Origin of the sequence: Pseudomonas abyssi (assembly GCF_003444685.1) — a bacterium.
Classification (GTDB): Bacteria; Pseudomonadota; Gammaproteobacteria; order Pseudomonadales; family Pseudomonadaceae; genus Halopseudomonas; species Halopseudomonas abyssi.
Window position 1 is genome coordinate 367,371 of sequence record NZ_LMAZ01000002.1, and the last position, 56,826, is coordinate 424,196.

At 61.0% G+C, this 56,826-nt stretch carries 52 protein-coding genes, 4 tRNA genes, 1 other RNA gene and 2 pseudogenes (1 of these 59 cut by a window edge); 19 read left to right on the plus strand and 40 right to left on the minus strand.

The features are described 5' to 3' along the window. Positions 1-174: 174 nt before the first annotated feature. From ASB58_RS09875 to ASB58_RS09885, 3 genes are all read right to left on the minus strand, one after another. Positions 175-486: a BolA family protein gene (locus ASB58_RS09875; protein ID WP_118130353.1), complete on the minus strand. Its 312-nt coding sequence runs from the start codon at positions 484-486 to the stop codon at positions 175-177. A 40-nt stretch (positions 487-526) separates the two neighbouring features. Further along, positions 527-1,507 carry a DMT family transporter gene (locus ASB58_RS09880; protein ID WP_096004220.1) on the minus strand — a complete coding sequence of 327 codons (981 nt, stop codon included), beginning with the start codon at positions 1,505-1,507 and terminating at the stop codon, positions 527-529. A 91-nt stretch (positions 1,508-1,598) separates the two neighbouring features. Further along, entirely contained in the window at positions 1,599-2,543 is a 945-nt protein-coding gene (locus ASB58_RS09885; protein ID WP_118130355.1) for an HPP family protein, read from the minus strand. A 122-nt stretch (positions 2,544-2,665) separates the two neighbouring features. On the opposite strand from ASB58_RS09885, the gene ASB58_RS09890 reads away from it, so the two are divergent. The 3 genes from ASB58_RS09890 (at position 2,666) to ASB58_RS09900 (ending at position 8,261) form a co-directional block, all read left to right on the plus strand. Then, positions 2,666-2,995: a 4a-hydroxytetrahydrobiopterin dehydratase gene (locus tag ASB58_RS09890; protein ID WP_118130357.1), complete on the plus strand. Its 330-nt coding sequence runs from the start codon at positions 2,666-2,668 to the stop codon at positions 2,993-2,995. A 440-nt stretch (positions 2,996-3,435) separates the two neighbouring features. Beyond that, entirely contained in the window at positions 3,436-5,442 is a 2,007-nt protein-coding gene (mnmC, locus tag ASB58_RS09895; RefSeq protein WP_268877911.1) for a bifunctional tRNA (5-methylaminomethyl-2-thiouridine)(34)-methyltransferase MnmC2/FAD-dependent 5-carboxymethylaminomethyl-2-thiouridine(34) oxidoreductase MnmC1, read from the plus strand. 83 nt (positions 5,443-5,525) lie between these two features. After that, positions 5,526-8,261 (plus strand): hybrid sensor histidine kinase/response regulator family protein, encoded by a 2,736-nt coding sequence (locus ASB58_RS09900; RefSeq protein WP_118130361.1) that lies wholly within the window; start codon positions 5,526-5,528, stop codon positions 8,259-8,261. Here the strand turns inward: ASB58_RS09900 and ASB58_RS09905 are convergent. Next, positions 8,242-8,997, minus strand: coding sequence for a sulfite exporter TauE/SafE family protein (locus ASB58_RS09905; protein WP_118130363.1), 756 nt, complete (start codon positions 8,995-8,997; stop codon positions 8,242-8,244). The two genes, ASB58_RS09900 and ASB58_RS09905, sit on opposite strands and share 20 nt — an antisense overlap. Positions 8,998-9,068: 71 nt before the next feature. Here ASB58_RS09905 and ASB58_RS09910 point away from each other — a divergent pair, with 71 nt between their 5' ends. From ASB58_RS09910 to ASB58_RS09920, 3 genes are all read left to right on the plus strand, one after another. Next, positions 9,069-9,308, plus strand: coding sequence for a YheU family protein (locus ASB58_RS09910; RefSeq protein WP_118130365.1), 240 nt, complete (start codon positions 9,069-9,071; stop codon positions 9,306-9,308). Positions 9,309-9,409: 101 nt separating this feature from the next. Further along, positions 9,410-9,703, plus strand: coding sequence for a hypothetical protein (locus ASB58_RS09915; protein WP_083726628.1), 294 nt, complete (start codon positions 9,410-9,412; stop codon positions 9,701-9,703). An 87-nt stretch (positions 9,704-9,790) separates the two neighbouring features. Continuing rightward, positions 9,791-10,654 carry a pirin family protein gene (locus ASB58_RS09920; protein ID WP_118130367.1) on the plus strand — a complete coding sequence of 288 codons (864 nt, stop codon included), beginning with the start codon at positions 9,791-9,793 and terminating at the stop codon, positions 10,652-10,654. 9 nt (positions 10,655-10,663) lie between these two features. On the opposite strand, the gene recR is transcribed toward ASB58_RS09920, so the two are convergent. From recR to dnaX, 3 genes are read right to left on the minus strand one after another with little or no spacing between them, the layout of a single operon-like run. After that, the gene (recR, locus tag ASB58_RS09925; RefSeq protein ID WP_096004228.1) at positions 10,664-11,263 is read right to left on the minus strand and encodes a recombination mediator RecR; all 600 of its coding nucleotides are present in this window, start codon (positions 11,261-11,263) and stop codon (positions 10,664-10,666) included. Between the two features lie 3 nt (positions 11,264-11,266). Then, positions 11,267-11,593: a YbaB/EbfC family nucleoid-associated protein gene (locus tag ASB58_RS09930; protein WP_083726622.1), complete on the minus strand. Its 327-nt coding sequence runs from the start codon at positions 11,591-11,593 to the stop codon at positions 11,267-11,269. 17 nt (positions 11,594-11,610) lie between these two features. After that, positions 11,611-13,623, minus strand: a complete 2,013-nt coding sequence (dnaX, locus tag ASB58_RS09935; protein WP_118130369.1) for a DNA polymerase III subunit gamma/tau — start codon at positions 13,621-13,623, stop codon at positions 11,611-11,613. A 207-nt stretch (positions 13,624-13,830) separates the two neighbouring features. Between dnaX and ASB58_RS20545 the strand changes: the two are divergent. Both ASB58_RS20545 and ASB58_RS20550 read left to right on the plus strand, forming a co-directional pair. Then, positions 13,831-14,628 (plus strand): annotated as a pseudogene (locus ASB58_RS20545) (MCP four helix bundle domain-containing protein); the annotation flags it as partial. Positions 14,629-14,772: 144 nt separating this feature from the next. Continuing rightward, positions 14,773-15,486 carry a methyl-accepting chemotaxis protein gene (locus tag ASB58_RS20550; protein ID WP_425221990.1) on the plus strand — a complete coding sequence of 238 codons (714 nt, stop codon included), beginning with the start codon at positions 14,773-14,775 and terminating at the stop codon, positions 15,484-15,486. 208 nt (positions 15,487-15,694) lie between these two features. Here ASB58_RS20550 and ffs read toward each other — a convergent pair. The 5 genes and pseudogenes from ffs to ASB58_RS09960 all read right to left on the minus strand — a co-directional run bounded on the left by ffs (position 15,695) and on the right by ASB58_RS09960 (position 19,383). Next, an RNA gene (gene ffs / locus ASB58_RS09945) (signal recognition particle sRNA small type) lies at positions 15,695-15,791 on the minus strand. 81 nt (positions 15,792-15,872) lie between these two features. Next, positions 15,873-16,661: a methyl-accepting chemotaxis protein gene (locus ASB58_RS20555; protein ID WP_456239131.1), complete on the minus strand. Its 789-nt coding sequence runs from the start codon at positions 16,659-16,661 to the stop codon at positions 15,873-15,875. 69 nt (positions 16,662-16,730) lie between these two features. Then, positions 16,731-17,501, minus strand: a pseudogene (locus tag ASB58_RS20560) (HAMP domain-containing protein); the annotation flags it as partial. 302 nt (positions 17,502-17,803) lie between these two features. Further along, complete coding sequence (locus ASB58_RS09955) at positions 17,804-18,724, minus strand: AEC family transporter (RefSeq protein WP_096004232.1); 921 nt, start codon at positions 18,722-18,724, stop codon at positions 17,804-17,806. An 8-nt stretch (positions 18,725-18,732) separates the two neighbouring features. Beyond that, positions 18,733-19,383, minus strand: coding sequence for a thiopurine S-methyltransferase (locus ASB58_RS09960; protein WP_118130376.1), 651 nt, complete (start codon positions 19,381-19,383; stop codon positions 18,733-18,735). A gap of 108 nt (positions 19,384-19,491) precedes the next feature. Here ASB58_RS09960 and ASB58_RS09965 point away from each other — a divergent pair, with 108 nt between their 5' ends. The 4 genes from ASB58_RS09965 to ASB58_RS09980 all read left to right on the plus strand — a co-directional run bounded on the left by ASB58_RS09965 (position 19,492) and on the right by ASB58_RS09980 (position 25,024). Beyond that, entirely contained in the window at positions 19,492-21,234 is a 1,743-nt protein-coding gene (locus ASB58_RS09965; protein WP_096004234.1) for a potassium/proton antiporter, read from the plus strand. A gap of 99 nt (positions 21,235-21,333) precedes the next feature. Continuing rightward, positions 21,334-23,706, plus strand: a complete 2,373-nt coding sequence (locus tag ASB58_RS09970; protein WP_118130378.1) for a heavy metal translocating P-type ATPase — start codon at positions 21,334-21,336, stop codon at positions 23,704-23,706. A gap of 8 nt (positions 23,707-23,714) precedes the next feature. Further along, on the plus strand, positions 23,715-24,107 hold the full coding sequence (gene cueR / locus ASB58_RS09975) for a Cu(I)-responsive transcriptional regulator (RefSeq protein ID WP_118130380.1): 393 nt from the start codon (positions 23,715-23,717) through the stop codon (positions 24,105-24,107). A gap of 8 nt (positions 24,108-24,115) precedes the next feature. Continuing rightward, positions 24,116-25,024 (plus strand): LysR family transcriptional regulator, encoded by a 909-nt coding sequence (locus tag ASB58_RS09980; protein WP_118130382.1) that lies wholly within the window; start codon positions 24,116-24,118, stop codon positions 25,022-25,024. Here ASB58_RS09980 and flgL read toward each other — a convergent pair. The 13 genes from flgL to ASB58_RS10045 all read right to left on the minus strand — a co-directional run bounded on the left by flgL (position 25,011) and on the right by ASB58_RS10045 (position 37,932). Then, positions 25,011-26,270: a flagellar hook-associated protein FlgL gene (flgL, locus tag ASB58_RS09985; protein ID WP_118130384.1), complete on the minus strand. Its 1,260-nt coding sequence runs from the start codon at positions 26,268-26,270 to the stop codon at positions 25,011-25,013. The genes ASB58_RS09980 and flgL overlap by 14 nt on opposite strands. Positions 26,271-26,283: 13 nt before the next feature. Further along, a complete protein-coding gene (flgK, locus tag ASB58_RS09990; protein WP_118130386.1) occupies positions 26,284-28,257 on the minus strand; it encodes a flagellar hook-associated protein FlgK in 1,974 nt (657 codons plus the stop codon). Between the two features lie 2 nt (positions 28,258-28,259). Further along, positions 28,260-29,324 carry a flagellar assembly peptidoglycan hydrolase FlgJ gene (flgJ, locus tag ASB58_RS09995; protein WP_118130388.1) on the minus strand — a complete coding sequence of 355 codons (1,065 nt, stop codon included), beginning with the start codon at positions 29,322-29,324 and terminating at the stop codon, positions 28,260-28,262. 14 nt (positions 29,325-29,338) lie between these two features. Next, on the minus strand, positions 29,339-30,439 hold the full coding sequence (locus tag ASB58_RS10000; RefSeq protein WP_096004241.1) for a flagellar basal body P-ring protein FlgI: 1,101 nt from the start codon (positions 30,437-30,439) through the stop codon (positions 29,339-29,341). Positions 30,440-30,452: 13 nt separating this feature from the next. Next, a complete protein-coding gene (flgH, locus tag ASB58_RS10005; RefSeq protein WP_118130390.1) occupies positions 30,453-31,130 on the minus strand; it encodes a flagellar basal body L-ring protein FlgH in 678 nt (225 codons plus the stop codon). A 15-nt stretch (positions 31,131-31,145) separates the two neighbouring features. Next, positions 31,146-31,931 (minus strand): flagellar basal-body rod protein FlgG, encoded by a 786-nt coding sequence (gene flgG / locus ASB58_RS10010; RefSeq protein ID WP_083726595.1) that lies wholly within the window; start codon positions 31,929-31,931, stop codon positions 31,146-31,148. A gap of 42 nt (positions 31,932-31,973) precedes the next feature. Then, complete coding sequence (flgF, locus tag ASB58_RS10015) at positions 31,974-32,711, minus strand: flagellar basal-body rod protein FlgF (protein WP_083726593.1); 738 nt, start codon at positions 32,709-32,711, stop codon at positions 31,974-31,976. Between the two features lie 195 nt (positions 32,712-32,906). After that, positions 32,907-34,304, minus strand: coding sequence for a flagellar hook protein FlgE (locus tag ASB58_RS10020; protein WP_096004243.1), 1,398 nt, complete (start codon positions 34,302-34,304; stop codon positions 32,907-32,909). Positions 34,305-34,341: 37 nt separating this feature from the next. Further along, positions 34,342-35,022, minus strand: coding sequence for a flagellar hook assembly protein FlgD (gene flgD / locus ASB58_RS10025; protein WP_096004244.1), 681 nt, complete (start codon positions 35,020-35,022; stop codon positions 34,342-34,344). 17 nt (positions 35,023-35,039) lie between these two features. Continuing rightward, positions 35,040-35,480 carry a flagellar basal body rod protein FlgC gene (flgC, locus tag ASB58_RS10030; RefSeq protein ID WP_118130392.1) on the minus strand — a complete coding sequence of 147 codons (441 nt, stop codon included), beginning with the start codon at positions 35,478-35,480 and terminating at the stop codon, positions 35,040-35,042. Positions 35,481-35,482: 2 nt separating this feature from the next. Beyond that, positions 35,483-35,890, minus strand: coding sequence for a flagellar basal body rod protein FlgB (gene flgB / locus ASB58_RS10035; RefSeq protein ID WP_083726585.1), 408 nt, complete (start codon positions 35,888-35,890; stop codon positions 35,483-35,485). A 233-nt stretch (positions 35,891-36,123) separates the two neighbouring features. Then, on the minus strand, positions 36,124-36,951 hold the full coding sequence (locus ASB58_RS10040) for a CheR family methyltransferase (protein ID WP_096004246.1): 828 nt from the start codon (positions 36,949-36,951) through the stop codon (positions 36,124-36,126). Between the two features lie 33 nt (positions 36,952-36,984). Further along, the gene (locus ASB58_RS10045; protein ID WP_096004331.1) at positions 36,985-37,932 is read right to left on the minus strand and encodes a chemotaxis protein CheV; all 948 of its coding nucleotides are present in this window, start codon (positions 37,930-37,932) and stop codon (positions 36,985-36,987) included. 108 nt (positions 37,933-38,040) lie between these two features. Between ASB58_RS10045 and flgA the strand changes: the two genes are divergently transcribed. The 4 genes from flgA (at position 38,041) to ASB58_RS10065 (ending at position 40,563) form a co-directional block, all read left to right on the plus strand. Continuing rightward, entirely contained in the window at positions 38,041-38,751 is a 711-nt protein-coding gene (gene flgA, locus ASB58_RS10050) for a flagellar basal body P-ring formation chaperone FlgA (RefSeq protein ID WP_096004247.1), read from the plus strand. A gap of 130 nt (positions 38,752-38,881) precedes the next feature. Continuing rightward, complete coding sequence (gene flgM / locus ASB58_RS10055) at positions 38,882-39,208, plus strand: flagellar biosynthesis anti-sigma factor FlgM (protein ID WP_118130394.1); 327 nt, start codon at positions 38,882-38,884, stop codon at positions 39,206-39,208. Positions 39,209-39,286: 78 nt separating this feature from the next. Continuing rightward, positions 39,287-39,745 (plus strand): flagellar protein FlgN, encoded by a 459-nt coding sequence (locus ASB58_RS10060; protein WP_096004249.1) that lies wholly within the window; start codon positions 39,287-39,289, stop codon positions 39,743-39,745. Between the two features lie 68 nt (positions 39,746-39,813). Next, positions 39,814-40,563 carry a flagellar brake protein gene (locus ASB58_RS10065; RefSeq protein ID WP_118130396.1) on the plus strand — a complete coding sequence of 250 codons (750 nt, stop codon included), beginning with the start codon at positions 39,814-39,816 and terminating at the stop codon, positions 40,561-40,563. 43 nt (positions 40,564-40,606) lie between these two features. On the opposite strand, the gene ASB58_RS10070 is transcribed toward ASB58_RS10065, so the two are convergent. Beyond that, positions 40,607-41,926: an MFS transporter gene (locus ASB58_RS10070; protein ID WP_118130398.1), complete on the minus strand. Its 1,320-nt coding sequence runs from the start codon at positions 41,924-41,926 to the stop codon at positions 40,607-40,609. 291 nt (positions 41,927-42,217) lie between these two features. Here ASB58_RS10070 and ASB58_RS10075 point away from each other — a divergent pair, with 291 nt between their 5' ends. Together ASB58_RS10075 and ASB58_RS10080 are read left to right on the plus strand one after the other, a co-directional pair. Then, complete coding sequence (locus ASB58_RS10075; RefSeq protein ID WP_118130400.1) at positions 42,218-42,607, plus strand: antitoxin Xre-like helix-turn-helix domain-containing protein; 390 nt, start codon at positions 42,218-42,220, stop codon at positions 42,605-42,607. Then, a complete protein-coding gene (locus tag ASB58_RS10080; protein ID WP_118130402.1) occupies positions 42,601-43,287 on the plus strand; it encodes an RES family NAD+ phosphorylase in 687 nt (228 codons plus the stop codon). Before ASB58_RS10075 ends, ASB58_RS10080 begins: the two co-directional genes overlap by 7 nt. 88 nt (positions 43,288-43,375) lie before the next feature. Here ASB58_RS10080 and ASB58_RS10085 read toward each other — a convergent pair. After that, positions 43,376-43,452 (minus strand) — tRNA-Arg (locus tag ASB58_RS10085). A 312-nt stretch (positions 43,453-43,764) separates the two neighbouring features. Between ASB58_RS10085 and ASB58_RS10090 the strand changes: the two genes are divergently transcribed. After that, positions 43,765-44,088, plus strand: coding sequence for an Arc family DNA-binding protein (locus tag ASB58_RS10090; protein ID WP_096004254.1), 324 nt, complete (start codon positions 43,765-43,767; stop codon positions 44,086-44,088). A gap of 101 nt (positions 44,089-44,189) precedes the next feature. Here ASB58_RS10090 and ASB58_RS10095 read toward each other — a convergent pair whose 3' ends face one another. The 13 genes from ASB58_RS10095 to ASB58_RS10155 form a co-directional block, all read right to left on the minus strand. Beyond that, positions 44,190-45,326 carry a sodium ion-translocating decarboxylase subunit beta gene (locus ASB58_RS10095; protein ID WP_118130404.1) on the minus strand — a complete coding sequence of 379 codons (1,137 nt, stop codon included), beginning with the start codon at positions 45,324-45,326 and terminating at the stop codon, positions 44,190-44,192. Between the two features lie 11 nt (positions 45,327-45,337). After that, on the minus strand, positions 45,338-47,113 hold the full coding sequence (gene oadA / locus ASB58_RS10100) for a sodium-extruding oxaloacetate decarboxylase subunit alpha (protein WP_118130406.1): 1,776 nt from the start codon (positions 47,111-47,113) through the stop codon (positions 45,338-45,340). 50 nt (positions 47,114-47,163) lie between these two features. After that, positions 47,164-47,421 carry an OadG family protein gene (locus tag ASB58_RS10105; protein WP_118130408.1) on the minus strand — a complete coding sequence of 86 codons (258 nt, stop codon included), beginning with the start codon at positions 47,419-47,421 and terminating at the stop codon, positions 47,164-47,166. A 185-nt stretch (positions 47,422-47,606) separates the two neighbouring features. Beyond that, the gene (gene mgtE / locus ASB58_RS10110; RefSeq protein WP_096004257.1) at positions 47,607-49,046 is read right to left on the minus strand and encodes a magnesium transporter; all 1,440 of its coding nucleotides are present in this window, start codon (positions 49,044-49,046) and stop codon (positions 47,607-47,609) included. A 166-nt stretch (positions 49,047-49,212) separates the two neighbouring features. After that, positions 49,213-49,289 (minus strand) — tRNA-Arg (locus tag ASB58_RS10115). A gap of 97 nt (positions 49,290-49,386) precedes the next feature. Further along, positions 49,387-49,463, minus strand: a tRNA-Arg gene (locus tag ASB58_RS10120). A 96-nt stretch (positions 49,464-49,559) separates the two neighbouring features. After that, positions 49,560-49,650, minus strand: a tRNA-Ser gene (locus ASB58_RS10125). A 59-nt stretch (positions 49,651-49,709) separates the two neighbouring features. Further along, positions 49,710-49,895, minus strand: coding sequence for a carbon storage regulator CsrA (gene csrA / locus ASB58_RS10130; RefSeq protein WP_083724804.1), 186 nt, complete (start codon positions 49,893-49,895; stop codon positions 49,710-49,712). Between the two features lie 154 nt (positions 49,896-50,049). Further along, a complete protein-coding gene (locus ASB58_RS10135) occupies positions 50,050-51,285 on the minus strand; it encodes an aspartate kinase (protein ID WP_118130411.1) in 1,236 nt (411 codons plus the stop codon). A 71-nt stretch (positions 51,286-51,356) separates the two neighbouring features. Then, entirely contained in the window at positions 51,357-53,978 is a 2,622-nt protein-coding gene (gene alaS / locus ASB58_RS10140; protein ID WP_118130414.1) for an alanine--tRNA ligase, read from the minus strand. A gap of 551 nt (positions 53,979-54,529) precedes the next feature. Beyond that, the gene (astA, locus tag ASB58_RS10145) at positions 54,530-55,540 is read right to left on the minus strand and encodes an arginine N-succinyltransferase (protein WP_118130416.1); all 1,011 of its coding nucleotides are present in this window, start codon (positions 55,538-55,540) and stop codon (positions 54,530-54,532) included. A 1-nt stretch (position 55,541) separates the two neighbouring features. After that, entirely contained in the window at positions 55,542-56,561 is a 1,020-nt protein-coding gene (locus tag ASB58_RS10150; RefSeq protein WP_118130419.1) for an arginine N-succinyltransferase, read from the minus strand. Positions 56,562-56,579: 18 nt separating this feature from the next. After that, positions 56,580-56,826, minus strand: the 3' portion of a protein-coding gene (locus ASB58_RS10155; RefSeq protein WP_118130421.1) for an aspartate aminotransferase family protein. It continues 1,010 nt past the right edge of the window; the window shows 247 of its 1,257 coding nt (coding positions 1,011-1,257); the start codon falls outside the window, past its right edge — the gene reads right to left on this strand; the stop codon is at positions 56,580-56,582.

A 56,826-nucleotide genomic window follows, 5' to 3' on the forward strand; every position in this document is an offset into this window, starting at 1 on the left:
GGGACTGGATTCCGTGCACGCTTGACCATCGCTGATCATTCCCACGCTCCGCGTCCTGCTGAGGGGTGACGCCAGTAGCACCTTAGCTCGCCGTAAAGGCGAAAAGCTGACCTGATAAAAACAGGCTGCTAAAAGCCATTTACTGCCAGCCGCACCAAACCACCGGAGCGTCAATCAACCGTGCTTGCCGCCACCCAGACAATTGGGCGAGTCCGGCGCCTGCTGACGTTGCTGCCATTCTTCTGCCGTGTAGGTATGCAGAGCCAGGGCGTGAATGCGCTGCATCAGCTCACCGAGGGCGCGGTAGACCGCCTGGTGCCGTTTTACGGCGTTCAGCCCGGCAAAGTCCTCGCTGACGATCACCGCCTTGAAGTGCGATTCCGAACCCGGCGGCACACTGTGCATGTAGCTTTCGTTGGTCAGCTCAAGATGACTGGGCTGCAGCGCCTGCAGCGCCTGGTGCAGGGCTTCCTGGGTGGTGGACATGGCTGTCTCCTGTGGCGGTTTCACGGCCCGCTAGTCTAACTCAGGAACCCGCCGGTGGTGGCGTCACGCTCAGGCGCCGCAGGCGACGTTGGCGCAAATTCTGAATCAGGCTGGGCGCCAGTGCGATCAGCGCCGAGCCCAACACCACCAGCAACGCGCCGACATAGGCCAGGTTATTGAGCACTTCCGGCTCGATCAGCCCCGGCCAGAGCATCGCTCCGAGCGCGACCATAGAAAAGGTAAACAACGGCGTGGTCGTCACCGTCGCACTGACCCGCGAGGCCTCCCAATGCGCCAGCGCCTCGGCAAAGGCGCCGTAGGCCACCAGGGTATTCAGGCAACAGCCCACCAGCAACCAGGCCTGCAGACTGCTCAAGGACAACACCTGCGCTGGACTCGCCAACGGCCAGATCAGCAGCGCACAGGACAGGTAGATCACCATCATCACGGTGACCGACGACCAGACCGTCAGCAGCTGTTTCTGTGCCAGTCCGTAAAGCGCCCAGCTGAACGCCGAGGCCAGCGCAATCAGAATACCCAGTGTGTAGCTGCTCATCTGTGACAGCAGCTCAGCCAGACGCTGATTGAAGAACAGCACAAAACCCGGCAGCAACACCAGCAGGCCCAGCACCTGTCCCAAACCAAAGCGCTCGCGAAATACCAGCATGCTGCCCAGCATCAACATCACTGGCGCGGTCTGGATGATCAGTTGCATGGTGCCTGCGGACAGCCGGTTCAGCGCCATCAGGTACAGCACGTAGTTGAAGGCCAACCCCAGAATGGCAACCACCAGCAACCCGCGATTACGCCCGGACAGGGCCATGATCGAGGGCAGGCGTCGCTTGGCGGCCAGCCAGCAGAACAGGACCAGTCCGGCACTGAGCAAGCGGTACCAGGTCACGGTGTAAGGATCCATGACCTGCAGCACCTGCTTGAGCATGATCGGCAGTACGCCCCACAACAGGGTGGTGGTCAGCGCCAACAGAAAACCATAAAGCCAGCGCCCGGAAGACACGTGCATGGAGATAACTCGAGGAAGGGGGAAGAAGACACCATTGTAGAAAGGCGCAGCAGTTGCCGACAGAGACAGTTTGCTCCGGCAACTGTACCGGTCAGCCGGTCTCTTCCTCACCGGTGACCCTATGCCAGAGCCGCCGTTGCTCATCGGGTTCGACCCGGTAGCGCGCCCAGCGCACAAACTCGCTGACCCGGCAGATACCGTTGCCACCCTCACCGGCGCCCTTAACGATACGATAACGCACCCGCCCCGCTCGGCCGGGCCGATTGACCACCTGCTGTACTTCGCGCACGGACCAGTTACTTCCGGGAAGCCCGTTGCTGTAGTAGGCACCGGCGACCAGGTCTGCGGCAGCCACGCCCTTGCTCTGGGCGTTGTTGTTGGCCAGTTCGACCAACCGCAGCAGATCATCAAACTCGATATCCATGTAGGCGTTCATCTGCTTGAGCGCATGTTCAAAGTCTTCAGGAGCGATGCCCGGCGCGCGTGAGACCTGGTGACGAACCAGCGGCAGAGGATAGCGCCGCCCCTCAAACAGGGCATTGAAGGCCACGGCGAACAGCACGATCACCAGCACATCGAGCAAGATCGGATACACCACGAAGGCAAAGCCGGCCTCGGTGATCTGCGGCCCACCCAGCACGACAATCATCGCTGTGGCGCTGCCCGGCGGGTGCAGGCAGCGGGCATACATCATGACGACGACGCTGCCGCCCACCGCCAGCGCGGCCAGCCAGAAGCCGGGCGGCAGCCACTGCACGCAGGCCACGCCAAAGGCCGCAGACAGGACATGCCCGCCAATCACCGACCAGGGCTGCGACAACGTGCCGTGCGGCATGGCAAACACCAGCACCGCGCTGGCGCCCATGGAGCCGGTGACCCAGAGCGCGGCCTCGGCCATGACCAGATGCGTGACCCCGTACAGCAGAATCAACGCGAGCGTCGTCCCGAGCGCAGACACCAGCTTTTCCCGGTGACTGGTGCTGTCCGGCCGCCAGCCTAGAAAGCGCAGCCCTCTGCGCAACCACCGCACCCGCATCACCCGCACGCCCTCTCCCTATCACTGTCAGCGGCCATGATACCCGAGACAGCCCCCAGTAACCTGTCATTCAGAACCCTGACTGCTATGCTGGCAGCTCATTTGCCAAAAGGAGAGCCACTATGACCGACCTCGCAGACCGTACACTGGTCCAGGGCCAGCCAGTACTCAACGAGGCAGAGATCCACCGACAGCTGGCCGCCCTGCCCGACTGGTCGCTGGTCACCCAGGCTGAGGTGCCCCGCATCAAGCGGGCCTACAGCTTCCCTGACTTTGCCAAGGCCCTGACCTTCGTCAACCAGGTTGGCGCACTGGCCGAGCAGCAAAATCATCATCCGGCCCTGCTGCTGGAGTGGGGCAAGGTCACCGTCAGCTGGTGGAGCCACGATGCCGGTGGCGTCCATCTGAACGACCTGATCATGGCAGCAAGGACCGAGCGCCTGTACCAGTAACCAACACCGGTCCTCGTTCGGCTCTTGAGAAGCGCCGATCTTGATTCCGCGTGCCGGCATGCAGCTCACTGTGTCGCGCTGCACGCTCGGGCCCTCGCAGAGGGCGCGTGGAATTGATCCGCGCCTCTCTTGTAGCCAATTTATCTAACACCGTCACATACCTGACATCGACGGCTCACCACGCCGTGCTATAAATAACACTGGGTGGAGGCCACAACCTCCCCCTTGGTGCCAACTCCAACCAGGAGCACGCACATCAAGGCGCCCACAAGGCGCCCGCCCAATAAAAACAAGAAGGCGTATGCCATGAAACCGTTTTATAAGGCCAAGTGGTCCACCGTGGCCCTGGTCGTGCTTGCAACCTGGTTGCTGCTGATTTTGCCCAATCTGAGCTGATGCCCGGATACAATGGCGCCCACGCCCAGCAGCCCGGAGCCATTGTGAGCCACACCCCTGTCGAATCTGCCGACCTGACCTGGATGGATGGCGACCAGCCGTTCTCCACCCGTTTTGCCGATGTCTACTTCTCGCGCGAAAGCGGTCTGGACGAAACCCGCCATGTGTTTCTGCGGCACAATCAATTGGCCGATCGCTGGGCCGCGCTCGACGCGGGTGCGCACTTTTGCATTGCTGAAACCGGCTTTGGCACCGGTCTCAACTTTCTGGCCGCCTGGCAACTCTGGGATACCTGCGCGCCTCAAGACGCCTGCCTGCACTTTGTCAGCACAGAAAAATACCCGCTCAGCCCGACAGACATGCAGCGTGCGCTGGCTATCTGGCCAGAGCTGGCCGCCTACGCCAGCGAACTGCTTGAGCAGTATCGCGACCTGACCGCCGGTTGGCAGCACTTTTCTCTGGCACACGGACGCGTCACCCTGACCCTGCTGATCGGCGACCTGTTTGACACGCTGCCGCAACTGGACGCCGGCGTTGACGCCTGGTTTCTCGATGGCTTTGCCCCCGCCCGCAACCCCGACATGTGGCAGCCCGCGCTCTACCAGCGCATGGCCGCGTTATCGCGCCCGGGAGCGACCGTCGCCACCTTCACCAGCGTAGGCGACGTGCGTCGAGGCCTGCAGACAGCCGGTTTTACCATGCGCAAGGTCAAAGGTTTTGGGCGCAAGCGGGAAATGCTCTGCGGCCAGCTGGAACAGACGCCGGAGGCAGGCTGGCAGGCGCCCTGGTTTGCACGCCCCGGCGGGACCAGCGAGCGCCAGGCGGTGGTCATCGGCGGCGGACTGGCTGGCGCCTGCAGCGCCCATGCGCTGGCACGACGCGGCTGGCAGGTAACGCTGCTGGAGCGCGAAGCAGACGTCGCCCAAGGCGCCTCGGGGAATCCGCAGGGCATTCTGTACTGCAAGCTGTCCCCGCATCATCCGCCGCTGTCGCGCTTTATTCAGAGCAGCTATCAGTACAGCTTGCGCCTGCTGACACGAACGCTGCCGCAAAACCAGGACACCTGGCAGCAATGTGGCGTACTCCAGCTCGGCGGCGACGAGCGCGAACAAAAACGCCAGCAGGGGCTGGCCAGCCAGGGCTATCCAGCGAGTTTTCTGCACGCCATGACGGCCGAGCAGGCCAGCGCACTGGCTGGTGTGCCCATTGAACAACCCGGGCTGTTCTTTCCTGGCGGCGGCTGGGTCAGCCCTCCGCGCCTGTGTGAGGCGCTGCTGCAGCATCCATTGATCAGTGTGCACCCCTATCGCCATGCGATTGAATTGCAGCACTGCGCAACGCACTGGCAGATCCTGGATGCACAGGGCAGTGTGCTGGCCGAGGCACCTCGGGTCATTCTCTGCTGCGCCCATGACACCGCCGCGTTTGAGCAAACGGCGCACCTGCCGCTCAAGGCCATTCGCGGCCAGCTCACCCATTTGCCGACCAATACGCAAAGCGCAGAGCTGCGGACCGTGCTGTGCGCCGACGGCTATATTTCCCCCAGCCGCCAGGGCAGTCATCACCTTGGCGCAAGCTTTCGCTTTGACCGGCTGGACCTGCAGCCCAGCGAGGAGGAGAACGCGCATAACCTGCATCTGCTGCAGGCCCTGTCGCCGGCGCTGCATCAGTCGCTGCAGCACACCACGCCCAGTGGCGCCCGGGTTGGCCTGCGCTGTACCGCGCCCGACTATCTGCCGCTGATTGGCCCGGTGGTTGATGCCAACGCCTTCACCGAGCGCTATGCCGCGCTTGGCAACGATGCCAGTCTGCGACCAGACAGCCCTGCACCCTGGCACCAGGGCCTCTACGTCAATGTTGCGCATGGCTCACGCGGCCTGATAAGCGGCCCGCTGAGCGGGGAACTGCTGGCGGCGTGGATGAATAACGAGCCGCTGCCTTTGCCGCGTGAGCTGGCAGAAGCAGTGCATCCCTCACGGTTTCTGCTGCGCCAGCTGATACGCCGCAACGCCACCGACCGTCCGAAACGCCAGCGCCGGGCTGCTGACTGAACCGGCCATGTGCTAGCATCAGGGACAGCACTGCCGCAAAGCAAAAAGCACAATAGAGCGGCTGCCGTACGGATACCACATTCATGCGTCAATGCTGTCTACTCCTGCTGCTCTGGGCATTATCCGGCAGCCTCATCGCAGCGCCGCCCCAGCCGACCGCCATGCAGGCATTGGCGCCGCTCGAGATTACCCGGGACAGCCCACGCATCAACCTCACCAGCCATCTACTGCTGCTGGAAGACCCCGCAGGCAACCTGACAGCCGACCGATTGCTACAAGGCCAGCAGCATCTGCCCTGGCGCCAGGTGCACACTCGTTTTGTCAACGAAGGCAAAAACCATTCGGTATGGTGGCTGCAGTTTGCCCTGCAAAACACCGGTAATGTGCCGGTACAAGGCGTTCTGCAAGTGGATTACGCCCTGCTTGATCAGTTGCACCTGTACCAGCAAACCCCGGACGGTACCCTGCGGGAGCAGACCGGAGGCGACTACCAGCCGTTCGACGAACGTCCGGTAGGCGTCAGCAAGCACTGGTTTGCCCTGGAGCTGACGCCCGGTGTCCATCGTTTCATGTTGCGCGTCGACAGCAGCAGTACCGTTTTCATACCGCTGCACTACGCCAGCTGGCCGGCCAGCAGCGCGCAGCTGGAAACCAGCATGCTGTTGCACGGCCTGTTCTATGGCGTACTGCTGGGGCTGCTGGCCTACAACCTGTTTCTGCTCAGCTCCCTGCGCGAGAAAACCTATTTCTGGTACCTGCTGTACCTGCTGAACATGGTGTTGTTCATGGCGGCCTTCGATGGCCTGGCCTGGAAGTGGATCAATGCCAGCGTGTCCGTGCAAACGCTGACTATTTACACCCTGATGTTTCTGCACTGTGCGGTGTCTACCCAGTTCAGCCGCTACTTCCTGCATACCCGCGAGCAGTTCCCGCAACTGGACCTGCTGCTTCGCAGCAAGATCCTGCTGGTGCTGCTGGCCATGATCAGCCTGCCGCTGATCAGCGTTGACCTGTACAACAACATGGCCAGCCTGACGGTACTGATCAGCTCCATCGTGCTGTTATTCAGCGGGTTGTATGTCTGGCGCCGAGGCTTTCGCTACGGCTCCTACTACACCCTGGCCTGGAGCCTGCTGCTGATCTCCCTGGTGCTGTCAACAGCCGGCTCACTGGGTTACGAGCTGCCAGGCATTCCGTACGGTTCGCATTGGGTCAAGATTGGCACTTGCGCCGAAATGATCCTGCTGTCTCTGGGTCTGGCTGACCGCATCAATGCGCTGAAAGAGGCGCGCTTTCACGCCGATGAGTCAGCGCGTCAGGCGCGCCTCGAAACCCGGGCCCAAGGGCGCTTTCTGGCCCGCATGAGCCATGAGATTCGCACCCCGATGAACGGTGTGCTGGGCATGCTGCAACTGCTCGGTGATACCCGCTTGGACAATCGTCAGCGCTTTTATCTGGATACCATCAGCAAGTCAGGCCAGACCCTGCTGACCGTCATCAACGACATTCTCGACTTTGCTCGCCTTGAATCAGGCAAGGTGGAGCTGGAACAGCTCCCCTTCGACCCGGAAGAGCTCGCCTCCGATGTGACCGGACTGTTCACCGCCCAAGCGTTGGAGAAACGCCTGGCACTGTACTGCAGTGTGGCCCCTCACCTGCCCCGCCAGTTGCAGGGTGACCCAACGCGCCTGAAGCAGATCCTGATGAATCTGCTGAGCAACGCCTTCAAGTTTACCGAGCAAGGTCACGTCAGCCTGCACCTGGACGGCCGCCCTGCCGGTGGCGAGCGTGATCTCTGGCTGCTGGAATGCACCATACGCGACACCGGTATCGGTATTGCGGAGCAGGCCCAGAGTCAACTGTTCAACTCCTTTACCCAGGCCGACAGCAGCACTACACGGCGTTACGGTGGTACCGGCCTGGGCCTGGCAATCAGCCAGGAACTGGTGCGCCTGATGCAAGGCGACATCACCTTGCAGAGCACCCAGGACGAAGGCACCAGCATCCGGGTGCAGGTGCCGCTGAGAGCAACCGAACTCCAGGCGCCCCGCCCTGACACGCCACCGGTTGCCGCGCTGATTGCGCGTCAGAGCGATGCGCAGCTGAGCTATCGCCTGCAGCTTGAGCGCGTTGGCTATCGGGTCATCTGCCAACCGGACGGCGCAGCCAGTGACTGCGAATTGATGATGATCGACTGCCAGGGTATTGCTGTTGATCAGCTGCAACCCCTGATAACCGACGGGCAGACGCCGATTTTGCTGCTACGCGCAGCAGACGACCACCGCCCCCTGTTACCCGGCAAAGGCGTGCTGCTGGAGCAGACAACGCCGCTGCTGCCCGCTCAACTCCGTGAGCTGTTGCGCCAACTGCTTGCCCCCCAGCCCGCCAGCGACGAGCCGCCGAGTAGCAGCGGCCAGCCACCGGTTGTCAGAGGCCATCTACTGGTTGCCGAAGACAACCCGGTGAATCAGCTGGTCGTGCGCAGCCTGCTGGAAAAGGCGGGTTACAGCGTAGAAATTGCCGAGAACGGCGCAGAGGCCGTGCAACGCTACCGCGATGCCCCGGCCAGCTACAGCCTGATTCTGATGGACTGTGAGATGCCGGTTCTCGACGGGTTTGAGGCCACCAGACGCATTCGCGCGCATGAGCAGCGCGAGCACCTGGCGCGCATTCCTGTTGTTGCGCTCACAGCCCATGTTCTCGACAGCCACCGGTTGGAAGGCATGACCGCCGGCATGGATGACTACCTGGCCAAACCCGTCGAGAACGAACAGTTGTTTGCCTGCCTGCGCCGCCTGATCAAGCCAGCAGCCCTATGACCCCCTCCACCAGCAACTTACCACCGGTCAGTAGCAGAAACACATAGCACAGCTGATAGATGAGCTTCTCGTTGCTGCGCTGCAGCAACCAGTAGCCACAGCGCACACCGATCGGCGCCAAGGGCATCAACACCAGCGAGGTCAGCAGGTTTTCACTGGAGAACTGCCCGAGGTAGAGATAGGCCGGCACCTTTACCCAGTTCACCAACGTGAAGAATACCGCCAGGGTGCCCATCAGCAGGGTTTTTTCCAGCCGTTGGGGCAGCATGTACACATTGATCGGCGGGCCGCCCGCGTGAATGCCAAAGCTGGTAAAACCAGATAGCATGCCCCAAAAGCGCCCGCGCCAGGCATTCGCCGGCCGCGCTTGCTGCTGATCGCGGCGCCACCAGGCATTGATCACAAAGCTGACCGCAATCACCCCGATCAACAGCCGGATGTGCTGCTCATTCATCAAGCGAAAGGTCAGCGCGCCGATCAGCACACCGACTATCGCCGCTGGCAGAATGATGCGCAGGTTGGTGCGGTCCCAGCGACCACGGAAAGTGCGCAAGGCGACCAGGTCCATCAGGCAAAGAATCGGCAACAGGATCGCAGCGGCCTGCTGCGGCGCCACCACCAATGCCATCAGCGGCACCGAGACAATGGCGATGTTGCCGCCAAACCCGCCCTTGGCGATGCCGTACAGCAACACGGCAGGAATGGCACAGAGATAGAAAAACGGGTCGGTAATCATGGCACAACGATAGGCTGACAAAGGCGCCAAGTGTACCATTGACGCCCCGACGTCAGCTGAGAATCAGACGTATGTTGATCCCCTACCAGATGCTTGAACCCGCCACCCTCGACGCCCTGCTCGAGGACTTTGTAACCCGCGACGGCACCGACAACGGCTTTGACGACAGCCTTGAGCGCCGGGTTGCCCAGGTACGCCGCATGCTGGAAAAAGGCGAGGTACTGATCGTATTTCACCCGGACACCGGAGACGTCAGCCTGGCGCACCGCCACAGCATTCCCGCCGACATGCTGCGCGATGCGCAGCTGTGACATATCAGCGCAGAAGCCACCCCTCGATACCGCCAGTGCTTGGAGGCTGACGCCGCAGCGGCTAACATAAGTCTCTTTCCGTGCGGTCGAGTGAGGTAATAATGAAAACGTTTGCAACCTGGGCCCTGGGTGGCCTGCTTGGCCTGAGCAGCATCTCGGCACTGGCCTGTACCCCAGAGGAAGCCATCGCCAAGGGCGAGCACCTTGCTCAGTTGATCTATGACCGAACCAAGGACCAGCCCGGCAAGGCCGAAGAACTGAACGCCCGCCTCAAGGCGCTGCAAGAGCAAGACCCGGCCAACGGCCGTTACGACTCCTGCCAGGGCTATCAGCGCATCATCGACGAGCTGAACGCTGAAGACGCCGCCGCAAAAGCCGCGCAAGAAAATCAATAAATTCGATACGAATAACGCATATTTTGCGTTATTCAATCAAATTATCTGCTTATAGAATGGCGCATAACCTGATTGAGGAGATGCGCCATGACCACCTATCGTACCCTGCTGGATAGCCGTGTCGGCCAACCCGCCGCCGACGGTGACGGTGTGCGCCTGACCCGCGTATTCGGCGGCCCAGACGCCCGCCAGCTTGACCCCTTTCTGATGCTTGATGAGTTTGGCTCCGACGAGGCAGCCGACTACATTGGTGGCTTTCCGTCGCACCCGCACCGTGGCTTTGAGACAGTGACCTACATGCTGGAAGGTCGCATGCTGCACGAAGACCACCTGGGCAACCGTGGCCTGCTCGGCCCCGGCGGCGTGCAATGGATGACCGCCGGACGCGGGATCATCCACTCGGAAATGCCCCAGCAGGACCACGGCACCATGCGTGGTTTCCAGCTCTGGCTGAATCTGCCTGCCGCCGAAAAAATGCAGCCGGCCCACTACCAGGATCTGCCACCCGAGGCGATGCCCACGCGCTCCCTGCCAGGTGGCGGCCAGCTCAAACTGATCGCCGGTAGCCTGGTGCTGGAGGAGCAGACTGTACAAGGCCCCATTCACGGCGGCAGCACCCAGCCGCTGTATGTCGACCTGCACCTGGGCGCAGATGAGCAGGTACAACTGCCCACGCCCGCCGGCCATACCGCCCTGTTGTATGTGTACGAAGGGGCGGTCGCTATCGACGCAGAGGAAAGCTCAGCCACGCTAACGCGCGGCCAGCTTGGTCTGTTAAGCGATGGCGTGGGGGTAAGCCTGACAGCCCAGGCCGCTGGTACCCGGCTACTGTTGATGGCGGCCCGGCCGATCGGCGAGCCCGTTGTCCAATACGGTCCGTTCGTCATGAATACCGAAGCGGAGATAAGACAGGCCGTGCGCGACTACCAGTTAGGTCAGCTCACCGACTGACCGCGCACCTCAGAGAATCTGGGTACGGCCCGCCAGCGCGTGGGCCAGGGTGCCGCCGTCGATGTATTCCAGCTCGCCGCCCAGCGGCACGCCATGCGCAATGCGAGATACCTTGATACCACGGGGGCGCAGCAAGCCGGCAATGTAATGCGCGGTTGCCTCGCCCTCTACGGTCGGATTGGTCGCCAGAATGACTTCGGTCACGGCTCGCCCCTCCAGACAGTCGAGCAGTGCCGGTACGCCGATCTCTTCTGGGCCCATGCCATCCAGCGGAGACAGGTGCCCCTTGAGCACAAAATAGCGGCCGTGATAGCCGCCAGCCTGCTCTACCGCCCAGACATCAGCGGGGCTCTGCAGCACACAGAGCAGGCTGTCGTCGCGACGCGGATCACTGCACAGCGAACAGATCTCGGTCTCGCTCAGGGTGCGGCAACGTTTGCAATAGCCCACCCCGTCAATGGCAGCCTGCAGCGCCTGCGCCAGATGGGCTGCTGCCGGACGATCACGCTCCAGCAGGTGCAACGCCATGCGCTGCGCCGTCTTGGGACCAACCCCAGGCAGGCCGCGAAGGGCGTCGACCATCTGCCGGATAAGCGGACTGAAGGCCATGGATCAGAACGGCATCTTGAAGCCGTCGGGGAGATTCATGCCCCCGGTGAAGCCGGCCATCTTTTCCTGATTGGTCTGCTCCAGCTTGCGCACCGCATCGTTGATGGCGGCGGCGATCAGATCCTCGAGCACTTCTTTATCTTCCTGCATCAGGCTGTCATCGATGCTGACACGGCGCACATCGTGACGGCCGGTCATCAGCACGGACACCAGACCAGCGCCAGACTGACCGGTGATTTCCATGTTGGCCAGTTCTTCCTGCATCTTGGCCATCTTTTCCTGCATTTGCTGGGCCTGCTTCATCAGGCCTGCCATGCCACCTTTCATCATGACGCTATCCTCGTAGTTCAGTTGACGGGGGCATCCAATGGACGGATGCTTCCTTCACAAATATGGGCGGCGAAGTCACTTTGCAAGCGTTGCACCAGGGGATCGGCGACGATACTTTGCTCGGCAGCGCGCTGCCGGGCCGCCTTGCGTCTGGCCGCAGCCACAGCAGGCGTTTCCTGAGTAGGCGCTGCCACCTCGACCAGCAGTTGCACCGGTTGCTCCTGCACAGTGCCAATGGCCTGCTCCAGCCGCTTGCGATGATTCTCGTTGTACAGGGCACTGTGCCCCGGGTCCAGATGCAGGGTCCAGGTCCCCTGCTCGCAGGCCACCAGCTGACAGTGCGCCGCGATGCTTTGGGTCAGACCGGTCAGCCCCAGGCGTTCGAACAGCGCCAGCCATTCGGCCGCTAGGCCACTGGCCGGTGGCAAGTCACTGATGGCGTCTTGTGCTTCCTCGGCAGCGGCCTGCTCTTCGGCATCCGGTAGCTGCCAGTCGTCGATATATTGGGCGACGTCCAGTTCATCTTCATCGCGCTCACCCATCCCGCTGTCATCCGGCGGCGGGCCATCCATCCAGTCGGCGGGCGGCTCATCCTGCGGCGGCTTGATCGGCGTGGTCGAGCTGATCGGGTGGCTGACCGGATCGGGCTTCGCCTGCGCCGCTTCCGGCTCAGGCTCAGGCTCAGGTACGACGGACTTAGCTGCTTCGGGTTCGGGCTCAGGCGCTGCTCCTGACGGCTCGACCGCAGGTGCAGGTGCAGGTGCAGGTGCAGGTGCAGGTGCAGGTGCAGCAGTATGAGACTCGACAGCTGCAGCAGGCGCAACAACGGGCGCTGCGGCTGCCGGGGTCGTCTCGGGTTCAGTCTTGGCCGGACTGGACCCCGTCGACTTTTCCGGCGCGTCGCCGGGCGGCACCACCTGCCCCGCTGGCCGAACATCAGCCAATGTGCCAGGCCGGAAGGCCAGCATCCGCAGCAACGCCATTTCCAGGCCGCCACGTGGCTCTGGGGCCAGCGGCAAATCACGGCGCCCGTGCAAGGCCAGTTGATAGAACAGCTGCACGTCCTCGGCACTGACCTGCCCGGCCAACGCCAGCACACGCTGCTGATCACCCAGACTGTTATCGGTTGCCTCAGGTACCACCTGGGCCATCGCCACGCGCTGCAACGTCGAAATCAGCTCGGCCAGCACCCCGGAAAAGTCCGCGCCCTGCTCTGCCAGCTCGGCTACTGCCGCCATCAGGGCTCGCGCGTCACCAGCGATCAGCGCTTCCAGCACAGAAAACACCTGGCCGTGGTCGATGGTGCCGAGCATGTTGCGTACTTCGGCCACCTGCAACTGGCCGTTGCCAAAGGCAATAGCCTGGTCGGTCAGGCTCAGGGCATCGCGCATCGAGCCATCGGCAGCACGCCCCAAAAGCCACAGCGACTCCTGATCAAAACCGATCTGCTCATCGGTCAGAACATGCTGCAGGTGCTCAACCACCTTTTCCGGCGGCATATTCTTCAGGGAAAACTGCAGGCAACGCGAAAGAATGGTGACCGGCAATTTCTGCGGATCGGTCGTAGCCAGCAAAAACTTGACGTGCTCCGGCGGCTCTTCAAGGGTTTTCAGCAGCGCGTTGAAACTGTGGCTGGAGAGCATGTGCACTTCGTCGATCAGGTAGACCTTGAAGCGCCCACGGGTCGGCGCGTACTGCACGTTCTCCAGCAGCTCGCGGGTGTCTTCAACCTTGGTGCGACTGGCCGCGTCGACCTCGATCAGGTCAACGAAGCGACCCTGGTCAATTTCCAGACAGGATGAGCAGGTGCCACAGGGCTCGGAGCTGATCCCGGTCTCACAGTTCAGGCATTTGGCCAGAATCCGCGCGATGGTGGTCTTGCCCACACCGCGGGTGCCGGTGAACAGATAGGCGTGGTGCAGGCGGTTGTTGTCCAGCGCATTGATCAGCGCCTGCAGCACATGGGTCTGTCCGACCATTTCACGGAACAGGCGCGGACGCCATTTGCGGGCAAGTACCTGATAACTCATTGGCTGTGTTCGGTTCCGTCTGCGGTGGGTCGAATGCAAGCGGGTAATGTACCCAAGCAAGGGCTACAATGCGAGTGAAAGACGCCATTTCTCGCCCCTGCAAGCGACAGCTGGCGACAGTCCGCGGGACTGGGGCGAAGGCATGCCCGCTAAACCTGTTCGCCGTTGCGAGACAGTTTCCAGCATGCCAGAGGACGTACCAGCACGATGCCAGCCCTAACAAACCTCACGATCAAACTACGGCTTACCCTCCTGACCGCATCAGCTCTGCTACTGCTGATCATCCTGAGCATCATCTCGGTCAGTGCGATCAATCAGGCCGCACAATCACTGGATACGGTCTACCATGACCGCCTCATCCCGACCGGCCAGCTCGGACGCATCCAGCAGGAATTACAGAATGTCCGAGCCGAACTGCTGTTATCGTTTCAGCACGACCCCAACCAGCCGATGAGCAACAGCCACGACCACCCGGTCAATCGACACCTCGAGGAAGTCAACGGCTCACTCAAGCGTATCGACAGCGACTGGAAAGCGTACCTGGCGACGTACCTGACCCCGGAAGAAAAGCAACTTGCGGGCCAGGCCAGCCAGCAGTTGAGCACGCTGCTGAATCAGGGCGTCAACCCGACACTAACCGCTCTGCAGCGCCAGGATTACGCCAACGCAAACCGCGCCTTGCTGACATCGCTCCAGCCTGCAGCCAGCGCGCTGGACGGAACGCTGGAGCGCATGCTCGCCCTTCAAGTCACTATTGCCGAGCAGGAGTATCAAAAGGCGGAGCAGAGCTACTCCCGGACCCTGATGATCAACATCGCAACCACGCTGGTGGCACTGGCGGTATTGACGCTGCTCTCATGGAGCATCATTCACGGCATCAGCGCGGCCGTTACGAGGCTGGAGCAAGCCAGCACACGTCTGGCCGAAGGTGATCTGACCGCTCGCACGGGTGACCAGAGCAACGATGAGCTGGGCCGCATCAGCCAGGCATTCGACCGCATGGCCGGGCGTTTTCAGCAAACCATCAATCAGGTCGCAGGCTCCAGCAACCAACTCGCGGCGGCGGCCGAGGAAACGTCGGCCATCAGCGTGCAGACAGGCGACGGCGTGCGTCAGCAGCAGCACGAAGTGGAACAGGTGGCGACCGCCATGCACGAAATGACCACCACAGTGCAGGACGTTGCCCGCAACGCCGCCGACGCCGCCGAGTCGTCGCGCCAGGCAGACCAGGAAGCACAGCAGGGCCGGCTGCTAGCCACCCGTACCATCGACGCGATCCAGTCCCTGGCCGAGGAAGTCGAGCGCGCCGCCCAGGTCATTCAGCGGCTGGAACAGGACAGTGACAACATCAGTAGCGTCCTGACGGTTATTCAGGGCGTTGCCGAGCAGACCAACCTGCTGGCACTGAATGCGGCCATTGAGGCGGCGCGAGCCGGCGAGCAGGGGCGCGGTTTTGCGGTAGTGGCCGATGAGGTGCGCGCACTGGCCTCACGCACTCAGCAGTCCACCACTGAAATCCAGTCCATGATCAGCCGCCTGCAGGAAGGCACTGGAGAGGCGGTGAGCGTCATGCAGATCAGCCGCGACAAAGCGCAGCAAGGCGTAGAGGCGGTCGGCCTGGCCAGCGATCGTCTGCTGGCGATCACCGACGCGGTTACCCGCATCAACGACGTGAATGCACAAATCGCCTCCGCGGCAGAAGAGCAGTCTTCGGTTGCCGAGGAAATCAACCGCAATATCACCAACGTCAGTGACATCGGCAAACAGACCCGCACAGCATCGCAGCAGAGCGCGGCCACCAGCGAGGAGCTAGCGCGTCTGGCCAGCGATCTGCAGCAGCTGATCAGCCGCTTCAAGGTTTAAGGTTCCACTGCGGTGCCGGGCTGAATAGACGGCACCGCAGCGAGCACGCCAACCCCAGGTTCTGGCCACCGGGGCATCCCGCCGACGCACACTCACCTGCAGACAGACCTGAAGATTGCCACGCGAAACACAGGCACGCGAAAGAAAACTGCCAAAACGGCAGACAGAGCGAGAAGGAGAACAAAGCGGGGGTGGGAGATTGGAGGCGGCCCCGCAGCCACACCCCGGCACACGATATGACCGCTGCGGCTGCTCCCTTCCGGGCCTGACCGGGTTCACGGCTGATCATTGCGAGGGGACCGACGGGGCCACCATAGCGACCTGAGTGCTGACTGCTCTCAGGCCGCGCTATTGTAACGGCTTATGCTCAAGTTACAACCCGAATATCAGGTTTTGAAGCGACCGACCTGCGCCTGCAGGGTTGAGGCGAGGCGAGCCAGCGCGTTGCTCGCATCGCGGCTTTCCTGAGAGGATTGAGCCGCCTGGTTCGACAGGTCGCGAATACCGCTGATGTTACGGGCGATGTCTTCGGTGGTCTGGCTTTGCTCTTCACAGGCAGCAGCGATTTGCGCCGCCATGTCGTTGATGCGCATCACCGAGGCTGACGTCTCGTTGAGCGAGGTTTCGGTTGCTCCCGCCTTCTCGACACTCTGCCCCGCCAGCTCCGCCCCACGCTGCATGACCGCAACCGCCTGACCGGTACCGGATTGCAGTTTCTGAATCATCTGCTGAATGTCTCGGGTCGAATCCTGGGTACGAGCAGCCAGTGCGCGCACCTCATCGGCCACTACTGCAAAGCCGCGCCCCTGCTCGCCGGCACGCGCCGCCTCAATGGCCGCATTCAGTGCCAGCAGGTTGGTCTGCTCGGCGATGCCTTCAATGACACTGAGCACACCGCCGATCTTGTCTGTGTCCTGCTCCAGGTTGTTGATCACGCCAGCGGCCTCTTCCACGTCTGCAGCGAGGCGTCGCAGGTCATTCATGGTCGCGGACACCACATCAGAAGCAGCGTGGCCTTGACGATCGGCTTCGCGGGCGGCGTCGGCAGTGCTATGGGCGTTATCTGCCACCTCATGGATCGCTGCGCTCATCTCGGTCGCTGCGGTGCTGACCTGATCAACCGCCATGTACTGCTCATTGACCAGTTTTTCCTGGCCGCTGGCAATGGCGCTCATTTCCTCGGCTGCCGAGGCAACCTGGAGCGTGGATTCGGCAACCTGGCGAATCAGCGTCTGCAGCTGCTCGAGAAAGGCGTTGAACGCGCGACTGAGCTCGCCTAGCTCATCGTTGGAATGCACCGCCACACGCTGGGTCAGATCACCCTCGCCATCGGCGATATCACGAATCCGCTGCAGTAGCTCCCGCAGCGGATTAGTAATCAGGCCGGGGAAAAATGCAATCATCAGCAAGCAAACAACAGCACCGATGACCAGCACCACCGAAACTCGAGTGTGGCTTGCTGCGACATCCTCTGCAGCTTCAAGCGCCTCCGCTTCAGCCTGCTCGTTGACCCGCTCGGTCATGCTATTGATCATTTCCCGTGCACGAGTGAACTGTTCGTAGCCCTGGCCGTAGCTGATATCACGGGCCCTGTCTGCATTACCAGATCGAGCTAGGCGAACGTTCTCGAGCGAGGTGGCTTTCCAGACAGCAAATGCCTTGGCGAATTCATCCGCCAGAGCACGCCCTTCCGGCGTTTTGGTAGCAGCAGCGTAACGTGCTATGCGGTCGCTGGCCTGCTGCATGTTATCGGTGAGTTCGGCATCCAGCCCGCTCGAGGACACGCCTTCGATAATGGCCCGCTCGGCAGCCAGGGCCTGATACATGTCACGGTCGGCTTCAAGCACTACCGAGCTGCGTGGCAACAGGTCGGTCGAGACGCGCACCAGGCGCGACTCCACCTTGGAGACAGCCCAAAATGCAGACAACCCCAGAGCAGCAAACAGTGCGGCCAGAATCAGAATGGGAAGGGTTAGTTTCCAGCGGAAGCTCATATCTCGGATCAGGCTAGGCATAACGGTTATCACTCTTGTAGCAGACGCAGGCAGAAAAGGCCGCAGCGGGCCGGTTATTCCCTGAAACAGGCTCGATAGGACTCCGCCTTATCGACAGCAGCCGGGCGTAACCCTTCGCCCCGGGAAACCGTAACGACATCATGTTTCCCTTACACGACACTGACCCACCCTTGTTTCAGTAGCTTGGCCAGCGCTCCTCAATCCCATAATCAAATTATCGGCCAAGGCTCCCCGGGCATTAGCTGTTTTGCGTCAATTTTTTCTCTATTTGGAGTCTAGTCGCAAAAAAGCGCCAACGCCGCTCAAACAAAGATCCAGGAAATCATCAGCGGGATATACACCAGCGCCACCAGCGTGCTGAGCAGCGCTGTGCCAGCGACCTGCCGTGGATGGGTGTCCAGCAGCGTCGCGATCACCACGGTATTGGCGGCAATGGGAGTAATGGAGATCAGCAGAATCGCTTGGTAGACATCCTGTCCGTACAGCTGGGTCACGTGGCTATCGAACCAGCACAGTGCCAAGGCCATCAGCGGCCAGCTGACAAACTTGCCCAGCAACGCCAGCCCGGTAAAGCGCAAGTCACCGGCCAGCCCCTGAAAGCTGAGAATACTCATGCCGATGATCATCATGCCAAAGACGCTGTAAGCACCGCGCAGATTGTCAAACAGCGGTACGAATGCCTCAGGGATCGACAGACCGCTGCTGTTGAGCAACACAGCCAGAAAAAAAGCGTATAGCGACGGCAAGCGCGCGACTTTCAGCAGGCAATCACGAATACCGAAGCGCCCGCGGGCAGCCAGATAGAACCCAACCGAGGTTTCAAATAACGTGGTGCCCAGCATGCAGACGATGTAGATCGACAACCCCTGCTCACCAAACAGCAACAAGGCCACCGGTATGCCGAAATAACCGGTGTTGCCGGTGCCAACGGCGAGCGGAATCATGTTGGCGCCGGACTGCGGAAACCACCGTCTCGCGATCAGCAGGTGCAGCCAGCCCAGCAGGCTGCAGACGCCGAAAGTGAGAAAGGGCAAGGCGATGACTTCAGCGGACAGGGGCGCGCGCATCACACCGGCAAAGACCACCGACGGCGTGACGATATACATCATGATGCCGGCGATATGCCGCCCACTGGCCTCCAGATAGCGTCCGGCCAACCAGCCAAGACCCACCGTGACGTAGAGCGGCAGCAGTTTATACAGCAGGGCAAGAGCAGCCAGCATCTGACGCCTCAGGCAGAAATGAGATAAACCCGTTCAACCAGCGCCTGAATACCCTGGCTGGCAAAAACCGCGTGATCGGCCAGTACATCCTGCTCGTCCAGCAGCTCGATCGAGCAACCTGCGTAGAGTCGTCGTACCTCTTCGTCTGGCACGCTGAAGGGCGGACCCGGGCGCTGCTCCTGAGGATAGTCCAAAGTTACCAGCAGCATCTTCCAGCCGCCCGGCAACAGCTGCCGCAGATGGGCCACGTAGCGCTCGCGCATGGCCGGCGGCAACGCGATCAACGCAGCGCGGTCGTACACTGCCGCCACCTCGGCCACGTGCTCGGGCTGCAGGCCAAAGTAATCACCACACAACAGACTGAAACCACTGCCGCTAGCCACCTCAAAGCTGCCCTGCTGGGTCCACTGCAACGCCAGCTCATGTTCCTCGCCAAAGGCCTCGAGTGCACTGCGCGCCAGCTCGACGCCAAGCACCTGGTGCCCCTGAGCGCGCAGCCAGATCAGATCAAGCGACTTGCCGCACAAGGGCACCAGGACCGACTCTGCCCCGCCAAGGGCCAGGCGCGGCCACCACTGCTGTAACAGCGGGTTGGTTGCCGCCTTGTGAAAGCCTATTTCCCCGCGCTGCCACCGCTCTTGCCAGAATGCTGCGTCCATACTGTCCTCACTACGCACAATGCATTGACTATACAGTAATTTTTTTACTGCACCGGGACAGAGGCGATATAGTGGAGCCGTTCGTACCACCCGCCATCGAGTTGCCCCATGGACTACATCAACACCCTATTCCTGATAGGTGCAGTGCTGCTCTGCTTCAGCGTCCTGGCCAGCTCGCTGTCCTCGCGCCTGGGCATTCCACTGCTGTTGATCTTTTTGGTCATCGGCATGCTCGCGGGTGTCGACGGCATCGGGCGTATTCAGTTTGAGGATGCCAACAGCGCCTTCCTCATAGGCAGCCTGGCGCTCGCCATCATCCTGCTCGATGGCGGTATGCGTACCCGCGTGGAAAACTTCCGGGTCGGCCTCTGGCCGGCCATGTCGCTGGCCAGCCTGGGCGTTCTGATCAGTGCCGCACTGACCGGCGCGCTGACCGCGTGGATGCTCGAACTGCATTGGCTGCAGGGGCTGCTACTGGGAGCCATCGTCGGTTCGACCGATGCGGCGGCGGTATTCTCACTGCTGCAGGGCAAGGGGCTGAACCTCAAACAGCGCGTTGGCGCGACGCTGGAGATCGAATCCGGGTCCAACGACCCGATGGCGATTTTCCTGACCATCACGCTGGTTGAAATGCTCGCCAACGGGCAGACCAGCTTCAGCTGGTCCTTTGCCCTGCTGCTGATCGAGCAGTTTGGCATCGGCGCCCTGTGCGGCCTGGCGGGTGGCTTCGGTCTGGTCTGGCTGGTCAACCGGGTCACCCTGCCCGCCGGCCTGTACCCGCTGCTGATCACCAGCGGCGCCATCATGGTCTTTGCCGCCACCAACAAGATCGGCGGCAGCGGTTTTCTGGCGATCTATCTGACCGGCCTGATTCTGGGCAATAAACGCGTGCGCAACCTGCAGAACATTCTGCAGGTGCAGGATGGAATGGCCTGGCTTAGCCAGATCGGCATGTTCCTGATGCTCGGCCTGCTGGTCACCCCCAGTGAGATGGTCATCATCGCCGTGCCAGCAATCGTGATCGCGCTCTTCCTGATTCTGGTTGCGCGCCCCATCGCCGTGCTGATCTGCCTGGCACCCTTTGTATTCTCCTGGCGGGAGCGGATGTTTATCGCTTGGGTCGGTTTACGCGGCGCCGTGCCCATCATTCTGGCGATCTTTCCGCTGCTGGCCGGCCTGGAACAGGCACAGCTGCTGTTCAACCTGGCCTTCGTCGTGGTGCTGGTATCGTTGCTGTTGCAGGGCTCATCCCTGCCGTTGGCAGCGCGGCTGTGCAAGGTAGAGATTCCCCCCCAGCCCGAACCATTGCAACGCACCAGCCTGGACACCGCCATCGAGGGCGACTTTGAGCTGTTGATCTACCAACTGGACAACGCCAACTGGTGCGTCGGTGTCGCCCTGCGGGATCTGAAGATGCCGGACGACACGCGTATCGCGGCCGTGTTTCGTGGTAACCGCCTGCTGCACCCCACCGGCAGCACGCAGCTGGCACTCGACGATGTGCTCTGCGTCGTCGGCCGGCCGCGCGATCTGCCCGCCCTGTCCAAGCTGTTCAGCAAGGCGCAGCCACCACGCCGACTGGAAAGCCGCAGCTTCTTTGGTGACTTTATTCTCGAAGGTGACGCAACGCTCGGTGAGGTTGGCAAGTTTTACGGCTTTGCCGTACCCGAAGACATGCGCGACCAGACCCTGGCGGCTTTCTTCAGCCGACAGTTCGGCGGCCACCCCGTGGTCGGCGACCAGATCGAGTGGGAAGGTCACACCTGGGTCGTGGCCGCCATGGACAATGACTGGATCCTCAAGGTGGGCCTCAAGCTCGGCAACGGTGGCGGCCCGGTCCTGGGATTCTAGGGCAGCACGGCCCCATCGCACCGGCCCGCGCCTCACGCTTGACCTTCACATGATGTCAGGGTTCATGCTGCAATGGAGTTAACAGCGCAGGAGCAGGTCATGTCGGAGATTACATTGCAGCTTGGCGGTATGAGCTGTGCCGGATGCGTCAGCCGGGTTGAGCGAGCCCTTGCTGGCGTCGACGGCATCCAACGGGTGGCAGTCAACCTGGCGGCGCAAACCGCCCGCATGGATGTACAGACCAACAGCCAGCTATTGGCCGTTGAGCAGGCACTACAGCAGGCGGGCTACCCCGCCGAACAGCAGACCCGCCAGATACAGATTGGCAACCTGACCTGCGCCAGCTGCGTGGGCCGTGCCGAGGCTGCCCTGGGCACGGTGCCGGGTGTGCTCGATGCCCAGGTCAATCTGGCCAGCCAGCAAGCCCGTGTGCGGATGCTGCAAGGTACGGATCAGGACGCCCTGCTGCGCGCGCTGCGTCAGGCGGGTTATCCCGGACAGTGGGTGGATACCGACGCCCCCGCCGCCGAGGCGGGGCCGGACCTGGCCAAACAACGGCGACGTGTGATCATCGCCGCCCTGCTCAGCGCGCCCATGCTGCTCAGCATGCTCCCTGCCCTGCTGGGCGCCGGCCACTGGATGCTGCCAGGCTGGCTGCAGCTGATTCTGGCGAGCATCGTGCAGTTTGTCTTCGGCGCCACCTTCTACCGTGGCGCGTGGCATGCCCTGCGTAACCGCACAGCCAATATGGACCTGTTGGTGGTGTTGGGCACCAGCGCCGGTTGGACGCTGAGCACCTGGAACCTGCTTACCCAGTCGCCTGGCACCGAGCTGCACCTGTACTACGAGGCCTCTGCGGTCATCGTCACCTTCATCCTGCTGGGCAAATACCTGGAAAACCGCGCAAAAGGGCAAACCCTGGAGGCGATACGTGCCCTCACCGCCCTGCGCCCTGATACGGCCCGGCTACGCGATGCCGAGGGCGAACGCGATGTCCCCCTCAGTCAGGTGCTGCCGGGCGACCAACTGGTCGTGCGCGCCGGCGAACGCATTCCGGTGGACGCCGAGATTGTCGAGGGCGACAGCCATATCGACGAATCCATGCTCACCGGCGAGAGCCTGCCGGTCAGTCGCGGCCCCGGCCAGGCCGTGCGTGCCGGCAGCCTGAACCAGGACGGCGTATTGCTGCTCAACACCACCGGCGTCGGTCAGGACACCCTGCTGGCGCAGATAGTGCGCATGGTCGAAAACGCGCAAAGCTCCAAGGCGCCCATCCAGCGCCTGGTCGATCGCGTCGCGGCGGTATTCGTCCCGGTGGTGATTGCCATCGCGCTGATGACCTGGGTGCTCGGCAGTTTCTTCATCGGCCCGCAGGCGGCGCTGCTCAACGCCATTGCCGTGCTGGTCATTGCCTGTCCCTGCGCCCTGGGGCTCGCCACGCCGACCGCCATCATGGTCGGCACCGGGGTAGCCGCACGCCACGGCATTCTGATTCGCGACGCCGAAGCGCTTGAGCGCGCCCGCCTGGTCAACGCCGTGATCTTTGACAAAACCGGCACCCTGACCCGTGGCAAACCCGCGCTGACCCGCGTCGAGCCTCTGAACGGGCATAGCGCCGAAGACGTACTGCGCGTGGCCCTGGCCCTGCAACAACAGGCCGAGCATCCGCTGGCCCGCGCTCTGTGCGACTACGCCGCCGAACAGGGTATCGAGGCAGCGCCCGCCGACAACCTGCAGGTGCTCGCCGGTCGCGGCGCCCAGGGTTTGGTTGACGGCCAGAGCGCCTGGCTGGGCAGCGCCCGCCTGCTCGAAGAGCAACACCTGGATCTAACGCCCTGGCAGCAACAGGCCGCCGAGCTGCAGGCTGACGGAGCAAGCCTGTCCTGGCTTGCCCGGGGCGATCAGGTACTGGGGCTGCTGAGCTTTGCCGACAGCCTGAAAGACAATGCCCGCGCTACCATAGACCGTCTGCAGGCGCAGCACATCGAGTCCCTGCTGATCAGCGGTGACAGCCAGAGCGCCGCCGAGCACATCGGCCGCCTGCTGGGACTCGACCAGGTCCGCGGCAGCGTGCTGCCAGCCGACAAGGTCAGTGAAGTGCAGCGCCTGCAGCAACAGGGCAAGGTTGTGGCAATGATCGGCGACGGCATCAACGACGCACCTGCGCTGAGCAGCGCCGATGTCGGCATGGCCATGTCGACCGGCACCGATGTCGCCATGCACAGCGCCGGCATCACCCTGATGCGCGGTGACCCGGCCCTGGTACCCATGGCGCTGGCGCTGTCACGCCGCACCGGCGACAAGATTCGTCAGAACCTGTTCTGGGCTTTCGTGTACAACTGCCTGGGCATCCCGCTGGCCGCCTTTGGCCTGCTCAACCCGATGATCGCCGGTGCCATGATGGCAGCCAGCAGTGTCTGCGTGGTCAGCAATGCGCTGCTGCTCAAGCGCTGGCAACCGGAGGAGGCATGAATAGAAGTATGAATATCAGCCAGGCCGCCACGGCCAGTGGCCTCAGTCCGCGGATGATTCGGCACTATGAAAAAATCGGTCTGCTGCCAGCGCCGCCGCGCAGTGATGGCGGCTATCGTCAGTACGGCGATAGCGACCTGCACACCCTGGGCTTTATCCAGCGGGCGCGGCGCCTCGGCTTCAGCATGGAGCAAATCGCCCGACTACTTCAGCTGTGGCAGGACCGCTCGCGCTCCAGCGCCGAGGTTAAAGCGCTGGCCGGCGAGCATCTGAAGGAGCTGGAGGCGCGTATCGCCGACCTGCAGGCCATGCACGCCAGTCTGGCGCAATTAGCCGATTGCTGTCAGGGTGACCACCGCCCGGACTGTCCGATCATCAACTCGCTGGCCAGCCCTTGCTGAGACGCCCCATGGAACTGAAATCCTTACGCCACTTTGTTGCCCTGGTCGAGCATCAGGGCTTTGCCCGCGCCGGCGAAGCGATCGGCCTGAGCCAACCAGCGCTGAGCCGCAGCATCCAGACACTGGAGCAGCGCCTCGGCTGCGACCTGATCAACCGCGGCGGCAAGGGGGTCGAGCTGACGCCGCAAGGTCAACTGGTGCTAGAGCATGCCCAGCGACTGCTCGCTGGTAGCACGGCGTTGCGCAATGCCCTGCGCCAATTCAACGACCTGGAGGCCGGTGAGCTGCTCATGGGCGCCGGTCCCTTTCCGGCAGCAGGCCTGCTGCCGCGTGTGCTGGGCCAATTCAACCGCCGCTACCCGGGCGTGCGGGTCCATATGGAAGTGCAGCACTGGGTGGCGCTGCGCAATCAACTGCTGGCGGAGCAGCTGGAGCTGTTCGTTGCGGATATTCGCGAACTGGAAGGCGACCCGCTGCTGGAGGTAACGCCGCTGCAACAGGCCCCCAGCCGGCTGTTCTGCCGGGCAGGCCACCCGCTGGCCGGGCGCACGGGTCTGACGCCCGAACTGCTGGCCGCCTATCCGCTGGCGAGCTTTCGCGTCCCGGAGTTGATTCTGCAAGGTCTGCGCTACACCCTGCCGCGCCCGGAGCCGCTGATCAGCCTGGAGTGTGACAATCTGGACGTGCTCAAGCGCGTGGTACGCCACAGCGACGCCCTGAGCATTGCCGGTCTGGACATCCTGCACGATGAGCTAAGCGCCGGAACCCTGACGCTGCTGGACTGGCCAGAGCTGCTGCCCGGCACCAGCTTTGGCCTGGTGACCCGTCGTCAGCGCCCGCTATCGCCCGCTGCGTCAGCCTTTATCGAGATGCTGCGCGCCGAGAGCCAGGCGCCGCAGCCCGTTACAGCAGATTGAACAAACTCAGGCCGCTGACCCGGACAAAGCTCTGCTGCGACGCCTCCAGCACCACCGACTGCAGACTCAGCCGGCTGAGCGCCTCGGCGTAGTCCAGATCCTCCAGCTCGGAGGTGACGGAGGTATTGATCAGCGAGACTTCCTCGTTTTCGGTCAGGGTCGACTCGATGACGTTCATGCGCGCACCGATGGTGGTCTGCACGCCCAGCACCTTGTTCATGGCGTTGTCGAGATTTTCCAGGCTGACGGCAACCACATCTCGCCGAACCAGTTTGTCCTCGGTGCTGCTGGTGCCGTCCTCCAGGGTGCTGCCCAGCAGTGCGACGGTTTCCAGCACGCTGCGGGTTTCCCGGTTGGTGCTGCCCGGCGTGCTGTCACCGGTGCTGATACTGAAGCTGTCACCGGCGGCAAAGTCACCATCCAGCGTCACCGCCACGCCCGCGTAGCGAACGGTGTATCCGCCCTCGTCATTTTCTTCCAGCTGACCGGTCACCGGGGGCGTCAACGGGTTTCCGCCACTATCGACAACTTCATAGCTGTCAGCAGTCGCGCCAATCACGATGCTGACACTGCCCTGGGGGTAAAAGGTGGTGTCGTAGGCGCTTTTGTTCTCGACCACGCCCAACGAAATGCGTCCGCTACCGGTATTGCCGGCATCGGCTTCGGTATTGACGCGGTTGACGTTGGCCACATTGACAAACAGGTCCTTGCCGTTGTCATTGATAGCCACGTACTTGGAACCGGCAATCTGAATCGAGCGTTGCCCCTCGTCGCCCTGGTAGCTGTAGCTGCCATCGGGGTTTTTGACGAAAGGCTGCTCGCTGCTCTGATAACCGCCAAACAAATACTCGCCACGGGCATTGCGGCTGTTGAACAGGTTGTACAACTCCTCTTCACGCTGCTCCAGCTCGGTCGCCAGGGCCTGACGGTCAGCGTCGCTCTTGGAGCCGTCCCCCGCCTCGATAGCGATTTCGCGAACGCGCTGCAAGACATTGTTGACCGAATTGAGGATGGCCTCCTCCTGAGTCAGGCTGTTGTTGGCCGCCGTCATGTTGGTGCTGAACTGCTCCAGACGGTTGGACTCCTGATTCAGCTGCAACAGGCGCACAGTCGCCACCGGGTCATCCGCCGGGGTCAGGATGCGCTTGCCCGAGCTGATCTGCTCCTGGGTGCGGGTGGCATTGCTGTAGTTGTCCTGAATGCCGCGCACACCGCTGTTGAACTGCTGGATGGTTGAGATACGCATGGGTCGTTACCCGTTATCTGACGCTGTTGATCAGCGTATCAAAAATGGTCCGGGCCACCTGAATCACCTGGGCCGAGGCGTTGTAGTACTGCTCAAAGCGGATGAGGTTGGCCGCTTCTTCGTCAAGGTTGACCGCCGACACCGAGTCACGGTTGTTGGTCGCCTGGGTCAGTACCGAGGCACTGGATGCCGAGTTGGTACGCGCCTGGGCCGTGTAGGTCGCCACTCGCTGGACCAGGTCGCCATAGCCGTCGACAAAGGAAAAGCCTTCAGCGCCGTTGGCCTGCCCCAGCACCTGAGCGGTCTGCAAGTCCGACATCACCAGGGCGTTGCGGTTGTCCGCGACCCCGGTATTGAACTCCAGGTTGAAGCTGTCGCCGTCCTTCGGTGTGCCGGTCATGGCCATGCTGAAGGTGTAACCGCCGACGGTGACCTCAACGCTGTTGGTCTGGCCCGGCGTAATCACCAGTGGCGAGGGGTTCAAGGTCGCCGTACCGCCGGTCACCTGCAGCTCACCACTGGCCTCGTCGTAGCTCAGCTCGATGGGCAGCAGCCCCTCCAGGGCTGCCGGATCAATGGGTGAAGGGCCGGCACTCAAGCTCGGCTGACTCAGGGTACCGGTGCCGCGATTATCCAGGCTGGCGTCAACCGAGCCCGGTGCGGCAAAAGCCAACTCCTGCGGCTCCTGCATCACCACGCCCATCTCGGCAGCAGCGTGACGGGTCGGGGTCAGCAGAAAACGGTCACCGGCAGCGATACCGCCGCCACCCAATTCGATGGTGAAGCCATCCAGTTCCGGCGGCGGCACGCTACTCAGATCATAAGGCCCGCTGACGCTGTCATCCGAGGTGCGGCGCACGGTAAATTCGGTAGCAGTGGTAAACACCACTTCATAATCCGAGGTGCTCAGCTGCGAGGTATCACTGATCAGCACGTCGAGCTTGGCGTTCGGATCGCTATTGTTGACGCGCGCCCGACTGCGCCCGTCTACCAGCTCAGCGCTGTTGATGTCGTTGAACAGCGAAGCGCCAGCATTGCCGTTAAGGTCTAGCCCCTGTCCCTGCTGCTGGTTGAATTCGCTGGCGATCGACAGCGCCAGGCGGCCAATGGCGTTGAGCGCCGGATCCAGCACATCATCGCGGTATTTGATCAGGCCACCCAGCTCACCGCCGCTGATCAGTCCGGTGACGTCCTGCGATGCGTTGCCGGCCTTGAGCACCACGTCTACCCGCGACGGATCGCCAGCACCGGGCCGCACTGCCAGCGTGGAGGCTTCGTTACCGACCACCAGCGGCTGCCCCGAGCCGATAAAGATGTTCAGGACATTGTCGTCCTGCTGTACCACGGTCACACCGATCAGCTCGCTCAACTCGCGCACGGCTTCGTCCCGGGCGTCGAGCAGGTCATTGGGCTGGGCACCGTTGGCGGCCGCTACTGCGATGCTGTCGTTGTAGCTGGCGATGGAGGTGGCAAGACGGCTGGCCTGATCGGCCAGCGTGCTCATCTGCTGACCGATAAACTGATTCTGCGTGGTCAGGCTGGTCTGTACGGTATTGAAGCGCGAAGCGAGTCCTTCGGCCTCGGACAAAAACAGCTGCCGCGCCGGCAGGTTGGCCGGGTCTTCGATAGCCGTCTGCAGCGCGTCAAAGTAGCTTTGCAGACCGGGGGTGATGCCGGTTGCGCTGCTGGAAACCAGGGTGTTGAGCTGTTCCAGCTGAGACTGGAACGCCTGCACCTCTGCATTGGTTGAGGTCGCCGTCCTGACCTGGTTGGTCAAAAACTGGTTATAGATGCGCTCGACATCGACCACCTTGCTGCCGTTACCCAGGTAGCCGGCACCACTGAAGCTGGGAGTCTGAGCAACCTGCAGCGCCGTTTGCCGCGTATAGCCGGCGGTGTTGACGTTGGTGATGTTCTGACCGGTGACCGACAGCTGGGTCTGGGCTGTCTTCAGGCCGCTGAGGCCGATACCGAATAGATTTGCCATGCTCAGGCCCTGCCGCCGTTATCTGAAGTGGTATCAGCGCTGGCAACACGGCTATCGCTGCTGCCAATCAGCTGACGGGCGATCTGCGACACCTTGCGTGCGTACTGCGGGTCGGTCGCGTAACCAGCGCTCTGCAGCTCACGGAAGAAGGTATCCGGGTTGTCGGTGCTGCTCAGCGCCTTGCTGTAGCGCCCGTTGGTTTCCAGAAAGCTCACATAATCCTCAAAGCTCTGCTCCCAGGAGCTGTAACTGCGAAAGTCCGCCCGCTCGCGGGTGCTGACGCCGTTGCGAAATTCAGTAGTAGCCACGTTGGCACTCTCGCCCTGCCAGCCGCCATGGGCCTTGATACCAAACAGGTTGTGGCTGGAGCTGCCGTCAGACTGACGAATGACCGACTTGCCCCAGCCGGTTTCCAGCGCGGCCTGAGCGACCAGATAATGCGGGTCGACCCCCAGGCGTGCGGCGGCCTTCTCGGCCATCGGCAGCATGGTCTCGACAAACTCCTGGCTATTGGCAAAGCGGGTGCGCTGCGCCACCTCGCCGGTTACGGCGGCTGCGGTCGATGCTCTGCGACGCATGGCCTCAATACCGCGCAGCGGCTGCCAGTCATTGCTCTGGTTGCTGCTGGTGCTGGCTTCGGCGCGATCCAGTCGCTCGGCCCAGGCACTGTAATCGGAAGCAATCTGCAGGCGCCGGCGCGCCAACAGCGCGGACTGGTCCACCGCTGGCGCAGCGGCGCCCGCGTCAGCGGCGGTGCCGCCGGCCTCGGCCTTGGGCGAAAGCTGGCGCATAAGTGCGTCGCTCAACCCCAGACCCGGACCCTCTGACAGATGCACGGCCATCTGGTTGTCGTACATTTCCTGATAGAACTTGGTCTGCGGGGTATTCAGCGGGTTACCTTCGGCAAACACGGCGTTGGCATCACGCATGCTCTTGATCATCATGTTGACGAACAGCGACTCGAACTGCTGCGCAACCTTGCGCACGTTCTCCGGGCTGTTGGCGTCGCTGCCAGCCTTGAGCTGGCTGACGCTGTTGATGTCGGTGTAGCTGGTGCTGATGCTCATGGCGTGCTCCCCGGTCAGATGATGACCAGATCGGCATTCAGGGCGCCGGCCTGCTTAAGGGCTTCAAGAATGGCCATCAGGTCGCCCGGCGCAGCGCCGACCTGGTTGACCGCACGGACGATTTCATCCAGCGAAACACCCGGATTGAATACGAACATGCGGCTGTCGCCTTCCTCGATATTGATCTGTGAACTCGGTGAAATGACCGTCTGCCCACCAGACAACACTCCGCCAGGCTGGCTGACCTGCGGGTTTTCACTGATGGTCACGGTCAGGCCGCCGTGGGTCACGGCTGCCGGCTGCACGCGCACATCCTGACCGATGACGATGGTGCCGGTGCGCGAATTGATGATCACCTTGGCAGCAGCGTTGCCCTGCTCCACCGTCAGGTTCTCCACCATCGCCAGATAGTCGACACGTTGGTTGGGATCGATCGGCGCACGCACACGCACCGAGCCGCCATCCAGCGCCTGGGCAACGCCTGGACCGAAGGTTTCGTTGATCCGATCGACCACCCGTTTGGCAGTAGTGAAGTCAGGGCGGTTGAGATTGAAAATCAGGTGATCACCAGAGGCGAACGGGCTGGATACCGCACGCTCCACTGTCGCGCCGTTGGGAATACGCCCGGCGCTCGGAATGTTCACCGTAATGCGCGAGCCATCCGCGCCTTCGGCACCAAAGCCACCCACTACCAGGTTGCCCTGGGCGATGGCGTAGACCTGCCCGTCGATCCCCTTGAGCGGGGTCATCAGCAGCGAGCCGCCGCGCAGACTCTTGGAGTTACCGATTGACGACACGGTGACATCGATGGTCTGGCCAGGCCGGGAAAACGGCGGCAGGTCAGCGTGGATAGCCACCGCGGCGACGTTTTTCATCTGAATGCGGGTCCCTTCCGGCACGGTGATGCCAAACTGGGTCAGCATGTTCTCGAAGGTCTGCACGGTAAACGGGGTCTGGCTGGTCTGGTCGCCCGAGCCGTCCAGCCCCACCACCAGGCCGTAACCGATCAACTGGTTGCTGCGCACGCCGGCAATGCTGGCGATGTCCTTCAGACGATCAGCCAGCGCCAGCGGACTGGCAAGGCAAAGACAGAGGCAGATAATCAGGCTGCGCATGGCAGTACTCCTGTCAGAACGGCCACATGGGGCTGAGGAAGAACTGACTCAGCCAGCCGGGCTGGTTGGCATCGGCAAAAGCGCCCTTGCCGGAATAGGTGATGCGTGCATCGGCCACACGGGTCGACAGCACAGTGTTGTCCGGCCCGATATCGTCAGTGCGCACCAGACCACTGATGCGAATCAGCTCGTCACCCTGGTTAAGGGTGATCCACTTCTCGCCGCGAATCGCCAGAATGCCGTTGGGCAGCACCTCGGCCACAGTGACCGTGATGGAACCCGACAGGCTGTTGCTCTGATTGGCATCGGAGCTGCCTTCAAAGGCACGCTGACCCGACATGCTGACGCCCAGGTCCAGCCCCTTGAAACCGACGGCATTGCCGAGAATGGTGGGGTTGGCGATGGTGGTCGAGCTGTCCTTGTCGATCTCGTTTTCCGCCTTCTTCTGCGCTGCTGTGCGTTCGGTCAGGGTGATGGTAATGATGTCACCGACCCGGTGTGCCTTGCGGTCGTTGTAGAGGCTCATTTCAAAGCCGGGCTGATAGATCGCGCCGTTGTTCAGTTCCTGTGGCAACGGCGTGCGCGGCAACACCGGCGCATACGCCGGGTCGTCACGCATCGGCGGCGCCTGCATGCAGCCAATCAGGCTGAGCGGCACCAGCAGCATCAACACCTTAGCCAAACGGATCATGATTCCAAGCTCCCGTCAGAGGTTCTGACTGATGTACTGCAGCATCTGATCTGCGGTGGAAATGACCTTGGAGTTCATCTCGTAGGCGCGCTGGGTGGTGATCATGTTGACCAGCTCCTCCACGACGCTGACGTTGGAATTCTCCAGGGTGTTCTGCAACACCGTACCCAGGCCGTTCTGACCGGGGTTGCCGGCCTGCGGCGCACCGCTGGATGCGGTCTCGAGGAACAGGTTGTTGCCAATCGACTGCAGGCCCGCCGGGTTGATGAAGTCGGCAGTCTGTATGTTGCCGATCTGCTGCGCGGCCGGATTGCCGAAGGTAGTGATGCTGACCGTGCCGTCTTCCCCCACGGTGAAGGTCTGCACGTCGTCGGGCAGCACAATGCCGGGCTCCAGCGGAAAGCCGTTGGAGGTCACGATCTGACCATCGGCATCCAGATGGAAGCTGCCGTCACGGGTGTAACCGATACCGCCGTCGGGCATCAGAATCTGAAAGAAGCCGCGCCCGTTGACCGCCATGTCGAGCGGCTGCTCGGTAGTCTGCAGCGTGCCCTCGGTAAAGATCTTCTGGGTGCCGACCACGCGTACCCCGGTACCCAGCTGAAGGCCTGAAGGCAGCTGCGTATCCTGAGTGCTCTGACCACCGGGCTGACGCTTGATCTGATACAGCAGATCTTCAAACTCGGCACGATCACGCTTGAAGCCGGTCGTCGAGACGTTGGCCAGGTTGTTGGAAATGGTCGTCAACATGGTGTCCTGGGCGGACAGACCTGTCTTGCTGACCCAAAGAGCTGAAAGCATCACCTTTCTCCTCGCGCGCCGAGTAATTGACGCGCAGTAGCATTAACTCATCTGCAGAATGCGGTCGGTAACCTGCGCGTTCTCGTCGGCGGTTCGCATCATCTTGATATGCAGTTCGAACTGGCGGGCCAGCGACAGCATGGCGGTCATCTCTTCCACCGCATTGACGTTGCTGCCCTCCAGAAAACCGGTTGCCACCTGCACCGCGCCATCGGCCAGCTCCTCGCCCGCCTGGGTGTGCATCAGGCCATCCTCGCCCTTCTCCAGTGCCGCTGCTGGCGGGTTGACCAACTTGATGCGATCAACCTCGGCCATCACCGCCGGGCCTTCGCCCAGCGCACGGATACTGATGGTGCCGTCCGAGCCGATCTCAATCTTCTCGGCCGGCGGAATCGCAATCGGCCCGCCGTTGCCCAGCACGGGCAAACCGCCGCTGGTACGCAAGATGCCGAAAGCGTCAATATTCAGGCTACCCGCCCGGGTGTAGGCTTCAGAGCCATCCGGTGCCTGCACTGCGATCCAGCCTTCGCCCTGCACGGCCACGTCGAGTTCACGTCCGGTCTCGATCATGGTGCCGGAGGACAGGTCCGTGCCGGGGCGCTCTGTCATTGCGTAGGCGCGGGTGGCGTAGCCGTCACCAAAGACCGGCATGGAGCGCGCCTGCTCAAAGTCACGGCGAAAACCGGTGGTGGTCAGGTTGGCCAGGTTGTTGGCGTGCGAGCGCTGCGCCAACGCGTTCTGACTGGCCCCCGTCATGGAGATGTACAAGGATTTGTCCATGCCCTGCTCCGCTTCGTTTGCGCGACAAGGATTTGCCGCTTTTGCTTGCTTAGGGAGTATCAAGCAGAGATCATGCCAACCCTTGAAAATAGTATTTTGTTGTTTATTTTCAGCAGGTTATAAAAAACAAAAGCGGCAATGCCGGCAAATCCTTTTGCCGGCATTGCCGCCCTGTTGGCGTTATCGCCTGCGCGCTTAGCGCAGGTTGATGATCGCCTGGGTCACCGCATCTTCGGTCTGAATGGTCTTGGCGTTGGCCTGGTAGTTACGCTGCGCCACGATCAGGTTGATCAGCTGTTCGGAAATATCCACGTTGGACTCTTCCAGCGCACCGGACTGAATGCCGCCCAGGGTACCTGTGGTCGGCGCGCCGATCACCGGCTCCCCCGACGCCGAGGACTGAGCCCAAGCGGTATTACCCAGCGGCGTCAGCCCCTGCTGGTTGGCAAAGGTTGCCAATACCACCTGACCCTGGACGCGAGTCTGGCCATTGGTGTAGCGGGCCACCAGCAGGCCAGCATCGTCAATTTCCAGGCCAGCCAGCTCACCGGTGGTGAAACCGTCCTGGCTGACCGCAGTCACCGCAAAACTGGAGGCATATTGCGACGAACCAGTCAGGTTGATGGTCAGGTTGTTGACCGGGGAATCAGCCCCCGTGGGCTGACCTTCGCTATCCAGCGGCACCCAGCCGGTCAGGGTAAAGGGCTGGTTGGTAGTCAGCTCACCAACGCTGTTGAAGTCGACGTCATAGCGCGTGGTGGTGGTTGGGTCAAAGGCAGGATCAGATGCCTCGACACCACTTTGCACATCCCGACCATCGATCAGCACATACATGTCCCAGCTATTGGCGTCGTTCTTGACGAAGTACTTGGTCATGACATGGGAATTACCCAGGCTGTCGTAAATGGTGACCGAAGTAGAGCTGTTGTAGGTGGCCGAGTTGGTCGGATCAAAGGTGGTTGCCGCCGCTGCCTGACCCGCTGCCTCGGCAGTGGCAATCTCGGCCGCCGTCGGGTTGGCCGGATCCGCCGCCGTGGCGATGGACGCCGCATACGCCGCGTCATACTGCTGGGTCCAGACGGTCGGACGAGTTTGAGTGGAGTTCAGGTTCAGCGTCGACACGACACCGGTGGTGGCATTCGGATCAGCCGAGCGGGTGTCGACGCGCAGGTCGGTCTGCACCCCCTGATTGATCTGACCGGTCACCGCGTTAACCGCAAACCCCTGCAGACGCTCACCGGCATTGTTGACGATGTTGCCGTCGCTATCAGTACCAAAATAGCCGGCACGGGTGTAGCTGATCGCGCCGTTGTTACTGGTCACAAAGAAGCCGTTACCGTTGATAGCCAGGTCCAGGCTGTTCTCGGTAAAGCTGATGTTGCCCTGATTGAACAGTTGCGCCGCGTTCGCCAGCGCCACACCGCTGCCGGTGGCATTGCTGCCGGAACCGAGCACCGACGCGGCGTACACATCAGCAAACTCGGCGCGCGAGCTTTTGAAGCCGACGGTGCCGGCGTTGGCAATGTTGTTACCAGTGATATTCAGATCGGATGCTGCCGCCCGGATACCACTCAAGCCGATATTGAAAGCCATGGTTTTATCTCCTCACCTACAGTATGTCGGACGACACTTATTTGATTGCGTAGACGTTGGACAGGCTGATGCTGCCAAGGCCCGCCACGTTCAACAGCATTTCACCACTACCACCAGCACCCAGCGAGACACTGTCGACATTGGCTGGCAACAGGGTGGCCATCTGGGTGTTCTTGCCATCAATCGACGCCATGGCCTCGACGGTGTAGATACCGGGCTCGGCCAGGTTGCCGCTGGCGTCGGTACCATCCCAGGTAAAGTCATGCATGCCCGCTTCCTGGCTACCCAGGTTGATGGTTTTCACCAGGCTGCCCGCATCGTCATAAATGTTGACGAACACATTGGTGCTGTTCTTCTGCAGCGCCAGCTGACCTTCCAGCCCCGCCTCGGTATCCACCACCGCCTGATCGGCCGGCACAATCACCGTGCGACCAACCAGGGACGATGCCTGCAACGCCTGCGATGACTGGTAGCCGCTGAGCAGCGACTCCATCGAGGTGTTCAGATTGCCAATGCCCTCCACCGTGCTGAACTGGGCCAGCTGAGCGATAAACTCGCCGTTTTCCTGCGGCGAAAGCGGATCCTGATTATTCATCTGCGCCACCAGCAGCTCCAGAAACTGATCCTTGCCCAACTCATCCCCGGTCGCGAACCGGTCGGAGTCGATCTGATACTGGTCCAGCGCGCTGGCACCGGTTGCAACATTGCTAATGCTCATGGTCTATTTTTCTCCGCTCACTGACCCAGCGTCAGAACGCGCTGCAGCATGGTTTTGGCGGTATTCATGACTTCCACGTTGGTCTGATAGGACCGCGACGCCGACATCATGTTGGCCATCTCCTCGACTACATTCACATTCGGGTAATACACATAGCCGTCTTCATTGGCCATCGGATGGTCCGGTTCATAACGCGGCTCCAGCGTGGCATCGGACTCGACAATGCCGAGCACCGACACGCCGTCGCCTGCCTGCTGATCCGGGCTGAACAGCGAGCCACCGGTGGCCTGCTGACTGTTGAAAATGGTGGCGAACACCGGGTTGCGCGCGCGGTAGGTCTCATCAACGCTACTGGAGACGGTCTCGGCGTTGGCGATGTTGCTGGCCACTGTGTTCAGGCGCAGCGACTGCGCGCTCATGCCTGACCCGGCGATATCAAATACCTTGTCGAGGGACATGCTTACTCTCCCTTGATGGCTGTCATCAGCCCTTTGAACTTGCTGTTGAGGAAGGTGAAGCTGGCCTGGAAGTCGATGGCGTTCTGGGTGTAGGCGGCCTTCTCGACCTCCGAGTCCACCGTATTGCCATCCACCGCCGGCTGCAGCGCGTTGCGATAACGCAGCCCTGCGACCTGGTCGATCAAGCCATCGATGGCAATGTGCTGGGCATCGGTACGCGCCATCGGCAGCGAGCCGCTTTCACCTTCGCCCTGCTGCGCTGCCAGCGCGGCGGCAAAGTCGAGGTCTCGCGCCTTGTAATTCGGGGTTTCGGCGTTGGCAATGTTGTTGGCCAGCACTTCTGCCCGCTGACCGCGAAAACGCAGCGCCTGCTCGTGTATGCCCAACGCATTGTCAAAGTTGATACTCATCGCACCCATCCTCGTTTCGGCCAACTGACCAAAAGCTGTCACTGGGCATGACAAAGCAATCGCCGTGCCAAATATAAAATCATCTATTTTTCAAAGAGATAGAAAACAGCGCGCCAGAAAAGCGGCAAAGGCTTACCGGCAAACGGCAATAGCACCGGCAGGCCGGCAACAGGAGCGGCAAGCGGCAAGGAGGGAAAACAAGGAAGGGGAAGCGGATAACCACAAGGCGCGAATCAACGCGCCTTATAGACGATCCCCGGGCTGCACTGCACCATCTGGTACAGCTCGGGCAGGCCGTTCAGAGCCTCGGAGGCGCCGAGCATCAAGTAGCCGCCTGGTTTGAGTGTGGCGTGAATGCGGCGCAGGATGTCCTTCTTCACGTCTGCCGAAAAGTAGATCAGCACATTGCGGCAAAACACAAAGTCGAACTTGCCGAGCATGGAGTAGCTATCCAGCAGATTCATCGCGCGAAACTCAACCCGGTTGCGAATCGGCGTCTTGACGGTCCAGCGGCCAGGGCCGTTTTGGTCAAAATAGCGATTCAGTCGTTCGGGCGACAGCCCCCGGGCTACCGACAGGCTATCGTACTCGGCACTCTTGGCTGCATTCAATATGCCGCCAGACAGGTCGGTTGCGACAATCTGCGCGCCGCCGCGCAGCTGCCCCAGATTAGCCCGTTCAAACTCGTCAATGGCCATGCTGAGCGAGTACGGCTCCTGCCCGGAGGAACAGGCCGCCGACCAAATGCGCAGGCGCTGCCCTGGCGATTGCTTGATGAACTCGGGAATGAGCCGCGTCTTGAGCACTTCAAAAGGATACACATCGCGAAACCACAGGGTTTCGTTGGTGGTCATTGCATCGATCACCGATTCACGCAACCCGCCCCGCGGCTGCGCCTGAATACGCTTGACCAGTTCGCCGAGGTTGGCAATGCCTTCCTGTTCCAGCAGGCGGTTCAAGCGGCTGGAGACCAGATACTGCTTGTTGTCGCCCAGCACAATGCCACAGGCCTTTTCCAGAAAGTCCCGAAACAGCTGAAAATCCTGATTCGCCAAAGTCACGAAGTCTGCCTTGTAGTTGTTGAGTTCAAGCTGTCAGCCTTCACCAGCACCGCCTTCACGCAGCAGGTGCAGACGAGCGATGACACGCTGGGCCAGGTCATCCGGTTTGAATTTGGCAAGAAAATCGTCCGCCCCCACCTTTTTCACCATCGCCTGGTTGAACACCCCGGACAGCGAGGTGTGCAGCATGATGTGCAGACGATTGAGGCGCGGATCGTTACGCACCTCGGCGGTCAGCGTGTAACCGTCCATCTCGGGCATTTCGATGTCGGAGATCATCATCAGCAAGCTCTGACTCACATCCTCCCCTTCATCGGCCCGGGCCTTGAGCCAGTCCAGCGCCTGCCGACCATCGTTGAGCGCCACAATTTCGACACCCACCTCCTGCAGACAGCGCGTCACCTGCTTGCGCGCAATGGAGGAGTCGTCAACGATCAGCACCCGCCGGGCCACAGCCTCAGCCTGGGTATCAGCGTCCACCACACCGGCAGAGACATTTTCGTTGGTCGGCACCACCTCGGCCAGCACCTTCTCCACATCGATGATCTCAACCATCTGATTGTCGACCCGGGTGACGGCGGTCAGATAGTGCTCGCGGCCGGTGCCCTTTGGCGGCGGATGGATTTCAGACCAGTTCATGTTGACGATGCGCTCGACCGAACGCACCAGAAAACCCTGCACCTTGTAGTTATACTCGGTGATGATCACAAAGGCGGTATCCAGATTATCCAGCCCCGGGCCACCGGTCGCACGATTGAGGTCAAGGATCGGCAAGGTGCCTCCGCGGATGTGAGCGACCCCCCGCACCACCGGGTGCAGTTTGGGCATGGCCGTCAGACGCGGGCACTGCAATACTTCCTTGACCTTGAAAACGTTGATGCCATACAGCTGATTGCCCGCCAGGCGAAACAGCAGCAGTTCGAGTCGGTTCTGCCCAACCAGCTGCGTCCGCTGATTGACTGAATCCATCACACCAGCCATGGGCTGCTCCTCATCGTCAACACGGTGATGCGGCATGTTTCCTGCAGGACCTGCCTGCAAGCGACAGCAATCCGACACGCACCACACATCAGGAATGTAGGTAATTGTATGCGTTTTATCACTGGGTGCGCGGCATTGGCGATCTTTTTTTCCGCCAGCCTCCACGCAAACCCGCTCATCGATCAGCTTATCGGCGCCACCCGCGACTTTCTTGAACAGCAAGTACAAGAACATGTCGCCAGTAGCGGCCTGCAAGCGCGTCATGAGATACAGCTTAGTCGCTTGGATCACCGTTTGCGTCTGCCGCTGTGTAATGACGACGCGCTCAGTGCAAGCCTTGAAAGCCCCGCCACACCGGTCGGTCGCGTCACCGTGCGCGTGAGCTGCACTGCGCCCTCCCCCTGGCGGCTGTTTGTGCCGGCCCAGGTCAGCCTGTTTCAACCGGTGGTAGTCAGTACCCGCCCACTGTCACGCGGCTCCGTGGTTGGCGCCGACGATGTACACCTGGCCGAACGTGACACCGGCCTGCTGGGCAGCAATTACCTGCTTGACCCGGCCCAGGCCATTGGCATGCAACTCAAGCGCAATGTCTCGGCCGACAGCGTGTTGAGCTATACCCAGCTTGAGAACAACCGCATTGTGCGGCGTGGCGACAAGGTAGTGATCAGCGCCGGCAACAGCAGCGTGTCGGTAAAAATGCCGGGAGAAGCGTTGGAGGACGGTACCCAGGGAGAGCAGATTCGCGTGCGCAATAGCCGTTCGAACCGGGTCATCCGCGCGCGCGTCACGGGGCCCGGCCAAGTTGAGGCCGGCATGTGATGCACCGACAAAACGGGTATACTCGGGCCCTTCAGGGCTGTGATCGTCGTCACACAAATTTTCCCTAAAGTTTTCCTTTGCGCTGCCGTTACAGCGGTTAGAGAAGATTTAACAGCTTGAGGAATTTATCATGGTCATCGACTTCAACTCGCCCAACGGAGCCAATGGTGTCGGCCGTAACAGCCAAGCCAGCAGTGCCACCGCCAAGCGCGAAGCCGGCGCCGTAACCGATCGCACTACCGATACTGCAGCGCAACAGGCAGAAAAGAACGACGCTCCTTCCTCGGTCAACCTGAGCGCCCAGGCGCAGCAACTGCAGGCGATCGAAGAGAAGCTCCGCGACCTGCCTGAGGTCGACAGCGAGCGCGTCAGCCAACTGCGCCAATCCATTGCCGATGGCAGCTACAAACCGGACAGCAGCCGCATTGCCGACAAGCTGCTGAACCTGGAAGGCTGACAGCCAGTAGTCACCGCGCCCTCCGTGCCTGTATTCTTGGCTGCAGCATCTAATTAACGCGCAGCCAGGAGGCAGGTCATGCACCCCTTGCACCCGCACTTTCAGCAAGCCGAACAAGACTGCCAGGCCTATCTGGCGCTGCTTGACCAGGAGCGTGACGCCCTGACCGGTCAGGATATCGGCAACCTGGAACAGATTCTTGACGCCAAACGCCCCTACGCCGAGCAATTGGTCCGTCATGACCAGCAGATTAAATCCTACTGCCAGCAGCACCAGCTGCAGCTGGGCGACCTGGCTGACCACATCACCGCTCAGCACGACGCCGCCCTCTCCGCGGCCTATCAGGCGTTCCTCCAGGCGCTGACCGCGTGCCAGCAGGCCAACGACCGCAACGCCCGCCTGGTCCGCCACAGTCAGCACGCAACCCGTTCACTGCTGGACCTGCTGCGCAACCAAGGCGAACCCAGTGCTGGCGTATATGACCAGCTGGGCAACGCCAGCCGCAGCGGCCAGACGCGCGACCTCACCAAAGCCTGATCACACATGCCAAGGTGCCAGCACGCTGTGTATAGTTATCAAAATATTGCAAAAACTGAGTAGCAGACGTGTCCAACCTATTCTCACAAGAAGCTGGCCCACAGCCGCCCCGCGAAATCCGAGCCCAGGTCGAAATCATGGCGTTGCTCAAGACGCTAATGCAAAGCCGCGACCCGCTGACCATCACCTTTACCGACCGCAGCCAGAAGTTTCAGAGCTTTATCGTCAAGCTTGATACCGATCAGGCCGAGCTGTGGATCGATGAAATGATCCCCCGAGAGGGCGACAGATACGCCAGCCAGGGCGAATCCTTCCGCATCGACGCCTGGCATGAGGGTATTCACATGCGCTGGCATTGCCCCGGCGCCACCCAGGTGCAACTGGAAGATGCCCCGGCGTACGCCACCGGCGTACCAGACGAGATGCACTACCATCAGAAACGCGGTGCCTTTCGGGCGAGCGTCCGGCGCACAGCCGATATCGCCATCGAGCTGGCACATCCAGAGCGCCAGCGGCGTTTTACCGCCTACCTGATGGACCTGTCAGCTACCGGCTGCAAGGTGCGCCTGGAGGGGGATCTGAGCCGCTCCCTGACAGCTGGCGAGCTGTATACACCCGCCATCCTCAACCTGCCCGATGCCGGGCGAGTGGAAGTAGCCGCCGAAGTGCGCCATGTGCATTTTCGAGAGGAAGCCAACGAGACCCACGTCGGCCTGATGTTCAAGCAACCCAGCGCGCTGGCGCAGCGCAGCATTGATCGCTTCGTCAACTACCTGCAGCGCGAGGCCCGTCGTCTGGAGAAGGAAGACCTGTTCTAGGGTCTCTAAACGCTCAGACCCACCCCGCGTCAACAGAGGATCATCACCCTGGCAGGTGATCGTCCTCTGCCACTTCCTCAGGCGCAGCAGGCGCCGCCGCGTCCTCATCCGTCATCTGATCGGTTACCGCCTGCTCATCAACGCGAGGGTCGATAGCTGCCGCCAGTGGTGAGCTAGCCAGGTTACCGGCTGCCGGCATGAACTGCAGCGGCGCTGCCTCGACCAGATTCTCGCCGGTAACCGCATCAGCTCGCACACGGAATACCAGAATGGCACTGCAGGCGGCCATAAAGATGTACAGCATGCTTGGCCCCCACAGCTTCATCATTGCCGAGCTCAGCAGCGGGCCGATACTGGCACCCAAGCCAAAGGTGACCAGCAGCATCGCCGACAGCGGCACCCGGTCATCGGGCTCAACGTGGTCGTTAGCCAGCGCCACCGCCATCGGATACAGGGTAAAGACCATCAACCCGAATAGCGCAGTCAGGAAAATCAGCGCCCCGCCCGGTATGAAGCCGATGGCCATCAGCACCGAGACCGCCGTCAACACCATCGCATTGAGCTGGATCAGCTGGCTACGATCAACCCGATCAGACAACCAGCCGGCCGGCCACTGGGCCGCCAGACCCGCGCAAATGGTGACCGCCATGTACATACCAATCTCGGAGTTATTCAGCCCGACCGCACCTGCAAACACCGGTGCCATGCCGTAAAAGGCGCCCAGCATCAGCCCCGCCACCGCAATGGTTGTCAGCGCCTGAGGAATACGCTGTACAAAGAGTTTTACCTTGAGCGGCGCTGGATGCAGCGGCGCCGGGTGAATCTGACGGGTGGTTGCCACCGGCACCAGACACAGGGAAAAACACATCGCCACATACAGCAGGTGATCGATCGCCAGATCCGGCTGAAGCGCAAACACCACCTGCCCCAATACCAAGCCCAAAAAGGTCACCACCATATAGCTGGCGAAGACCATACCGCGCTGATGCGACTCGGCCTGCTCGTTCAACCAGCTTTCCAGCACCATGTACTGACACATCATCGCCATGCCCACCAGCACTCGCAACGCCAGCCATACCTGCACCGACTCCGTCAGCGCATGCCCCATTACCGACGCGGTGACCACCCCTGCGCTGGCGACAAAAGCCCGGATATGCCCCACCCGGGCGATCAGCCGGTGCCCGATCGATGCCCCCGCCACCAGGCCTGCGTAATAACCGGTCATCAACAGACCGATCCACAGCTCACTGACGCCTTCGGCCGCCAGTCTCAGCCCCAGATAGGTACCCAACAGACCACTGCCCAGCAGCATCAGCAAGGTAGCGAAATACAATGAGGAAAAGGCCGTAAGCGCGCGAGACATCCAAACTCCGTAGCGATTGCAGTACATGAAAGCGATTAAACACCGGCCTGCCAACCCGGCACTCCGGCCGAGCACGATACAGGCAAGATCAGCGCCTACCAAGAGTAGCCGAATCTACATGAAACAGCGCCTGTAGACACGGATTCGGCAGCACTGCATTTGTGGACAGACAATAGTAGCGCGCGTTCCGCAGTGAACCGTGCGCCAACCAACCTCTCAAGACACAAAATTTGATATTACGTCTCAGCAGGCGCAATATGGAGCAACACCAGCACCTCAACGGGCATCGCCATGACCACAGCACCCGCCGCCGCAAAGAAAGACATGGCCCTGGTTGGTCTGCGCACCGCGCTGAACATCCTGGGCAAATGGAAAACCAGCACCGAGCAGGCCGGCAATATTCTGCGGGTATCACGCAGCACCATCAGCCGCGCCCGCACAGACAAGACCGTATCGCTGGATGAAGACCAGCTCAAGCGCGTGTCGCTGGTACTCAACATCCACAGCGCCCTGCGCATGCTGTTTGATAACCCGGCCAACGTCTACGGCTTCATGCAAATGAAAAATCACAATGAATTTTTCAATGGCAGAAGCCCACTGGAAGTAGTGCAAAACGGCGACATGATTGCTCTGTACGAAACCTTTCGCCGCATCGACAGCCTGCGCGGGGCCCAATGGTAAGCACGGCAGGCGCAGCGCCAACCATCACCGGCTACCGCCTGATCAACAGCAAATACCCGCCGACCTCGCTGTTCGATGATGTGGCCGACGCCGACGACTTCCATGCGTTATTCCTGCTGCAGGAGCTGACCAATCCCCGCCTGCAAAATGAACTGGGTAACCTGCAACTGATCAACACCGCCGACATCCCCTTTGGCATCAACGGCTGCAACATGGCCACCGCCCCCTTCACCCACGTTAACCCCGCGGGCTCGCGCTTCAGCAACGGCAGCTACGGCGTACTCTATGTTGCCGACACCATCGAAACGGCCGTACTTGAGGTCAAGCACCACCAGCAGCTGTACTGGAGCCAGGTGCCGGCGCTGGCCTACGAACGCATGCTATTTCGCGGCCTGCGCTGCACCTTCGCGGACACCGACCTGCTTGATCTGACCGACCGCCCCATGAGCGACCCCCTTTACGCACCAGCCGACTACAGCGCGAGCCAGGCGTTCGGCGCCAGGGCACGCAAGGACGGCACCAACGGCGTGAAGTACTGGTCAGTACGCAACCAGGCCCAGCACGCCCTCTGTTGGGGCCTGTTCACACCAAAAATCGTACACAGCTGCGTCCAGACCGCCGCCTATGAAATGGTCTGGTCAGACGGCATTACCAGTGTGGGGAAGTTATCGGTGTTCTGAGGGGAGGCAGACAGTTCAGCCAACACTGCCATCAAGCGCCAAAAACACAAAAGGCTTGCCGATTAAAACCGTGCAAGCCTTTTTTTACTGGCGCGCGAGCCCGGATTCGAACCGGGGACCTACCGCTTAGGAGGCGGTTGCTCTATCCAGCTGAGCTACAAGCGCGTGTCCCTGTGTTGAGCCGCCCTGATGGCGCTCGGACGCTGCGCATCTTAACCAAAGCAGGGGGCGATTTCCACCAAGCGGGGAAGTACGCTCAGCACTGGCAAAGTGCCATTCGTCGTAAACCCGTCACATTTTGGGGACATTTTTTTGTCGCACTCTGGCGCTTGGAGAAAAAACCGGGTCTACTAATGGCACCTTGAAGGCAAAACCTGTCTAACCTCAAGACATGGTTCCGCCGGCCGGCGGCTTACCCAGCCGTTTGAGGCACTAGGCCAGTATCGATTTTTTCAGCGAAGCGATTATTATTGCCCCATGAAAACAGCGACCCAGCACTACACCAGCCGCACAGCCGACAAGTTTGTTGTTCGTCTGCCACAAGGCATGCGTGATCGCATTGCCGACGTAGCCAAACAGCATCACCGCAGCATGAACTCGGAGATCATTGCCCGGCTCGAACACAGCCTGCTTGATCTGCCCACACTGCCCGACACCGGCCACCCTTCGCGCAAGATGCTCGACGAGCAGGACGCAGAGGGCCTGAGCAGTCCGGAGCGCGAGCTGTTGCTGCGCTTTCGCGAAATGAGCCGCCGCCAACAGAACGCATTGCTTGCGCTGCTGGCCAACGAGCAGCAGTGAAACACCGCCCTCCCCCGGATACACCCTGCCAAGTCATCGGCGCCACCACCAGGGCATAAAAAAACCCGCTCAATTGAGCGGGTTTTTTGTTGCCTGCAATATCAGCCGACGAAGTTCAGCAGGATACCTGCCGCTACCGCCGAGCCAATCACACCGGCCAGGTTGGGACCCATCGCATGCATCAACAGGAAGTTGTGCGGATTGGTCTCCAGACCGACACGGTTGGATACCCGCGCCGCCATGGGCACCGCCGATACGCCGGCAGAACCGATCAGCGGGTTGATCGGGTTTTTGCTGACCAGGTTGAGCAACTTGGCCATCAGTACACCTGCAGCAGTACCAGCGCAGAACGCCAGCATGCCCAGCACCAGGATACCCAGAGTCTTAAGCTGCAGGAATGAATCAGCAGACAGCTTGGAGCCAACCGCCAGCCCCAGACCAATAGTCACAATGTTGATCAGCGCATTGCGCGTGGTATCCGCCAGACGCTCAACCACACCACACTCACGCATCAGGTTGCCGAAACACAGCATACCCACCAGCGGAGCGGCATCAGGCAGCAGCAGAGCAACCAGCATCAGCAGCAACAGCGGGAAGATGATCTTTTCCGACTTGCTGACCACGCGCAGCTGAGTCATGACAATGCCACGCTCTTTCTGGTTGGTCAGTGCCCGCATGATCGGCGGCTGCAGCAGCGGCACCAGTGCCATGTAGGAATAAGCAGCTACGGCAATCGGACCCAGCAGATCCGGCGCCAGCTTGGAGGTCACGAAGATGGAGGTTGGACCATCCGCACCACCGATAATGGCGATGGATGCTGCCTCCTTCATAGTGAACTCAAAGCCCGGGATACCGGCCGCGGTCAGTGCCAGAGCGCCGAGCAGCGTACCGAAGATACCGAACTGCGCAGCGGCGCCCAGCAGCAGGGTACGGGGGTTGGCCAGCATCGGACCGAAGTCGGTCATGGCGCCCACGCCCATGAAGATCAGCAGCGGGAAGACACTGGTCGGCAGACCCACTTCATAGATCAGGTGCAGAATGCCCGAGCCTTGCGCCATGTTGGCAACCGGCAGGTTGGCCAGGATGCCGCCAAAACCGATCGGGATCAGCAGCAGCGGCTCAAAGCCCTTGCGAATAGCCAGGTAGATGAGACCAAAACACACCAGGATCATCACCGCCTGGCCAGGGGCCATGTGGTAAATACCCGTGGTATGCCATAGCTGGAGAAGCTTATCCATTAGTCTCTCCCTTAGCCGATGGTCAGCAGAGTGTCGCCGACGGCAACCGCGTCGCCAACCTTGACGTCAACGGAGGCAACGGTACCGGCGCGCTGGGTGCGGACTTCGGTTTCCATCTTCATGGCTTCGAGGATCATGACAACATCACCCTCTTCCACAGCGTCGCCGACGCTGACCAGCACCTTGAAGATGTTGCCCGACAGCGGCGCCACTTGCGGCTCACCTTCGCCCGCTGGCGTAGCGGCCGGCGCAGGTGCAGCGCTCTCGCCAATCGGCTTGATGCCGGAGATATCACCACCCTCGGTCACCTGAACAACGTACTCCTTGCCGTTGACGGCAACGGTGTAGGCTTGCGGGTCCGTCGACTTGCCGGCTGCGGGCAGTTCGTTACCGGTAGGCACCGGCTCGAAGGCGTCCGGGTTGCCACGGTTTTCCAGGAACTTGAGGCCAATCTGCGGGAACAGCGCGTAAGTCAGAACGTCGTCGATCTCGTTCTCGGCCAGCTTGATGCCCTTTTCGCTGGCCAGGCCCTTGAGCTCGGCAGTCAGCTTGTCCATTTCCGCTTCCAGCAGGTCAGCCGGACGGCAGGTAATGGCTTCGGCACCATCCAGAACGCGCGCCTGCAGCTCGGCATTAAAGGCCGCCGGCGCTGCACCGTACTCGCCCTTCAGAACGCCTGCGGTTTCCTTGGTGATCGACTTGTAGCGCTCGCCAGTCAGCACGTTGATAACCGCCTGGGTGCCAACAATTTGCGAGGTAGGGGTCACCAGCGGGATAAAGCCCAAATCTTCGCGAACGCGCGGGATTTCCGCCAGCACTTCGTCAAACTTGTCGCTGGCGCCCTGCTCCTTGAGCTGGTTTTCCATATTGGTCAGCATACCGCCCGGTACCTGAGCGACCAGAATGCGGGAATCAACGCCACGCAGGTTGCCTTCAAACTTGGCGTATTTCTTCCGCACTTCACGGAAGTAGGCAGCCACTTCTTCCAGCAGCTCCAGATTCAGGCCGGTGTCGCGCGGGGAGTTCTGGAAGATGGCAACGACCGACTCGGTCGGCGAGTGACCGTAGGTCATCGACATGGAAGAGATGGCGGAATCGACATTGTCGATACCGGCTTCAGCGGCCTTGAGGATGGCGGCAGTGGACAGACCAGCGGTCGCATGGCACTGCATGTGAACCGGAATGCTCAGCGTGGACTTCAGCTGGCTGACCAGATCGAACGCAACGTAGGGGTTCAGAATGCCCGCCATATCCTTGATGGCGATGGAGTCGGCACCCATGTCTTCAATCTGCTTGGCCAGATCGACCCACATCTGCAGGGTGTGCACCGGGCTGGTGGTGTAGGAAATAGTGCCCTGGGCATGCTTGCCCTGCGCCTTGACGGCTTTCAGCGCGGTTTCCAGGTTGCGCGGATCGTTCATCGCGTCAAATACGCGGAATACATCCACACCGTTGACGGCAGCGCGCTCAACGAACTTCTCAACCACGTCGTCGGCGTAATGGCGGTAACCCAACAGGTTCTGACCGCGCAGCAGCATTTGCTGACGGGTGTTGGGCATGGCCTTTTTCAGGGCGCGAATGCGCTCCCACGGATCTTCCCCCAGGTAACGGATACAGGCATCAAAGGTTGCGCCGCCCCAGGACTCAACGGACCAGAAGCCAACCTGATCCAGCTTGCCGGCGATCGGCAACATATCGTCCAGACGCATGCGCGTGGCCAGGATGGATTGGTGTGCGTCACGCAGGATGACATCGGTAATGCCCAGAGGCTGTTTGTTATCGGTCATAGTGTCATGGCCTTTATTTGATTTTTAATGGTGAAAACCGCGAAACGGAATCAGGAGCGCTGACGCGCGCGGTGCTGCTTGATAGCAGCGCCAATGGCGACAACGACATCGGGGTCCACACTGGCAGGCGCGGCACTGGGCTTCTTGCGCACGGGCTTGGGCGCCGGAGCGGCCTCGGGGAAATAACGTGACAGGATGACGGACATCAGGCTGGTACAGCAGACCAGCAGAATAAGGAAGGAGAACACTGCCCCCATCCCGAGAAGCATCAGCTCGACGCCCTCAAGAACCAGATTGGTTGATTCCATTTTCTCTCCCTGCAGCTCTGGGCATGGTTGGGTCCATGCTGCTCTTTTAATAGTTGAACTTCAGTGGGTGTACGACCAAAGCCCGATTGCGGACGGGCCTCCCACGCGAAAAAACGGCCTAATGTATCCTGATGTGACATTTTAGGCAATCAAGGCGACACCTGATGACAGGTCGCAGAGAGTACTCAGAGCAAGAACAATGTCGCCAGTCCGAGGAAGATAAAGAACCCGCCACTGTCGGTAATCGCGGTGATCAGTACGCTTGAGCCCAGAGCCGGGTCACCACCAAGACGTAGCCTGATCAAAGGTATGAATACCCCCATACAGGCCGCCAGCAGCATATTCAGCGTCATCGCAGCCAACAGCACGGTGGCCAGTGCAACACTGCCATATAGCAGGTAGGCGATACCGGCCAGTACACACCCCCAGAACAAGCCATTGATCAGCGCCACCCCGACTTCCTTGCGCAACAGCCGCTTGCCGTGGGCAACCTGCACCTGTCCGGTTGCGATACCGCGCACAATCATGGTGATGGTCTGGTTGCCGGAGTTGCCGCCGATACCCGCAACGATAGGCATCAGAGCGGCCAACGCGACCAGTTGCTCAATGGCCGTTTCAAACAGGCCGATGACCCGGGAGGCAATCAGCGCGGTACACAGATTCACCGCCAGCCAGGCCCAGCGGTTGCGCACGGATTTCCAGACCGAGGCAAAGATATCCTCTTCCTCACGCAGACCGGCGGCATTAAGCACCTCGGCTTCGCTCTCCTCACGGATATAGTCAACCATCTCATCAATGGTCAGACGACCGCACAGGCGCCCCAGGTTGTCGACCACCGGCGCCGACACTAGGTCGTAACGTTCAAAGGCCTGCGCAGCCTCACCCGCATCATCGGCCGGATCAAACACCACCGGGTCATCCGCCATGACGTCGGCGACCAGCGCATCCGGCGAGCTGACCAGCAGTTTCTTGATGGACAGGACACCCTTGAGCAGACCCTCGGTGTCCACCACAAAGAGCTTGTCCGTGTGATCAGGCAAGGCGTCAAAGCGGCGCAGATAGCGGCTGACCACTTCCAGGCTGACATCGTCACGAATCGTCAGCATATCGAAGTCCATCAGCGCTCCGACCTGATCCTCGTCGTAAGACAAGGCCGACTTCAGACGGTCGCGTTGTTGCGCATCCAGGCTATCCATCAGCTCGCGCACGATATCGCGCGGCAGGTCGGGCGCCAGATCGGCCAGTTCGTCCGCATCCAGGCTGTTGGCCGCCGCGATGATCTCGTGGCTATCCATGTCGGCGATCAGCGTTTCCCGCACCGCATCCGACACTTCCAGCAGAATCTCGCCGTCACGCTCGGTCTTGACCAGTTGCCAGACCGCCAGACGTTCCTCCAGCGGCAACGACTCCAGCACGTAGGCTACGTCCGCCGGGTGCAACTCATCGAGCTTGCGCTGCAGCTCCACCAGGTTCTGCTGATGCACCAGATGCTCGACCAACTCCTGGTGCTGGCCGTCCTGTTTGTGCACCAGGTTCTCGACCAGACGGTGGCGCCCCAACAGCTCCTGCACCTGATCAAGGCGATCCTGCAGGCTTTCCGGTGATTTTCTGTTGATTTCCGACATGGCAAGGCTTCCCGACCGCCCGGATGCGGGCATTTACCAATCGACGCCGCCCAGGACAGGCGGGCCACAGCGAGCTGGTACTCAGCCTATCAGGCTTTGCCCGGCAACTCAGCTGCACTTTTATGAAGACGAAAAAAAACCCACTGAATTCAGTGGGTTCTTTATATGGCGCACTCGGGAGGATTCGAACCTCCGACCGCTCGGTTCGTAGCCGAGTACTCTATCCAGCTGAGCTACGAGTGCGTGTGGAGGCGCATTATACGCATTTTTTTCGCCTTGTCATCAGTAACATCAAACTAAAGACGAAAAAAAACCCACTGAAATCAGTGGGTTTTTTATATGGCGCACTCGGGAGGATTCGAACCTCCGACCGCTCGGTTCGTAGCCGAGTACTCTATCCAGCTGAGCTACGAGTGCGTGTGGGGGCGAATTATAGGCTCTTTTACCGCGCCGTCAAATGTTTTTCTTTTAAATTCAAGAACTAACACCTGACAAAACCTACAACTCTAAAAATGGCGGAGAGGGCGGGATTCGAACCCGCGATACCCTTTTGAGGTATACTCCCTTAGCAGGGGAGCGCCTTCGGCCTCTCGGCCACCTCTCCGAACACGCGGGGAATATTACCCGCGTGATTTTATTATTGCAACGAAAAACTCAATAAAATTAGTTATTTGGTTCTTCGTCTTTCTCTTTCTGGATGCGCTGGTAAATTTCTTCGCGGTGAACAGCGACTTCTTTCGGCGCATTCACGCCAATGCGCACCTGGTTGCCTTTGACACCCAGGACAGTCACGGTAACTTCATCACCTACCATCAGGGTTTCACCAACCCGTCGAGTGAGTATCAGCATTCCATTTCTCCTTGCTAATGATCAGGACACAGCTCTGCAAAAAACCGGCTAGTAGCCTGACGCGACCTAGATCAACGCAGGCGGACACGGCAGCCAGAAACCGCGCCCTTGTAACTGACCAGCCAAGGCTGGTCAGCCGGGACCGACAACGCCGTTAAGCGTCCTCGGCAGCCGGAGCATCCAGCCCGAAGGCGGTATGCAGCGCACGCACTGCCAGCTCCAGATACTTCTCGTCGATGACCACCGACACCTTGATTTCAGAGGTGGAGATCATCTGAATATTGATACTTTCATCCGCCAGCGCCTCGAACATGCTGCTGGCCACGCCCGCATGCGAGCGCATGCCTACACCTACGATAGACACCTTGGCGATTTTGTCATCAGCCGCCACTTCGCGTGCGCCGATATCGCTGGCTACCTGCTTGAGAATAGACTCCGCCTTGCGAAATTCGTTGCGATGCACAGTAAAAGTGAAGTCGGTCGTGTTATCCATCGATACGTTCTGCACGATCATGTCGACTTCGATGTTCGCAGCACTGACCGGCCCCAGAATCTTGAAGGCCACACCGGGGGTATCCGGCACGCCGCGGATGGTCAGTTTGGCTTCATCACGATTGAACGCGATACCGGAGATGACGGGTTGTTCCATTGATACGTTGTCCTCAAGGGTAATAAGGGTTCCCGGGCCTTCTTTAAAGCTGTGCAGCACACGCAGCGGCACTGCGTATTTACCAGCAAACTCCACCGAGCGAATCTGCAGCACCTTGGAGCCCAGACTGGCCATCTCCAGCATCTCTTCAAAGGTGATGCGATCAAGTCGACGAGCGCGCTCGACCACGCGCGGATCCGTGGTATAGACACCATCAACGTCAGTATAGATCTGACATTCGTCGGCCTTCAGCGCGGCTGCCAGCGCCACGCCCGTGGTGTCAGAACCGCCACGACCAAGGGTGGTAATGGCGCCGTTCTCGTCAGCGCCCTGGAAGCCCGCCACGATCACCACACGACCGGCAGCCAGCTCGCGACGCATACGCTCGTCGTCAATCTGCTGGATACGAGCCTTGCCGTGGGCGCTGTCGGTCAGAATTCGCACCTGCGGCCCTGTCATGGAGACGGCCTCAACACCAATCGCCTTGAGCGCCATGGCCAGCAGGCCGATGGTGACCTGCTCGCCAGTGGAGACAATCACATCCATCTCGCGCGGATCGGGGTCGGCCTGAATCTGCTTGGCCAGATCAATCAGGCGGTTGGTTTCCCCGCTCATGGCAGAAACCACCACGACCAGGTCATCGCCCCGCTCCCTGAAGCCCTTGATTTTCTCGGCGACTTGCTGGATTCGCTCCACGCTGCCAACCGAGGTACCACCAAACTTCTGGACAATAAGCGCCATTTTGCTACGTCAATCCTCACCCAGCGGTCGGCCTTCCGACCCGTCTAAAAGCGCTCTTGCGAGCGCCGCCCCTACTGCTGCGCAACCCACTCGGTCGCTGCGCTCAACGCCTGATCCAGCGCCGCGACGTCAGTGCCTCCGCCTTGCGCCATATCCGGACGTCCGCCACCTTTGCCGCCAACAGCCTGGGCGGTGGTGCGAATCCAGTCGCCCGCCTTGAGCGGCCCGGCCAGATCCTTGGTGACCCCGGCCACCAGCACGACCTTGCCGTCGTGTTCGCCACCCAGCAGGATAGCGGCTGAACCCAATTTGTTCTTCAACTGATCGACCAGCGCCATCAGGCCCTTGCCGTCCTGGCCGTCAACCCGCTGTACCAGCACCGTGCGACCACCCAGCTGCTGTGCAGCCGCTGCCAGGTCAGACCCGGCAGCACTCGCGGCCTTGGCCTTGAGCTGCTCCACTTCCTTCTCCAGCTGACGGCTGCGCTCGACCAGCGCGGTCAGCTTATCCAGCACCGTATCGCGGCTGCCTTTGACTACCTGCGCTGCGTCACGCAGGCGCTCTTCAGTCTCGGCCACCCAGGCGAGCGCACCGGCGCCGGTGACCGCTTCGATACGACGCACACCGGAAGCGATACCGCTCTCGGCGGTAATTTTGAACAGGCCGATGTCACCGGTACGCGATACATGGGTACCGCCGCACAGCTCAACGGAGAAGCCGTTACCCATGGTCAGTACGCGTACTTCATCGCCGTACTTCTCACCAAACAGCGCCATGGCGCCCTTGCTCTTGGCGGTCTCGATGTCGGTCAGTTCAACGCCGACAGCCGAGTTTTGACGCACCTGCTCGTTGACCATGTCTTCCAGCAGGCGCAGCTGTTCAGGCTTGATGGCCTCGTAGTGACTGAAGTCAAAGCGTAGACGTTGACTGTCGACCAGTGAACCTTTCTGCTGCACGTGATCCCCCAGCACCTGGCGCAGGGCGGCGTGCAGCAAGTGGGTGGCCGAGTGGTTCAGCGCGGTGGCCTGACGTACGCTGGCGTCGACCTGAGCCGCTACCTGCTCGCCAACCCGCAGGCTGCCCTGCTGAACAACAACGTGGTGCAGGTGCGCATTGCCTGCCTTGGTGGTGTCGGACACTTCAGCCTGCACGCCATCAGCACGCAGAAAACCGGTATCGCCTACCTGACCACCGGACTCGGCATAGAACGGCGTCTGATCCAGCACAGCGACGCCCTTCTCGCCCTCGTTCAGCGCCTCGACCTGCTCGCCATCACGGAACAGCGCAACAACACTGCCCTGCCCTTCAGTGCCATCGTAGCCTTGGAAACGGGTCTCGATATCAACCTTGACCAGCGCGTTGTAATCCAGGCCAAACTGGCTGGCAGACCGGGCGCGCTCGCGCTGCGCTTCCATCGCTGCTTCAAAGCCGGCTTCATCGATGGTCAGCTCACGCTCACGGGCGATGTCACCGGTCAGATCCACCGGGAAGCCGTAGGTGTCATAGAGTTTGAAAACAACATCGCCGGGAATCTCGCTGCCCTTCAGCTCGGCCAGGTCCTGCTCCAGAATGCGCAGGCCCTGATCCAACGTCTTGGCAAACTGCTCTTCCTCGGTCTTCAGCACGCGCTCGATATGCGCCTGCTGGGTTTTCAGCTCGGGGAACGCATCACCCATCTCGGCCGCCAGCGCCGCGACGATCTTGTGGAAAAACACACCCTTGGCGCCCAGCTTGTTGCCGTGGCGGCAGGCGCGGCGAATGATGCGGCGCAGCACGTAGCCCCGGCCTTCATTGGACGGCAGCACACCGTCAGCAATCAGGAAGCTGCAGGAACGGATATGGTCGGCAACAACCTTCAGTGAGGCAGCGTTGTCCTGAACACAGCCAATGGCTTCAGCGGCAGCGGCCAGCAGGTTCTGGAACAGGTCGATCTCGTAGTTGGCATGCACGTGCTGCATGACCGCGCTGATGCGCTCCAGCCCCATGCCGGTATCCACACTCGGCGCCGGCAGCGGGTGCATCTCGCCGTCAGCCGTGCGATTGAACTGCATGAAGACGTTGTTCCAAATTTCGATATAGCGATCACCGTCCTCTTCGGGCGAGCCCGGCGGGCCACCCCAGATATCGGCGCCGTGATCAAAGAAAATCTCGGTACAGGGACCGCACGGGCCGGTATCGCCCATGGCCCAGAAGTTGTCCGACGCGTAGGGCGCGCCCTTGTTGTCGCCAATACGCACCATGCGCTCAGCGGGCACACCCACTTCCTTAGTCCAGATGTCGTAGGCCTCGTCATCACTGGCGTAGACGGTGACCCAGAGTTTCTCCTGCGGCAGGTTCAGCCACTTGTCCGAGGTCAAGAACTCCCACGCGTAGTGAATGGCATCGCGCTTGAAATAGTCGCCGAAACTGAAGTTACCCAGCATCTCGAAAAAGGTGTGATGACGCGCGGTGTATCCAACGTTCTCCAGGTCATTGTGCTTGCCGCCGGCACGCACGCACTTCTGGCTGCTGGTGGCGCGGGTATAGGCGCGCTTCTCCAGGCCCAGGAAGCAGTCCTTGAACTGGTTCATGCCGGCGTTGGTGAACAGCAGTGTCGGGTCGTTGGCCGGAATCAGCGAGCTGGAGGCAACGCGGGTGTGCCCCTTTTCTTCAAAGAAACGGAGGAAGGATTCACGGATGTCTGCGCTTTTCATAATTCCCTTACCAGAGACGGGTCGGCCAGCTGAACGTCGGGAGCATATCGCGGTCTGCGCCGCTTAGGGAGGCTGCCCCAGATGGAGCATCCAGACTGGCAAAGAGCCGCATTATATAAGCATCAGAGCGCTGGATGCATTAGGGTCTGTTAACGTTTCGTTCACCCGCCTGCCGGCGGCCATTTTTCGGCCAGGCAAGGCGGAGGGAGTGCACTGTGGTTGCTCCACACAAGCGACTGACAACGCAGCCTGGCCGAAAAATGGCCCCGGCCCTCTGGGTTGCGCCTGTAAAGCCGCCACGCAGCGTCGCTCGTCGCTTATTTGGAATGACCAAACTACGCTCCTCGCTCCTTGATTGGCGGCTTTACAGACGCAACAGGCGGGTGAACGAAACGTTAACAGACCCTAGCTCCACGGTTGATATTCACTATGCCTTCTATAGTTTCCGACCGTGAAACAACCGATGAGGTTCACTGGGCGTCTACCTGTGCCGACAAGACCTGTTAGCCTGAGCTGCAGCACATAACCGTCAACGCAGGCTCGCTCTACCCTCAGGCGTTCAGCGCGACCGCGCGCACCAGCGTGCCGGCGCGCAACTTGAGGCGCTCTGCCGACTCCGCGCCCACCACCAGGGTGCCGGCAGCCACGCGCGCCGGGGCGGCAATCATGCGGCAGTTATCACGCCCGCGATTGGAAATGAGATAAGGCTCGGCTTCATCGCCCGGCGTACCGATGGCCAGCAGCAGGGTGCGGCTGTCGCGGATAGCGCGAATTTGTCCACGCTGCGCCTCCAGCGTGGCGCCACCGTCAAAGATGTCGATATAGCCCTGATAGCGCATGCCTTCTTCTTCGAGCACCAGGCGACCCGCTTCAGAGTCCGGATGCACCTGCCCGATGGCGTCACGCGCTGCCTGACTGAGAAAGCAGGCGTAGAGCGGAAACTTGGGCATCATTTCGGCAATAAAGGCCTTGTTACCCAAACCGGTCAGATAGTCGGCACGGGCAAAATCCATGCGGAAGAAGTGCTGCCCCAGACTGTCCCAGAACGGCGAACGGCCACTCTCATCGGAACGACCGCGCATTTCCACCACCACGCGCTCAGAAAAATCCTGTGGCGCATCGGCCATGAACATGAACCGCGCCTTGGACAACAGACGCGGCGTATCCCCGCTACGAAACTCGGGGGCAAGAAAGTAGGAGCACAAGGCCGTAGCGCCAGTCAGATCATTGACCAGAAACAGCGTCGGATGCTGACGATAGACGCCCAGCTCACCGCTCGCGGCCACGGTCAGCCCCATGCGGTAGCTGTACCAGGGCTCGCGCATGCCGGCTGCGCCCAGCATGCCGCTGGAGCCGATCAGTCGACCATCCACGCCCTCCAGCACCAGCAAATAATCAGCATCGGCCTGAGGTACCTGGCCGGCAAAACTTTGCTCGATCAGCTGCAAGCGCTCACGTAGCCGCTCCTCGCTGGCCGGCAGTGTGGTCAGCCCGGCGCCAGCACTGTGCGCCAGCGCCAGCAACGCCTCCAGATCCCCCAGATTGGCAGCCCGTACCAGCATGTCAGTCTCCCCTAATCAGGCGCAGGCTGTCGCCCTCGGCGACACGCAGCGCCTGGGCAGTTGCCGCATCCAGCTGCAGTGGCTCGCCGGGCTGCCAGTCAAACCGCAAGGCGCAGGCCCGAAAGTCGCAGACCTTGGTGTTGGCCACCAGCCACAGCGCGTTGCCGGCCTGCGCCTGGCCAACCACAACCTGAGCCAACTGGCTGTGACGCACGCTCGCCAGCATCGCAGTACGCGCGTTGACCACCGGCCCGCCGTCAAAGATATCGACGTAGTTGTCGGTCTCAAATCCTTCATCCATGAGGATGTCGAACACATCCTGCACACTCGGATTGACCTGCCCGACCACTTCCTGAGCCTCGTCAGACAACATGGGCACATAGATCGGATAGCCCGGCATCAGCTCTGCCAGGAAGCCGCGCCCGCGCTCGCTACCGATGCGCTCAGCCTCGGCGTAGCTGACGGCAAAGAAGTGACGACCCACTGCGTCCCAGAATGGCGCATTACCCTGGTCATCACTGATACCCACCACCTCCACCGAGGTGGACTCGGCAAAGCGCTGGGGGTGACTGGCCATAAACAGCAGACGACCGCGGGCATTGAGCTGCAGCAGCTCAGGCGTGCGATGGCCCTCGCTCAGATGATAACCGACCAGCAGACTGTGCCCGGTCAGATCGTGACAGAGCGACAGCACGTGGATACGGTTGTGCAGGCCCAGCTCACGCGAGGCATGCACAAACATTTCGTTGCGAAAGGTATAAAAAGGAGAGCGAAAACCGGAGGCAGCGATAATCCCGCTGCAGCCAACAAGAGTGCCTGTAGCGGTGTCTTCCAGCACGAAAAAATAACGCTCTTCCCCACTGAAGGTCACTTCCTCTGCCATGGAGGCTTCCGATGCCGCCAGGATGTCGGCCAGCCGCTCGCGACTGGCCGGCAACGCGGTTACCCCAACCGGGCTCGCCGCCGCCAGGCGTTCGATCTGTGGCAGGTCCGCCGTCCTGCCCAAACGCAGCATCAGCATCCAGTTTTCTCCCAGGACCTAGGCGACTAGGCGCTGCAGCGCAACGCGTAGCCGTGCCAGGCCTTCGGCTATATCGGCTTCATCAATAATCAGGCTCGGCGCCAAACGCACCACGTCCGGCCCGGCCTGCAGCACCAGAACGCCCTCTTCCTGCGCCAGCATCTGCACGTCTTTGGCCTTGCCGCGCCAGGCGTCGCTCATCACCGCCCCCAGCAGCAGACCGCTGCCACGCACACCGGAAAACACACCGAACTCAGCGCCCATG

Bases quoted from the DNA above. Each gene is read 5' to 3' on its own strand.
- ASB58_RS10105 (WP_118130408.1), bottom strand. From the start codon at position 47,421: ATGGAATCAACCAATCTGGTTCTTGAGGGCGTCGAGCTGATGCTTCTC.
- ASB58_RS09980 (WP_118130382.1), top strand. From the start codon at position 24,116: ATGGAACTGAAATCCTTACGCCACTTTGTTGCCCTGGTCGAGCATCAG.
- ASB58_RS10060 (WP_096004249.1), top strand. From the start codon at position 39,287: ATGCACCCCTTGCACCCGCACTTTCAGCAAGCCGAACAAGACTGCCAG.
- ASB58_RS09900 (WP_118130361.1), top strand. From the start codon at position 5,526: ATGCGTCAATGCTGTCTACTCCTGCTGCTCTGGGCATTATCCGGCAGC.
- ASB58_RS09970 (WP_118130378.1), top strand. From the start codon at position 21,334: ATGTCGGAGATTACATTGCAGCTTGGCGGTATGAGCTGTGCCGGATGC.
- ASB58_RS10095 (WP_118130404.1), bottom strand. From the start codon at position 45,326: ATGGATAAGCTTCTCCAGCTATGGCATACCACGGGTATTTACCACATG.
- ASB58_RS10080 (WP_118130402.1), top strand. From the start codon at position 42,601: ATGGTAAGCACGGCAGGCGCAGCGCCAACCATCACCGGCTACCGCCTG.
- ASB58_RS09910 (WP_118130365.1), top strand. From the start codon at position 9,069: ATGTTGATCCCCTACCAGATGCTTGAACCCGCCACCCTCGACGCCCTG.
- ASB58_RS10070 (WP_118130398.1), bottom strand. From the start codon at position 41,926: ATGTCTCGCGCGCTTACGGCCTTTTCCTCATTGTATTTCGCTACCTTG.
- flgK (WP_118130386.1), bottom strand. From the start codon at position 28,257: ATGGCAAATCTATTCGGTATCGGCCTCAGCGGCCTGAAGACAGCCCAG.
- flgD (WP_096004244.1), bottom strand. From the start codon at position 35,022: ATGAGCATTAGCAATGTTGCAACCGGTGCCAGCGCGCTGGACCAGTAT.
- astA (WP_118130416.1), bottom strand. From the start codon at position 55,540: ATGCTGGTACGGGCTGCCAATCTGGGGGATCTGGAGGCGTTGCTGGCG.
- flgA (WP_096004247.1), top strand. From the start codon at position 38,041: ATGCGTTTTATCACTGGGTGCGCGGCATTGGCGATCTTTTTTTCCGCC.
- ASB58_RS10000 (WP_096004241.1), bottom strand. From the start codon at position 30,439: ATGCGCAGCCTGATTATCTGCCTCTGTCTTTGCCTTGCCAGTCCGCTG.
- ASB58_RS09890 (WP_118130357.1), top strand. From the start codon at position 2,666: ATGACCGACCTCGCAGACCGTACACTGGTCCAGGGCCAGCCAGTACTC.
- ASB58_RS10150 (WP_118130419.1), bottom strand. From the start codon at position 56,561: ATGCTGATGCTGCGTTTGGGCAGGACGGCGGACCTGCCACAGATCGAA.
- mgtE (WP_096004257.1), bottom strand. From the start codon at position 49,046: ATGTCGGAAATCAACAGAAAATCACCGGAAAGCCTGCAGGATCGCCTT.
- flgJ (WP_118130388.1), bottom strand. From the start codon at position 29,324: ATGAGCATCAGCACCAGCTACACCGACATCAACAGCGTCAGCCAGCTC.
- ASB58_RS09905 (WP_118130363.1), bottom strand. From the start codon at position 8,997: ATGATTACCGACCCGTTTTTCTATCTCTGTGCCATTCCTGCCGTGTTG.
- ASB58_RS10045 (WP_096004331.1), bottom strand. From the start codon at position 37,932: ATGGCTGGTGTGATGGATTCAGTCAATCAGCGGACGCAGCTGGTTGGG.
- ASB58_RS09880 (WP_096004220.1), bottom strand. From the start codon at position 1,507: ATGCACGTGTCTTCCGGGCGCTGGCTTTATGGTTTTCTGTTGGCGCTG.
- alaS (WP_118130414.1), bottom strand. From the start codon at position 53,978: ATGAAAAGCGCAGACATCCGTGAATCCTTCCTCCGTTTCTTTGAAGAA.
- ASB58_RS10020 (WP_096004243.1), bottom strand. From the start codon at position 34,304: ATGGCTTTCAATATCGGCTTGAGTGGTATCCGGGCGGCAGCATCCGAT.
- ASB58_RS09960 (WP_118130376.1), bottom strand. From the start codon at position 19,383: ATGGACGCAGCATTCTGGCAAGAGCGGTGGCAGCGCGGGGAAATAGGC.
- ASB58_RS09915 (WP_083726628.1), top strand. From the start codon at position 9,410: ATGAAAACGTTTGCAACCTGGGCCCTGGGTGGCCTGCTTGGCCTGAGC.
- flgM (WP_118130394.1), top strand. From the start codon at position 38,882: ATGGTCATCGACTTCAACTCGCCCAACGGAGCCAATGGTGTCGGCCGT.
- flgH (WP_118130390.1), bottom strand. From the start codon at position 31,130: ATGATCCGTTTGGCTAAGGTGTTGATGCTGCTGGTGCCGCTCAGCCTG.
- ASB58_RS20550 (WP_425221990.1), top strand. From the start codon at position 14,773: ATGCACGAAATGACCACCACAGTGCAGGACGTTGCCCGCAACGCCGCC.
- ASB58_RS10075 (WP_118130400.1), top strand. From the start codon at position 42,218: ATGACCACAGCACCCGCCGCCGCAAAGAAAGACATGGCCCTGGTTGGT.
- ASB58_RS09875 (WP_118130353.1), bottom strand. From the start codon at position 486: ATGTCCACCACCCAGGAAGCCCTGCACCAGGCGCTGCAGGCGCTGCAG.
- ASB58_RS09885 (WP_118130355.1), bottom strand. From the start codon at position 2,543: ATGCGGGTGCGGTGGTTGCGCAGAGGGCTGCGCTTTCTAGGCTGGCGG.
- ASB58_RS20555 (WP_456239131.1), bottom strand. From the start codon at position 16,661: ATGAGCGCCATTGCCAGCGGCCAGGAAAAACTGGTCAATGAGCAGTAC.
- ASB58_RS10135 (WP_118130411.1), bottom strand. From the start codon at position 51,285: ATGGCGCTTATTGTCCAGAAGTTTGGTGGTACCTCGGTTGGCAGCGTG.
- csrA (WP_083724804.1), bottom strand. From the start codon at position 49,895: ATGCTGATACTCACTCGACGGGTTGGTGAAACCCTGATGGTAGGTGAT.
- cueR (WP_118130380.1), top strand. From the start codon at position 23,715: ATGAATATCAGCCAGGCCGCCACGGCCAGTGGCCTCAGTCCGCGGATG.
- recR (WP_096004228.1), bottom strand. From the start codon at position 11,263: ATGGCCTTCAGTCCGCTTATCCGGCAGATGGTCGACGCCCTTCGCGGC.
- ASB58_RS09965 (WP_096004234.1), top strand. From the start codon at position 19,492: ATGGACTACATCAACACCCTATTCCTGATAGGTGCAGTGCTGCTCTGC.
- flgL (WP_118130384.1), bottom strand. From the start codon at position 26,270: ATGCGTATCTCAACCATCCAGCAGTTCAACAGCGGTGTGCGCGGCATT.
- flgF (WP_083726593.1), bottom strand. From the start codon at position 32,711: ATGGACAAATCCTTGTACATCTCCATGACGGGGGCCAGTCAGAACGCG.
- ASB58_RS09955 (WP_096004232.1), bottom strand. From the start codon at position 18,724: ATGCTGGCTGCTCTTGCCCTGCTGTATAAACTGCTGCCGCTCTACGTC.
- ASB58_RS09930 (WP_083726622.1), bottom strand. From the start codon at position 11,593: ATGATGAAAGGTGGCATGGCAGGCCTGATGAAGCAGGCCCAGCAAATG.
- dnaX (WP_118130369.1), bottom strand. From the start codon at position 13,623: ATGAGTTATCAGGTACTTGCCCGCAAATGGCGTCCGCGCCTGTTCCGT.
- flgG (WP_083726595.1), bottom strand. From the start codon at position 31,931: ATGCTTTCAGCTCTTTGGGTCAGCAAGACAGGTCTGTCCGCCCAGGAC.
- oadA (WP_118130406.1), bottom strand. From the start codon at position 47,113: ATGACCGATAACAAACAGCCTCTGGGCATTACCGATGTCATCCTGCGT.
- flgC (WP_118130392.1), bottom strand. From the start codon at position 35,480: ATGTCCCTCGACAAGGTATTTGATATCGCCGGGTCAGGCATGAGCGCG.
- flgB (WP_083726585.1), bottom strand. From the start codon at position 35,890: ATGAGTATCAACTTTGACAATGCGTTGGGCATACACGAGCAGGCGCTG.
- ASB58_RS09920 (WP_118130367.1), top strand. From the start codon at position 9,791: ATGACCACCTATCGTACCCTGCTGGATAGCCGTGTCGGCCAACCCGCC.
- ASB58_RS10090 (WP_096004254.1), top strand. From the start codon at position 43,765: ATGAAAACAGCGACCCAGCACTACACCAGCCGCACAGCCGACAAGTTT.